The organism is Streptomyces sp. NPDC001594, assembly GCF_042893675.1.
GTDB lineage: Bacteria > Actinomycetota > Actinomycetes > Streptomycetales > Streptomycetaceae > Streptomyces.
The window spans coordinates 113,998-170,450 of record NZ_JBIAVB010000011.1; the positions used below are offsets into that span (position 1 = coordinate 113,998).

The window sequence follows — 56,453 nt, forward strand, 5'->3', positions numbered from 1 at the left end:
CCGGGGCTGAGCCGCAGCTCGGGCTCGTCCGTGCGCACCTCGACGGTGACCTCACCCTTGATCCCGTGGGCGCGGCCGATCCGCGCGACTACGAGCTCCACTCTGTGCCTCTCCTGTTCAGACGACGACGGGCCGGGGCGGGCACGTATGCCCTCCCCGGCCCGTGCCGGTGATTCAACTGCTCAGCGGACCTGGTCCACGTCGACGAGGTCGACGCGGATCCCCCGCCCGCCGATGGCGCCCACGACGGTACGCAGTGCACGCGCGGTGCGGCCGTTGCGGCCGATCACCTTCCCGAGGTCTTCGGGGTGCACCCGGACCTCGAGCACCTGCCCGCGCCGCAGGTTGCGCGAGGCGACCTGCACGTCGTCGGGGTTCTCCACAATGCCCTTTACGAGGTGCTCAAGAGCCTCCTCGAGCATGCTCAGGCCTCGGTCGACTCGGCGGCGGCCTCAGCCTCGTCCGCCTTCTTGTCGGCCTTCTTCTTCTGCGTGATGGCCTCGCCCTTGGCCTCGCCGATGCCCTCGAGGGCCTTGGCGAACTCGTCGAAGGAACGACGCTTGTCTTCCTTCGTCGCCGGCTGCAGCAGCGGCGCGGGGGCCGGGAGGCCCTTGTGCGCCTGCCAGTCACCGGTGAGCTTCAGGATGGCGAGAACGGCGTCGGTGGGCTGGGCGCCCACGGAGAGCCAGTACTGCGCGCGCTCGGCGTTGACCTCGATGCGCGAGGGGTTGTACGTCGGCTGGTAGATGCCGATCTCCTCGATCGCGCGGCCGTCCCGGCGGGTGCGGGCGTCGGCGACGACGATGCGGTAGTGAGGGGAGCGGATCTTACCGAGGCGCTTGAGCTTGATCTTGACTGCCACTGGAGTGGTGTCTCCTGAACTTGACGTGGTTGGGCACTTGAGATGCCACGTGGGGTTGCGGTACTCGGGTGCCCGATGGACGCGTCAGCCGGAGGAGAGAGGGGTCCTATGCGACTGTCGAGTACAGCTGCCCATTGTGCCACATGCCTGCGGCGCCTCCGAGCGGAGAGGACCACCACCACCGCCCGCCGGGGGCGCCGCGTCAGGAGGCCGCCGCGGTGGCGACCTCGGGGATGCGGAACGGCTTCATGCATCCGCCGCACACGATCGGCGCCTGGGCCAGGACGGAGGGCACGACCCGGACGTTGCGCCCGCAGTCGCAGACCGCCTTGACGCGTACGCCGCCGCCGGAGGAGCCGTGCCGTGCGGCCGGACCCCGGAAGCTGCGCTTGGTGTCGGCGGCCGTGGCGACCGTGTGCGCCTTGAGGGCGCGCTGGAGCCGCTCGATCGTGGGCCGGTAGCGCTTCTTGGCCTCGGGATTGAGGAAGACCAGGGAGAACCCGCTGCTGGCGTGCGGCTCCTCGGAGTGGTCCAGCCCCATCTCCTCGGCGATCGCGAGGAATCTGCGGTTGTGGTAGCGGCCGGCTCGCGAGGTGTCACGCACTCCGCGGGCGGCCGCGATGCCGTGGACTGCCTCGTGCAGCAGTCGCTCGAAGGAGAGCTCGGCGCCACAGGCGGACGAGGACTCTCCGATCAGGGACTCGGGCGCGGCAAGGTCCGGCAGCTCGGGGTGGTACCGCTGAATGTCGGCCCACGCCTGCGCCAGCTCTGCGGCGAGAACAGGTGGTGTCGTGCTCACGTCGTGACAACGAGCCGGGGTGCCCCGGTGTTCCGATTCCGGGCCATTCCAAATTTTTTGCACGTACCAGTCAGTTCACTCTCATGCGTCCTGACGAGGACGGGTGCGCCGATCCCAGGAGGAGTCGGTACGTAACGCCGGCCAAAAGAACCAGCCCCACGGCGCGCGGGCGGAGCCGCGCGCCGGGGGCGTGGAACTGGAACTCAGTAGGAGCGCGCGACGATCGCGAGGGTACCGGGCGCGTCGTCGGCCTCCGGAACCGACCCGTCCTCGGCCACCAGGCAGCGGACGGTCACGGCCTGCTCGCCGAGCTTTGCCTCGCCGTCCGGGCCCAGGACGCTCCACGGGATCCGCGCCCAGCCGCCGGCGAGGGCGGCCTCGGCGGCCTCCTCGATGGTGGCCACGTCGCTCGTCCGGGAGATCCGGCGCTCGCGGGACTCGCGCAGCAGCTGGGCCTGGTCCTCGTCGAGCACCTTGGGCAGCAGGTCGGCCAGCGCGTCGATCTGCACCGGCTCCTTCCCGCCGGGGATCCGGCGGGCCAGCATGGCCGTGCCGTTCTCCAGGTCGCGGGGGCCGATCTCGATGCGGACCGGTACGCCCTTGAGCTCCCAGTCCACGGCGCGGCGGCCGAAGGGGGTGTCGACGCGGTCGTCCACGTGGACGCGCAGGCCGGCGGCCTTCAGCTGCGCGCCGAGCTCGCGGACCTTGGCCACGGCCTCGTCGCCCTTGATCGCCATGACGACGACCTGGACGTGCGCCAGGCGCGGCGGGACGCGCAGGCCGTTGTCGTCGCCGTGGGACATGATCAGGCCGCCGACCATGCGGGTGGAGACGCCCCACGAGGTCTGCCAGACCAGCTCCTGCTGCCCCTCCTTGGAGAGGTAGGAGGTGTTGAAGGCCTTGGCGAAGTTGGTGCCGAGCTCGTGGCTCGTGCCCATCTGCAGGGCCTTGCCGTCGCCCATCATGCCCTCGAGGGTGAGGGTGTTGATGGCGCCGGCGAAGCGCTCCTTGGGGGTCTTGCGGCCGAGCACGACGTCGATGCCGAGCACGTTGGTCATGAAGTCGCCGTACACGTTCCGGTGGATGTGCGCGGCGTAGTCGCGGGCGTCCTCGTACGTGGCGTGGGCGGTGTGGCCCTCCTGCCAGAGGAACTCGCTCGTACGGAGGAACACGCGCGGGCGCATCTCCCAGCGGACGACGTTGGCCCACTGGTTGATCAGCAGCGGCAGGTCGCGGTAGCTCTGGACCCACTTGGAGAAGTAGTCGTTGATGATCGTCTCGGAGGTGGGCCGGACGACGACCGGCTCTTCCAGCTCCTTGCCGCCGCCGTGGGTGACGACCGCGAGCTCGGGGGCGAAGCCCTCGACGTGCTCGGCCTCCCGCGTCAGGTACGACTGCGGGATGAACAGCGGGAAGTAGGCGTTCTGGGCACCGGCGTCCTTGATCCGGGCGTCCATCTCCTGCTGCATCCGCTCCCACAGGCCGTAGCCGTACGGGCGGATGACCATGGTGCCGCGGACCGGACCGTTGTCGGCCAACTCGGCCTTGTTGATCAGATCCTGGTACCAGCGGGGGAAATCCTCCGCCTGCGGGGTGAGAACGGGTGCCTTTGCCATGGCGCGAATGGTACGGCGCCGGGCCCCGGATGCGTGAATCGGGTGGCGCACTCCTCTGGACGCGGGGGCCGATGGGGAGTTCTCTGGCAACGGGGGCAAGGGGGCGAGACGGAATCAGGAGCGCTCTTTCGATGACACCGACGCCGACCGCGACGCTCGTCGCCCGGGACTGGGCGGAGATCCAGGAACGGATGCTGGTACCGCTGTACGAGGCGGTCTACGACCGGCTGGAGGTCGGGCCGGGCACCCGGCTGCTGGGCCTGGGCTGCGGGGCCGGGCTGGCCCTGCTGCTGGCCTCCGGACGGGGCGCCGCCGCCACGGGCGTGGAGGCGGACCCGGCCCTGCGGGCGCTGGCCCGGGAGCGGCTGCTGGAGGTGGTGGCCGCTCCCCCGGTGCCCGCCGCGCGCCCCTACGACGTGCTGCTGGCCTTCGAGCCCGGCCCGGGCGCGCTGGCGGCGGCCCTGCCGTCGGTGCGGCGGGGCGGGGCGGTGGTGCTGGCCGGCTGGGGGCCGGCCGAGCGGTGCACGGTGCCGGCGGTGCTGGGCGGCGGGCCGGTGGCCCGGGACCTGGACGCGGTGGCGGAGCGGGCCGGGCTGGTGCCGGACGGGTCGGGGCGGGTGTTCTGCCCGTTCGGGTACGCCGACGCGGACAGCGCCGTGCGCGGGCTGCTGTCGACCGGGCTGTACCCCGTCGCGGGGACCGGGGCCGGGACCCGCGCGGCGGCGGACCCGGCGCTGGCGGAGAAGGAGCTGGCGGAGGCGCTTCACCCGTACGAGCGGTCCGACGGCGCCGTGTGGCTGCCGAACATCCTGCGGTACGTCATCGCCCGGGTGGCCTGACGTTCAGTGCGTGCCGCCGTGGTTCTTGGCGAGGCGGGGGATGCCGGCCGCCTCGTAGGCCGCGTGCTCGTCGAGGGTCTCGGCGGCCAGCAGGGCTTCCGCCAGGGCGTCGAGCTTCGGGCGGTGCTCGGTGAGCAGGCGGCAGGCCTCCTGGTAGCACTCGTCGACGATCCGCCGCATCTCGTGGTCCACGGCGTCGAGGGTGGCGGGGGCGGCGGTCAGGCCGTACGGGCCCTGGCCGTCGGACGGGATCGCGGTGAGGCGGCCGACGCGCGCGCTCATGCCCCAGCGGCCGACCATGCCGCGGGCGATGTTGGTGACCTGTTCGAGGTCGCTCTCGGCGCCCGTGGTGATCACGTCGTAGACCACGTGCTCGGCCGCCATGCCGCCGAGCGCGCCGATGATGCGGCCCCGCAGGTAGGGCTCGGTGTACGCGTAGCGGTCGGCGTCGGGGGTGGAGAGGGTGACGCCCAGCGCGCGGCCGCGCGGCACGATGGTGATCTTGCGGACGGGGTCGGCACCCGGCTGGAGCATGCCCAGCAGGGCGTGGCCGCTCTCGTGGTAGGCGGTGCGGCGGCGTTCCTCCTGGGGCATCACCAGCGGGCGCTCGGCGCCCAGCTGGACCTTCTCCAGGGCGTCGGAGAGGTCGGCCTGGGTGACCGCGTCCTGGCGGCGCTTGACGGCCAGCAGGGCGGCCTCGTTGGCGAGGTTGGCGAGCTCGGCGCCGGTCATCCCGGGGGTGGTGCGGGCCACCTGGGCCAGGTCGACGCCGGGCGCGAGGGGGATGTCGCGGGTGTGGATGCGCAGGATCGCCTCGCGGCCCGCCTTGTCGGGCGGTGAGACGACGACCGTGCGGTCGAAGCGGCCGGGGCGGGTCAGGGCGGGGTCGAGGACGTCGGCGCGGTTGGTGGCGGCGATGACGACGACGCCCTCGGAGCCGGAGAAGCCGTCCATCTCGGTGAGGATCTGGTTGAGGGTCTGTTCGCGCTCGTCGTGGCCGCCCATGGCGGCGGAGCCGCCGCGGGCCCGCCCGATGGTGTCGATCTCGTCGATGAAGATGATCGCCGGGGCCACCTTGCGGGCCTCGGTGAACAGCTCGCGCACCCGGGAGGCGCCGACGCCGACGATCATCTCGATGAACTCGGAGGCGGAGGCCGAGAAGAACGGCACCCCGGCCTCGCCCGCGACGGCGCGGGCGAGGAGGGTCTTGCCGGTTCCCGGCGGCCCGGCGAGCAGCACGCCGCCGGGCATGCGGGCGCCCAGCCGGCGGTACTGCTCGGGGTTCTTGAGGAAGTCCACGACCTCGCTGAGCTCGCCCTCGACCTCGTCGATGCCGGCCACGTCGTCGAAGGTGGTGCGTGTGGCGCCCTCCAGCTCGACGGGTTTGGGCGGGGCCTTTCGGCCGAATCCGCCGGCTCCGCCCAGGGCGGAGCCCATCCGGCGGGCGATGAGCAGCCACAGGGCCACGATCAGCAGCATCGGGGCGAGGGAGATCAGCAGGTTGGCCAGGAAACTGCGCTGTTCGACGACCGGGGAGGCGGTGACGGTGACGCCCTTGGAGGTCAGTCCGGTCCACAGCTGGTCGTCGGCGAAGGCGGGGCGCTGGGTGACGAACTTGCGGTAGTCGCCGTGGCCGCCGGGGACGGGCTGCTTGTTCTTGAGCTCGCCCTGGATGGCGTCGCCCTTGGAGTAGATCTTCTCGACGTTGCCGTCGGCGACCTGCCTGCTGAACTCGGTGTACGAGACGGTCGGCCCGTCGCCCTCGTTGAAGAAGGACAGCACGACGTTGGTGATCAGGTAGACGATCAGGGCGGCGAGGATCAGGCCGCGCCAGCCGCCGGGCGGCTTCCTGCGGGGCGGCGGGCTGGGCGGGGCGCCCTCGGAGCGCCAGGGGGTGTCGGCCCGGTCGCGCGGCGGTACGGGGGTGGGGCTGGGCACGGGTGCGCCTCCTTATGCCGTCCTCCCGGCCGACCATAAGGGACAAACAGCCCCCTTGCCCGCGCAGCGGAAGGCCCCGCCGTGCCTGCACGACGGGGCCTTCACACGGCGACCGCTACTTCATGAACTTCTTGAACTCGTCCGGCAGGTCGAAGTCCTCGCCGGGCCGGCCGCCGCCCGCCGGGAGGCCGAACGGGTTGCCGCCGGCGGCGGGGAGGGCGGGCTGGCCGCCCTGCTCGCGCCGGGCCGCGGCCTCGGCCTCCTCCTGCTTGCGCTTCATCGGGTTGCCGCTCTTGCGCTTGCCCTTGGCCTGCTTGACCTGCTTCTTCTGCCGGCCGGGGCCGCCGCCCATCCCGGGGATGCCGGGCATGCCCGGCATGCCGCCGCCCTGGGCCATGCGGGACATCATCTTGCGGGCGTCGAAGAAGCGCTCGACGAGGTTCTTGACGGCGCTGACCTCGACGCCGGAGCCCTTGGCGATACGGGCGCGGCGCGAGCCGTTGATGATCGTCGGGTCCTGGCGCTCGGCCGGGGTCATCGACTTGATGATCGCGGCGGTGCGGTCCACGTCGCGCTCGTCGATGTTGTTGATCTGGTCCTTGATCTGGCCCATGCCCGGCAGCATGCCGAGGAGCTTGGAGATGGAGCCCATCTTGCGGACCTGCTCCATCTGGGCCAGGAAGTCGTCGAGCGTGAACTCCTTGGGGCCCTTGGCGAGCTTGGCCGCCATCTTCTCGGCCTCGGCCTGCGAGAAGGTCTTCTCGGCCTGCTCGATGAGGGTGAGCATGTCACCCATGTCGAGGATCCGGCCCGCCATGCGGTCCGGGTGGAAGGCGTCGAAGTCGTCGAGCTTCTCGCCGTTCGAGGCGAACATGATCTGCTTGCCGGTGACGTGCGCGATGGAGAGCGCGGCACCGCCGCGGGCGTCGCCGTCGAGCTTGGAGAGCACCACGCCGTCGAAGCCGACGCCGTCGCGGAAGGCCTCGGCGGTGTTGACCGCGTCCTGGCCGATCATGGCGTCGACGACGAAGAGGATCTCGTCGGGGCTGACGGCGTCGCGGATGTCCGCGGCCTGCTGCATCAGTTCCTGGTCGATGCCGAGGCGGCCGGCGGTGTCGACGATGACGATGTCGTACTGCTTGGTGCGGGCGTACTCGATCGAGTCCTTGGCCACCTGGACCGGGTCGCCGACGCCGTTGCCCGGGGCGGGCGCGTAGACGGCCACACCGGCGCGCTCGGCGACGACGCTGAGCTGGTTGACGGCGTTGGGGCGCTGGAGGTCGCACGCGACGAGGAGCGGCGAGTGGCCCTGCCCCTTGAGCCAGAGGCCGAGCTTGCCCGCGAGGGTGGTCTTACCGGCACCCTGGAGACCGGCCAGCATGATCACGGTCGGCGCGGTCTTGGCGAAGCGCAGGCGGCGGGTCTCGCCGCCGAGGATGGAGACCAGCTCGTCGTTGACGATCTTGAGGACCTGCTGGCCGGGGTTCAGCGCCTTGCTGACCTCCTCGCCGCGGGCCCTTTCCTTGACGTTCGCGATGAAGGAGCGGACGACCGGGAGCGCGACGTCGGCCTCGAGGAGGGCGATACGGATTTCCCGCGCCGCAGCGTCGATGTCCTGCTCGGAGAGGCGGCCTTTGCCCCGGAGGGACTTGAAGGTCGCGCTGAGGCGGTCGGAAAGCGTATCGAACACGGTGGTCGCGATTCCTCGGGTCGGGGGCGTGATGGTCGCCCCCAGGGTATCCGGCCCTTCCCCCTCCCGGGGGCGGGGTGGCGGTCCCGCCCCGCGCAGCGGCTACTCCAGGGCCGACTGGATCCGGGTGGCGACGGCGGCGGCCGCCGCCGGCGGGAGGGGTTTGCCGTCCGGGTCGGAGACGTAGACCGTGTCCACGGCGTTGGCGCCCAGGGTGGAGACATGGGCGCTGCGGACCCGGACCCCCGCCGACTCCAGGGCCCGCCCGATCCGGTGCAGGAGGCCCACCGCGTCGGGGGCGCGGACCTCCAGGACCGTGGCCAGGGGGGAGACGTCGGGGACCACCGTGACACGGGGCGGCGGGGGGACGACCCCGCGCCGGCGCGGATAGGCCGCCTCGCGGGCGGCCAGCTTCGCCGGGACGTCCAGGGAGCCGTCCAGCGCCCGCACCAGGTCCGTCCGCAGCCGTGCCGCCTGCGGCAGCGCCCCGTACTCCGCGGCCACCCGCCACCGCAGCACCAGCACCTCCCCGAGGTGGTCCGGCAGTTCCAGGAACCGCAGGTCCGCCGCCCGCACCGTCAGCCGGTGCAGCGCCAGCACCCCGGACACCGCCGGGAGCACTCCCGGCCGGTCCGGTACGGCCACGACCAGCTCGACCCCGACGGCGTCCTCCTCCTCCTGCCGGGCGTGCAGGGTGAGCACGGGCTCCCCTGTGCGCAGGGCCTCCAGCGCGAGGCGCTCCTGCTCGGCGGTGGGCAGGTCCGGCTCGGGGTCGGGGGGCGGGGCCCCGCTCAGCACGGCGGCCACCCGCCGCACCAGGTCGGCCACCAGGGAGCCCCGCCAGGTGCTCCAGGCCGCGGGCCCGGTCGCGAGGGCGTCGGCCTCGGTCAGGGCGTGGAGGATCTCCAGGGTGCCGGTGGAGCCGACGGCCCGGGCCACCGCGGTGACGGTCGCCGGGTCGTCGAGGTCGCGCCGGGTCGCGGTGTCCACGAGCAGCAGGTGGTGGCGTACGAGGGTGCCCAGCACGGCGGTGTCCTCGGCGTCGAAGCCCACCCGGGCGGCCATGTCGCGGGCGATGGTCTCGCCGACGACGGAGTGGTCCCCGGGCCAGCCCTTGCCGATGTCGTGCAGCAGGGCCGCCATCAGCAGCAGGTCGGGCCGGCCGACCCGGCGGGTCAGCGCGGAGGCCCGTACGGCGGTCTCGATCAGGTGCCGGTCCACGGTCCAGGTGTGCACGGGGTTGTGCTGGGGCCGGCAGCGCACCCGCTCCCAGTCGGGCAGCAGCCTGCTGATCAGCCCCTCGGCCTCCAGCGCCTCCCACACCGCCACCATCGGCTCCCCCGCGCCCAGCAGGGTCAGCAGCTGCTCCCGCGCCTCGGCCGGCCAGGGCACGGGCAGCGGCCGGGCCTGCGCCGCGAGCCGGCGCACGGCGTGCAGCGAGACGGGCAGCCCGGCCTGCGCGGCGGCCGCGCCCAGCCGCAGGGGCAGCACGGGGTCCCGTTCGGGGCGGGCGGCCAGCGCCAGCACGGCCTCCCCCTCGGCCTCCACGACCCCCTCGGCCAGCGGCGCCCGTTCGGCGGCGGCCGCCGCGCCCCGGGTGCCCAGCAGCCCCCGCAGCCTCGGCCGGGCGGACCGGGCCCGCAGCACCCGTCCGACCTCCCGCCAGGTGACGTCGGCCGCGTAGGCGACCACCCGGGCGGCCTCGTACACCTCGCGCAGCAGCGCGTCCGCGTCGAGCAGCCCCAGCCGGGCGGCGACCTGGGGCTGTTCCTGGAGGGAGAGCCGGTCGGTGGCCCGGCCGGTGACCAGGTGCAGGGCGTCGCGCGCGTCCAGCAGCCGGCGCCGGGCGCCGTCGAGCCCCTCGCGCGGGGCGTCGGCCAGCCAGGACGCGGCGACGGCCCGCAGGGCGGTGGCGTCGCGGATGCCGCCGCGCGCCTCCTTGAGGTCGGGCTCCAGCAGGAAGCGCAGCTCCCCGGCCCGTTCGGCCCGCTCGCGGCACAGGGCGTGCAGCTGCGGCAGCCGTTTGGGGGCCTGGTTGCGCCAGTCGGCGAGGACGGAGGTGCGCAGTCCGGCGAGGAGTCCGGCGTCTCCCGCGACGAGCCGGGCGTCGAGGAGGCCGAGGTGGGCCTTGAGGTCCTCGGCCGCGACCTTGCGGGCCTCGCCGGGGGTGCGGACGGAGTGGTCGAGGGCGACCCCGGTGTCCCAGACGGGGTACCAGAGCCGGTCGGCGAGGGCGCCCAGTGCCTGGGGGCGGGCCTTGCCGTCGTGGAGCAGCAGCAGGTCGAGGTCGCTGCGCGGGGAGAGTTCGCCGCGGCCGTAGCCGCCGACGGCGACGAGGGCCGCGCCGCGCACCCCGGCCTCCTGCGCGGCGGTCGCGAACAGCTCGTTCAGCCACCGGTCGGTCAGGGCGGACAGGCCGGAACGCCGGGACGGCCCGGACCGCGCCTCCTCCTGGAGGAGGCGCAGCCGGGCCGCGGCGTATCCGCCGGGTTCCGGGCCGGTGGGGTCCTGCGTGGTCTCTTCGACGCTCGTCACCCGGGAGCTCCCGTCGCCTAGAGGGCGTCCGCGCCGCGCTCGCCGGTGCGGACCCGGACGACCGAGTCCACGGGGACGCTCCACACCTTGCCGTCGCCGATCTTCTCGGTGCGGGCGGCGGCGACGATGACGTTGATCAGCTCCTCCGCCTCGTCGTCGTCGGCGAGGACCTCGACGCGGACCTTGGGTACGAGGTCCACGGTGTACTCGGCGCCGCGGTAGACCTCGGTGTGGCCGCGCTGGCGGCCGTATCCGCTGGCCTCGGAGACGGTCAGGCCCTGGACCCCGAAGGCCTGGAGGGCTTCCTTGATGTCGTCGAGCTTGTAGGGCTTGACGATCGCGGTGATCAGCTTCATGCGTCGACCTTCTTGTTGGCGGCGGCCACGGGGGCGTGGGAGGCGGCCGGGCGGGCGGAGATGCCGCCGCCGGCGCCGCTGAAGTCGTAGGCGGTCTCGGCGTGCTCGGCCTGGTCGATGCCGGAGACCTCGACGTCCTCGGCGACCCGCATCCCCATGGTCCTGTCGATGAGGAAGGCCATGATCGCCGATACGACGAGGGAGTAGGCGAGGACGGAGAAGACTCCGACGGCCTGCTTGCCCAGCTGGTCGAAGCCGCCGCCGTAGAAGAGGCCCTTGGCGTCGGACTGGACGCCGCCGGTGGCGAAGAGGCCGACGAGGAGGGAGCCCGCGACGCCGCCGACGAGGTGGACGCCGACCACGTCGAGGGAGTCGTCGTAGCCGAACCGGTACTTGAGGCCGACGGCCATGGCGCACAGCACACCGGCGATGGCGCCGACGGCGATCGCGCCGAGCGGGCTGACGGAGCCGCCGGCGGGGGTGATGGCGACGAGGCCCGCGACGGCGCCGGAGGCGGCGCCGAGGGTGGTGAAGGAGCCGTGGCGCAGCTTCTCGTAGCCGAGCCAGGCGAGCATGGCGGCGGCGGTGGCGACCTGGGTGTTGACGAACATGACGGCGCCGACGCCGTCGTCGTTGCCGAGCCAGGATCCGGCGTTGAAGCCGAACCAGCCGAACCACAACAGGCCGGCGCCGAGCATCACGAGGGGGAGGCTGTGGGGGCGCATCGGGTCCTTCTTGAAGCCGACGCGCTTGCCGATGACGAGGATGACGCCGAGGGCGGCGGCGCCGGCGTTGATGTGGACGGCGGTGCCGCCGGCGAAGTCGATGACGCCGAGCTTGAACAGCCAGCCGCCGGCGCCCCAGACCCAGTGGGCGACGGGGAAGTAGACGACGGTGACCCACAGGGCGGTGAAGAGGACCCAGGCGCTGAACTTGACGCGGTCGGCGAGGGCGCCGCTGATCAGGGCGGGGGTGATGACCGCGAACATCAGCTGGAAGACGGCGAAGACGTAGACGGGGATGGTGTAGCCGTCCCACAGCTCGGTGAGGCCGATGCCGCTGAGGCCGACGTAGTCGGAGTTCCAGCCGATGACGGAGCCGGAGTCGGTGCCGAAGGCGAGGCTGAAGCCGTAGAGCACCCACAGGATCGTGACGATCCCCAGGCTGACGAAGCTCATCATCAGCATGTTGAGGCTGCTCTTGACGCGGACCATGCCTCCGTAGAAGAAGGCGAGTCCCGGGGTCATCAGCATGACCAGGGCGGAGCAGATGAGCATGAACCCGGTGTTCGCGGCAGACAGGGTCGGGGTGTCTGCAGCGAGGGTCGTGATGGCTGATGCCATCGGCGTCTCCTCGTCGTCGGTACGGTCGCGTGCGGGCGATCGTGGGGTACCTGAGCGGCGGCGTAAGGTCTGGCCGGTTATTGGCCCTGAGGTTCGCGCAGGCCGGTTTCCGGCGGCGCCGCTCGGTGTTTCGCTCCGATGACGAAGAGGTCGTGCGTGTTACGCCTGAATGAACCGGTGTGGTCCGCGTCCGGTCCGTGTCATGTAAGGGTCAGGCGGGTCTCCGGTGCCCGTCAGGCGGGGCGCCCGGGCCGGAGGGCGGCTCAGACGGCCTCGGCGGCCTCGGGGAGGCGGGAGGCGAGGAGGTCGGTGAGCCGGACCACCTCGGCGACGTCGCCGTATTCACGGGCGGCGGTGTCGACGGTCTTGCGGAGCCGGGTGTTCACCCGTTCGGAGCGTACTTTTCGCGCCACATCGAGGGCCTGGTCGACGAGGACGGCCGCCTGCTCGGGCTCGCGCTGGAGCAGGTGGACGGTGGCCATGCCGATGAGGTTGAGGGCGTAGGAGCGCTGGTGCTCGCCGTCCTTGGCGAAGAGTTCGACGGCCCGTTCCATGACGGGTTCGGCGAGGGAGGCGTACGTGGGGCTGCGTCCGGCGACGTAGGCCAGGTCCCGGTAGGAGTGGGAGTTCTCGCCGTTGAGTTCGGCCTCGGAGAAGAAGCGGATCCAGTCGGGTTCCGGTTCGCCGCCGAAGCCGACGTCGCCGAAGGTGTCCTCGGCCATGCGCACGGCCCGCTTGCAGCGGCTGGGCTGGCCCATGTTGGCGTAGGCGCGGGCCTCCATGGCGTAGAGCATGGCCTGGGTGCGGGGTCCGGCGCAGTCGCGGCTGCCGTACTGGGCGAGGTGGACGAGTTCCAGGGCGTCCTCGGGGCGGCCGAGGTGGATCATCTGGCGGCTCATGCCGGAGAGGATGTACGAGCCCAGCGGCTTGTCCCCGGCCTCCTTCGCGGCGTGCAGCGCGAGGACGAAGTACTTCTGGGCGGTGGGGTGCAGGCCGACGTCGTAGCTCATCCAGCCGGCGAGTTCGGCGAGTTCGGCGGCCACCTTGAAGAGGCGCTTCATCACGGGGGCCGGGTGGTTCTCCTGGAGCAGGTCGGTGACCTCGTGAAGCTGTCCGACGACGGCCTTGCGGCGCAGCCCGCCGCCGCACTGGGCGTCCCACTGGCGGAACATCACGGTGGTGGCTTCGAGGAGGTCGAGTTCCGGTTCGGAGAGCCGGGGCGGCCGGTAGCCGGCGGGGGCCGGCTCGCGCGGGCCGGGGTCGGCGGCCGGGGCCGGGACGAGCCAGCGCTGCATGGGCTCGATGAGGGCGGGGCCGGCGGAGAGCGCGAGGGAGGTGCCGAGGAAGCCGCGGCGGGCCAGCATGAGGTCGCTGCGGGAGAACTCGCTGAGCAGTTCCACGGTCTGCGGGCCCGCCCAGGGCAGGTCGACGCCGGAGACGGAGGGGGTCTGGTGGGCGCTGCGCAGGCCGAGCTGTTCGATGGCGACGACGGCGCCGAAGCGTTCGGAGAAGAGCTCCGAGAGGATGCGCGGCACGGGTTCGCGGGGCTGTTCGCCGTCGAGCCAGCGGCGGACGCGGGAGGTGTCGGTGCTGATGTGGTGGGCGCCCATCTGGCGGGCGCGGCGGTTGACCTGGCGGGCGAGTTCGCCCTTGGACCAGCCGCTGCGGACGAACCACGAGGTCAGCTGTTCGTTGCGGTCGGCTGATTCCCCGCCCGTTCCGCTTGCGCCGCTGCCGCTCACTGGAACGCCCCCATCCGCATCGCCTCCACACACGGAACCCTGGCCGGGGCGACCGCCGCCGCCTGGGACCTTCACAGGTCCTCCACACATTGCCTCCGGCATACCCACGGATGGGCTCGCCTCCGGGGTCCGTGCACCGAAAGTAATCCTACGATCACCCCGTCGGCGAGGTCGATCCCGGAAACGCCACCATTCGCCACCCCTTCGAATGAACTCGCTATCGGCCAGGCGCGATTCACTTGACAGGAAGGCGAAACGGAACGGTTGGACGGGAGCGCGCTCGGGGCGCGCGCGGCGAGGAGTGCGCCGGGCGGCCCGGGTGGAAGGCGTGCTTCACCCGACTCCCGAGAGGTCTCGCCGACGTCGTAACCACCGGCGCGTCCGACCCGTTGGAGGGGGCATGGGCATGGGCTTCACGATCGGCGGCAGCCGCGGCACCAAGGAATTCCGTTCCGGCGTCCGGCGCCGCGGCCGCACCTCGGAGTGCACGACGGTGGCGGAGTACACCGGCCTCTGGGGCTGGGACGCGGTCCCCGGCGCCCGCGCCGCGGCTCCGGCCCGCGACTGCTCCTGCGGTCATACGAACTGCCCCACGCCGGGGGCGCATCCGCTGGACTTCGCTCCCACCGTCCCCGGCGGCGCCACCCTGGACGAGGTCACCGAGATCTGGGGCGAGTATCCGGGCGCGGCGATCCTGCTCCCGGTCGGCCGCTCCTTCGACGTCATCGAGGTCTCCGCCGAGGCCGGACGGCGCGCCCTGGTCCGCATGGAGCGGATGGGCCTGCCGCTCGGCCCGGTGACCGCGACCCCGGACGGCCGGGCCCAGTTCTTCGTGGCCCCCGGCGCCGCCGCCGAACTGCCCGAGCTGCTGTACCGGATGGGCTGGGACGACGCGGACCTGGACCTGCGCGCCCTGGGCCACGGCTCCTTCCTGACCGCCCCGCCCTGCGACCACGCGGGCCTGGGCCCGGCCGGCTGGCTGCGCCGGCCCGCCCTGGACTGTGCGGGCGGGCCCCCGCAGGCCCGGCTCCTGCTGGGCACCCTGGCCTACACCTGTCACCGCTTCCGGCGCTGACCGCCTCCCCCGGCATACGGCAGTGCCCCCGCGTACCGGGGTTCCGGACGCGGGGGCACTCGTCTGCGGGGCGGGTGCGTCCGCTCAGTCGCCGATCAGGGCGTCCACGAACGCCTCCGGCTCGAAGGGGGCCAGGTCGTCGGCGCCCTCGCCGAGGCCGATCAGCTTGACGGGGACGCCCAGCTCGCGCTGGACGGCGACCACGATGCCGCCCTTGGCGGTGCCGTCGAGCTTGGTGAGCACGATGCCGGTGATGTCCACGACCTCGGCGAACACGCGCGCCTGGGTCAGGCCGTTCTGGCCGGTGGTGGCGTCGAGGACCAGCAGGACCTCGTCCAGCGGGCCGTGCTTCTCCACGACGCGCTTGACCTTGCCGAGCTCGTCCATGAGGCCGGTCTTGGTGTGCAGGCGGCCGGCGGTGTCGATGAGCACGACGTCGGCGCCCTCGGCGATGCCCTCCTTGACCGCGTCGTAGGCGATCGAGGCGGGGTCGCCGCCCTCGGGACCGCGCACGGTACGGGCGCCGACGCGTTCGCCCCAGGTCTGGAGCTGGTCGGCGGCGGCGGCGCGGAAGGTGTCGGCGGCGCCCAGGACGACGCTGCGGCCGTCGGCGACGAGCACGCGGGCGAGCTTGCCGGTGGTGGTGGTCTTGCCGGTGCCGTTGACGCCGACGACCATCACCACGGCCGGGGTGTCGGCGGTGCTCTCGGTCTTCACGGCGCGGTCGAAGTCGGTGCCGACGAGGGCGACCAGCTCCTCCTTCAGCAGGCCGCGCAGTTCGTCGGGGGTACGGGTGCCGAGCACCTTGACCCGCTCGCGCAGCCGCTCCACCAGCTCCTGGGTGGGCGTGACGCCGACGTCGGCGATGAGGAGGGTCTCCTCGATCTCCTCCCAGGTGTCCTCGTCGAGGTGCTCGCGCGAGAGCAGCGTGAGCAGGCCCTTGCCGAGGGAGTTCTGCGAACGGGCGAGCCGCGCGCGCAGCCGGACCAGGCGGCCGGCCGTGGGCTCGGGCACCTCGATCTCGGGGGCGGCCGGGGCCTCGGGCTCCGCCGCCGGCGCCTCCACCGGAGCAGCCTCGGCCTCCGCCTCCGGGAGCCCGACCTCCTCGATGGTGCGGCGCGGTTCTTCCGCCGTCTCTACGGCGTCCTCCCCCACCTGCGGTTCGGCAGGCGGGGCAGTGATGGTCGGCGTGCTCGGCGGCGCCGTGGGGGGCAGCTGCTTCTTCTTGCGGCTGCTGACCACGAGCCCGCTGATCGCGCCGACCGCGACCAGGGCGATGACTACAGCAAGGATCAGGATTTCCATAACCACCCCAGTATCGGCCACGGGCCGCCCCCACCCCCGGACCTTGGACGTTCCCACCAGGCACTGGTCCGCCATTTGTGGTCTTAACGCCACTTCTACGATGATGGGCGGATTGTTCTCACCCGCTTGCCCATCCGCTTCCTCGGAGTACCCATGCCTGCTGAAGAGAAGGCCGCCCACGGCGCAGTCGAGAGCCGGGGCCTGGAGCCCGTTCCGGACGGTGAGCGCGGCGGGCGGGTCCGCGAGCTCATACCCACCTGGGTGGCCGCGAACATCAGCGTGCTGTTGCTGACCATGGGCGCGGGGCTGGTGATCTTCAACAAGCTCAACATCTGGCAGGTGCTGGTCGTCGCGGTGGCCGCGCCGGTGGTCTCGTACGGACTGGTCGGGCTGGTCTCGCTCGCCGGCAAGCGCGGCGGCTCCCCCGGCATGGCGCTCTCGCGGGCCGTCTTCGGCCAGCGCGGGAACCTCTTCCCCGGGGCGCTGATCTGGGTGGCCCGCTGGGGCTGGGAGACGATCAACGCGGTCAGCGGCGCCTACGCCGTCCTGACCGTGCTCGACCTGCTCTTCGGCATCAAGAGCAACACCGCCCTGATCGTGGTCACCCTGCTGTTCTTCGTGGGCTGCACCTTCGTGGTGTCGGGGCTCGGGATCAAGGCGCTGCGCGTCTGCTCGACCTGGTCCACGTACCTCTTCGGCGCGTTCAGCGTGCTGGTCCTCGGCTACCTGCTCGTCACCACCGACTGGTCCGCCGTCCTCGGCAAGCCGGCCGGCTCCACTGCGATGATGATCGCGGGCATCGGCACCATCGCGGCCGGCGGCATCAGCTGGGTGCCCTCCGGCCCGGACTTCACCCGCTACCTGCCCCGCACCGCCTCCGCCAAGGGCGTGGTCGGCGCGACGATCGGCGGCGCGGGCGTGGTCGTGCTGCCGATGGTGCTGATGGGCGCGGTGATGGCCGTCGGAACGCCGGACCTGGCCGCCGCCCAGGACCCGGTCTCCTTCATCGGCGAGCTGCTGCCGACCTGGATCGCGGTCCCGTACCTGCTGATCGCGCTCCTCGGCATGCTGCTGATCAACTCGATGTCGATGTATTCGGCCGGCTTCACCGCGCAGACCCTCGGCATCAAGGTGCCGCGCGCCTGGGCGGTCAGCGTGAACGCCGTCATCAGCCTGGTCTTCGGCTTCCTACTGATGGTGGTGGCGACCAGCTTCTTCGGCTCGTTCATCTCCTTCCTGACCCTGCTGGCCGTGGCCTTCTCCGCCTGGATCGGGGTCTTCGGCGTGGACATGCTGCGCCGTCCCTCCTACGACGGGGCCGCTCTGCTGGACACCACGCGCACCAGCGCCTACTGGTACCGGGGCGGGTTCGCCTGGCAGGCGATGACGGCCTGGGGCGCGGCCCTGGTGGTGGGCACGCTGTTCACCAAGGTGGACTGGTTCACCGGGCCGCTCGCGACGACCTGGATCGGCGAGAACGGCCTGGGCTGGGTGGCCGGCATCCTCACCTCCGGCGCCCTGTACGCCGTGCTGCCCCGCACGGCCTCCCCCGCCCCGGCGGCGCGGAAGACGGCCGCGGAGCCGGAGCACGAGCCCGCCGGGGCCCTGTCCAACTGACGCTCCGTCAGCTAGCCTCCCCCTTCGCCCGACCGACCGCATCCGGCGAAGGGGAACCCCGCCATGCCCATCACCGTGGCCCGCTTCAACCTCGTCGACCCGAACGGCACCCCGGCGAGCCTCGCCGCCCGCTACCAGGCGGCGGTGGAGATGGCCCGCTACGCCGACGAGCACGGGATCGACACGATCCAGACGGAGGAGCACCACGGCACGGACAACCACTGGCTGCCCTCCCCCTTCGCGTTCGCGGGCGCGGTGCTCGGCGCGACGCGCCGGATCGCGGTCACCGTCTCGGCGATCATCGGCCCGCTGCACGACCCGCTGAAGGTGGCCGAGGACATCGCCGTGCTGGACCTGATCGGCGGCGGCCGGCTGGTGACGGTGGCGGGGATCGGCTACCGGCCCGAGGAGTACGAGCAGCACGGGGTGGAGTGGGGGCGGCGCGGCCGGCTCCAGGACGAGCTCCTGGAGACCCTGCTCAAGGCGTGGACCGGCGAGCCCTTCGAGTTCCGCGGCCGCACGGTGAAGGTGACCCCGGTGCCCTTCACGCAGCCGCACCCGATGCTGCTGGTGGGCGGGAGCTCGAAGGCGGCGGCGCGGCGGGCGGCCCGGCTGGGGCTGCCGTTCTTCCCCAGCGCCCACCTGCCGGAGCTGGAGGCGTACTACCGGGAGCGGCTCGCCGAGTACGGCACCGAGGGCTTCTGCATGATGCCGGCGGAGCGGACGCCGCTGCTGCACGTCGCGGAGGACCCGGACCGGGCCTGGGCGCAGTACGGGGAGCACTTCCTGCACGAGGCGGGCATGTACGCCTCCTGGCAGTCCAAGGACATCCGCTCGGCGGTCCGCTCCGGCGCCCGCACGGTGGCGGAGCTGCGGGCGGAGGGGGTCTACCGGATCCTCTCCCCGGAGGAGGCCGTCGCCTTCGGCCGGGAGACGGGCGAGGCGGGGAACCTGGTGCTGCACCCGCTGTGCGGCGGGATGCCCCTGGAGGAGGGGTGGCGCAGCCTGCGGCTGCTGTGCGAACGGGTGCTGCCCCGGCTCAGGGACTGAGCCGGGGCAGCACCGCGGAGGGGAGGGGGTGGTGGCGGGGGTTGGTTACCCCATCTCCTCCAACGCCTTGCCCTTGGTCTCCGGCACCCACTTGAGGATGAAGGGGATCGAGAGCACGGCGAAGACCGTGTAGATGACGTAGGCGCCCGACAGGTTCCAGTCCGAGAGGGACGGGAACGTGACGGTGATGACCCAGTTGGCGACCCACTGGGCGGCCGCGGCCACACCGAGCGCGGCGGCCCGGATGCGGTTGGGGAACATCTCGCCGAGCAGCACCCAGACCACCACGCCCCAGGACAGGGCGAAGAAGAGCACGAAGGCGTGCGCGGCGACCAGGGCGACGGTGCCCTGGGCCGAGGGCATGGAGATCTCGCCGGCGACGGTGGTCTTGTACGAGAACGCCCAGGCGCACAGGCCGAGCGAGAGCGCCATGCCGGCCGAGCCGATCAGCGCGAGGGGCCTGCGGCCGATGCGGTCGACGAAGATCATCGCGATCACCGTGCCGATGATGTTGATGATCGACGTGGTGAAGGAGTACAGGAACGAGCTGGTCGGGTCGATGCCGACGGACTGCCACAGCGAGGAGCTGTAGTAGAAGATCACGTTGATGCCGACGAGCTGCTGGAAGACCGAGAGGCCGATGCCGATCCAGACGATGGGCAGCAGGCCGAAGCGGCCGCCGAGCAGGTCCTTGAAGGTGGACTTGTGCTCGGAGCGCATGGCCGTCTCGATCTCGGCGACGCGCGCGTCGAGGTCGGTGTGGGAGCCTTCGACCTCGGCCAGCACCTTGCGGGCCTCTGCGTTGCGGCCGACGGAGACCAGGAAGCGCGGGGACTCCGGGATCACGAAGGACATGAGCCCGTAGAGCACGGCGGGGACGACCATCACCCCGAGCATCCACTGCCAGGCCTCGAGCCCGCCGATCACGCCGCGCTGGTCGCCGTCGGCGAGGTTGAGGATGCCCCAGTTGACCAGCTGCGAGACGGCGATGCCGATGACGATGGCGGCCTGCTGGAAGGAGGCGAGCCGGCCGCGGTAGGCGGCCGGGGAGACCTCCGCGATGTAGGCGGGGCCGATGACGGAGGCCATGCCGATGCCGAAACCGCCGATCACGCGCCAGACGGCGAGGTCCCAGAGGGCGAAGGGCAGGGCCGAGCCGATGGCGCTCGCGGTGAAGAGGACGGCGGCGATCTGCATGCAGCGGATGCGGCCGAGGCGGTCGGCGAGCCGGCCCGCGGTGGCTGCGCCGATGGCGCAGCCGATCAGTGCGGCGGCGATCACCTGCGCGAGCACGGCCGGGCCGACGTCGAAGCGTTCGCGGATGGCGACGACGGCACCGTTGATCACGGAGCTGTCGTATCCGAAGAGGAAGCCGCCCATCGCGGCTGCCGCGGCGATGAAGATGACGTGGCCGAGGTGGTCGGGGTGGGACGCGTTTCCGCCGCCGCCCGACGCCGCTGACTGCGCTGTGCTGCTGGTCAAGGTGTGCTCCGTGGGGGGTTCTGTCCGTTCTCCTAGTGGCGCACAGGTAAAGATCGGGCACCACCCGGAGCCGGGAGACAGCCCAGAGCCTATGTGTTCAGTTCCTGAAGTCAATAGCCCGCGTGAAGGTCACATGATGGTCAGGCCCTCGGGCCTTGACTTCACTTCTTGAAGAATCAGCCTTCACCGGAGGCGCTGGCTGATCACCTTCGACACCCCGTCGCCCTGCATCGAGACGCCGTAGAGGGCGTCGGCGACCTCCATGGTCCGCTTCTGGTGGGTGATGACGATCAGCTGGGAGCTCTCCTGGAGCTCCTCCATGATCCGGATCAGCCGCTGCAGGTTGGTGTCGTCCAGCGCCGCCTCGACCTCGTCCATCACGTAGAACGGACTGGGCCGCGCCTTGAAGATGGAGACCAGCAGCGCCACGGCCGTCAGGGAGCGCTCGCCGCCGGACAGCAGGGACAGCCGCTTGACCTTCTTGCCGGGCGGACGGGCCTCGACGTCCACGCCGGTGGCCAGCATGTTCTCCGGGTCGGTGAGCACGAGACGGCCCTCGCCGCCGGGGAACAGCCGCGAGAACACCCCCTCGAACTCACGGGCGGTGTCCCGGTAGGCCTCGGTGAAGACCTGCTCGACCCGCTGGTCCACCTCCTTCACCACTTGAAGGAGGTCGGCGCGCGTCTTCCTCAGGTCCTCCAGTTGCTCGCTGAGGAACCGGTGGCGCTCCTCCAGCGCCGCGAACTCCTCCAGCGCGAGCGGGTTGACCTTGCCGAGCTGCTGGTAGGCGCGCTCGGCCGCCTTGAGCCGCTTCTCCTGCCGGGCCCGGTCGAAGGGGCCGGGGCGGTTGCGGGGGTGGTCGGGGTCCTCCGGGAGCACCTCGCCCTCGGCCGGCGGGGACGGGGGGACGGGCTGGTCGGGGCCGTACTCCGCCACCAGCGCGGCCGGCTCCACGCCCAGCTCCTCCAGGGCGCGGGTCTCCAGCTGCTCGATGCGCAGCCGCTTCTCGGCGCCGAGCACCTCGCCCCGGTGCACGGAGTCGGTCAGCTTGTCGAGTTCACCCTTGAGGTCACGGCCCAGGCCGCGGGCCTCGCCGAGCTCCCGCTCGCGGACCGCCTTGGCCTCCTCGGCCGCCGTACGCTCCCGCTCCGCCCGGCCGACGGACACCTCCAGGTGCGCCAGCAGCTGCCGGGCCCCGTCGGCGACGGCCCGGGCGACCGAGGCCTCGTGCCGCATCCGCTGCCGGCGCCGCTCGGCGCGCGCCCGCGCCTCCCGTTCGGCCCTGGCCCCCCGGTCGAGGGCGTCCGCCCGGCCCGCGAGGCCCTTGACCCGCTCCTCGTGGGTACGCAGCTGGAGCCGGGCCTCCATCTCGGTCTGCCGGGCGTTGGCCCCGTCGGCGGCGAGCCGGTCCCGGGCGGAGGTGTCGGGATCCTCGGCGACCGGCGCCTCCTCCACGGCGGCGAGCCGCTCCGCGCACTCCTCGACGTCGACCCGCGCGCGCTCCAGGGCCTCCTCGGCGGTGGCCACGGCCAGCGCGCCGCGCTCCGCCTCGCCGAGAGCCGCCTTCGCCTGCCCGGCGAGCCGCCCGAGCTGCTGGGCCGCCCCGGCCCGGGCCTGCTCCCCGGCCCGGCGCAGCTCGGCCAGCTCCTCGACCCGGGCGACGGCGCCGGCCCGCAGCACCCGGGCGGCCTCCTCCGCCGCGGCCGCGTCCCGGCACTCCGGCTCCAGCCGCTCCAGCTCGGCGTCGGCCTCGTCCACGGCGGCCTGGACCTCGATGAGACTGGGCGCCCCGGCGGAGCCGCCGTGCGCGAGGTGGGCCCCGAGCACGTCCCCGTCCACGGTCACGGCGACCAGCTCGGGCCGCCCGGCGACGACCTCCTCGGCCTCCTCCAGGCTCCCGACGACCACGTACCCCCGCAACACCCACGCGACGGCCCGCACCACTGCGGCATCCCCCCGCACCAGCCCGGCGGCCTCCCGGCACCCGGCCGCGACACGGACGGGCGCCCCGGCAGGGGCGGAACCCGACGCGGCCTCCGCCGCGGCCGCGGACCCGCGTTCCGGGCCGAAGCCCGGCACATCCGGCGGCCCCGCCTGCCCGGGCAGCTCGGCGCCGCCCGGGACCGCACCCCCGGGGCCCGGGGCCTGCCCCGGAACCACACCCAGGGCCGGGGCGGAGCCCGGGGTCGGGGTCGGGGTCGGGGCGATCAGGAACGTGGCCCGGCCCGCGTCGGAGTCCCGCAGGTGCCGGATGGCCCCGGCCGCCGCTCCCGCCGAGGCCACGGCCACCGCGTCCGCGGCGGAGCCCAGGGCCGCGGCCACCGCGACCTCGTACCCCGCCTCGACCGACACCCGCTCCGCCGCCGGCCCCAGCACCCCCGCCAGCCGCTCCCGCACCGCGAGCAGCGCCCCGGTGCCGTCCTTGCGCCGCAGCCCCAGCGCGAGCGCGTCCCGCCGCGCCGAGACCGCCGCGCGGGACCGTTCCGCCGAGGTCCGGGCCTCCCGGGCCGCCGCCAGCGCGGCCTCCGCCTCCTCCAGCGCGGCCCGCGCGGCCTCGTACTCCCCCTCCTCGGCGGAGGGGGCCTCCGGCCCGCCGACCTCCGCGGCCAGTGCCTCGTACTCCTCCCGCGCCTCCTCGGCCCGGGTCCGCGCCCCGTCGAGGGCCGCCACCAGCCGGTCGATCTCCGACTGGGCCGCCCCCGCCCGGGACCGGGCCGCGCCCAGCCGGCCGGTCAGCCGGGCCAGCTCCTCACGCCGGTCGGCGACGGCCCGCGCCGCGTCGCGGAGCCGCCGCTCCTCCTCGGCGAGGGCCCGCTCCAGCTCGGCCCGGTGCGCGGCGGTGTCCTCCAGCGCCCGTTCGGAGGCTTCGAGCGCCGCGGTCAGCTCCGCCTCCTGCTCCCGGATCCGCGCGGCCTCCCGCTCCATGTCCTCCGGGTCACGGCCGCGCCGCTCCTCCTCCACCGGCGCCGACGCGCTCTTGACCCGTGCCTGGGCCAGGGACTCGGTGCCGCGCACCCGTTCGGCGAGCTGCGCGAGCTCGTGCCAGGTCTGCTGGGCCCGCTGGAGCCGGGGCGCGAGCCGCCGTACCGATTCCTCCAGCCCGGCCTCGCGGCGCAGCGCCCCCGCGAGGGCCCGTTCGGCCGATTCCTTGCGCTCCTTCAGGGCCGCCTCGTCGGCGACCTCCGCGTCCAGCGCGGACCGCAGCTCCACCAGGTCGTCGGCGAGCAGCCGCAGCCTGGCGTCGCGCAGGTCCGCCTGGATGACGGCCGCCCGCCGGGCCACCGCCGCCTGCCGCCCCAGGGGCTTGAGCTGCCGGCGCAGCTCGTCGGCGAGGTCCTGCACCCGGGCGAGGTTGGCCTGCATCGCGTCGAGCTTGCGCAGCGCCTTCTCCTTGCGCTTGCGGTGCTTCAGTACGCCGGCGGCCTCCTCGATGAAGGCCCGGCGGCCCATCGGGTCGGCGTGCAGAACGGAGTCGAGCTGGCCCTGGCCGACGATGACGTGCATCTCACGGCCGATGCCGGAGTCGGAGAGGAGTTCCTGGATGTCGAGGAGCCGGCAGGTGTCCCCGTTGATCTGGTACTCGCTGCTGCCGCCGCGGAACATGATCCGCGTGAGGGTGACCTCGGCGTACTCGATGGGCAGGGCGCCGTCGGAGTTGTCGATGGTGAGGGAGACCTCGGCACGGCCGAGGGGCGGGCGGCCCGTCGTCCCGGCGAAGATGACGTCTTCCATCTTGCCGCCGCGCAGGGTCTTGGCCCCCTGCTCCCCCATGACCCAGGACAGGGCGTCCACCACGTTGGACTTGCCGGAGCCGTTGGGGCCCACGACACAGGTGATGCCCGGCTCGAAGCGGAGGGTGGTGGCGGAGGCGAAGGATTTGAAGCCGCGCAGGGTCAGGGACTTGAGGTGCACGCCGCCGGACTCTACCTTCCACGTCCGGTTTCACCCATGAAGGTGCAGGGCAGATCAGACGGCACAGGAATCAGCCCCCCACCTGGCCCAATGCGCCTCTGGCGCACCGGGCCGGTGGTCGGACCGCCGTTGGGGGCGGTCCGTCGCAGGAGCCGCGAGGAGGAGCCGCAAGAAAGAAGGGACGCCGGAGCGTCCCTTGCAGATCGTGCGGTGCCCTATGCAGATCGTGCCGGGCTGGAGTCGAACGACGGGGTGAGTCGCGGATCAGGTGAGCGCAGGCTCCGCCTGGGATACGTCGAGGTCCATGCTGCCGAGCAGCGAGTCCCCGTGCTGAGCGGCGGCCGCGGTCAGAGCGTCGTTCTCGGACTGGATCCGTCCGAGCTCGGACTCGAGGTCCTGGACGCGCTGCTGAAGCCGTCGCATCTCGGCGAGGAGTCGCGGGTCGGAGCCGCCGACGTAACCGAGAAGCGCCTTTGCCATGATGGATGGTCCTCCACACTGAGTGACCGACCGAAGCGGTGTGGGTCGTGAGGGAATCGCACCCGCGGATGTCCGGCAACGACTGTCAGTCACTGCACTCACTAACGCTGCCTACTGCCAGCACTGCCAAACAGCTCAGGTGCGCGGGGCTTCCAGCGTCTCACCAAAAAGTTTGACGGTCAACACGATCACGCCCCGTATCGGCGGGCATCCCGGCCCCGGCAGGGGGCGTGGAGATCGTCCTTGTCTCCGAGCCTTCCACGGTTCGCCGCCGACGGCAACGGGTCGACGGCGAATGCGCAGTTCCGACCGGGTGCGGACCGACCGGGGATCTGATCAGTTCATGATCAGTCGATAGATCACCGGATCTCGAAGCCGTCGTATCCGCCGCGCGGTGTGCCCCATATCTCCGTCACGCCGTCCACCCGGCCGGGCGTGTCGCCGTCGCGGAGCCAGTCGAGCAGCCGGTGGCAATTCTCACGTTGACCCTCGGCCACCACCTGCACCCGGCCGTCGTCGAGGTTGAGCGCGAAGCCGGCCAGCCCGCCGATCTCCAGGGCATTGGCCCTGGTGAACCAGCGGAAGCCCACTCCCTGTACACGGCCGCGCACCCAGGCGGTCATGCGGACATCTTCGTTCATGCAAGAACGCTAACCGGGCGAAGGCCTCTTGATCCCCTCGCCCCCCTTGCGGCATGGGCTACAGTCCCCCACCAATGACTCACCCGTTCGGGTGAGCAAACGTTGATCCTGCAAAGAGGGGCCGCGACCGATGGGACGCCACCGACTCCACGCCGCGCCGCGCCGCGGTGTCCGGCGCACCGCCGTGCGCAACGGCCTGCTCGGCGTCTCCGTGGCCGTGGCCCTCGGCACGGCGGCCGTCACGACCGGTTTCGTACCCGTCGGCGGCTCCTTCCCGTTCGTCGGCACGGGCTCCGCCGACCGGACCGAGGCCCGGGCCGAGCCCACCCCGAGCCCGGAGCGCGGAATGCAGCAGGGCGGCCTCGCGAACCTGTCCGGCCGCGCCTCCGACGGCCCCGGCGCGGGCACCCCGTCGGCGTCCGCCCCCGCCTCCCCGAGCCCTTCGGCCCCGCCGTCCCCCTCGGCCTCACCGAGCCCTACACCCACCCCTTCGGCCTCCGCCAAGCAGCCGGAGAAGACCGCCCCCGCCCAGCCCCCGAAGGCGGCCGCCCCCAAGCCCGCGGCACCCAAGCCCCCGGCCGCCGGGGTCGCGAACCCGTCCGCGGAGGCGGAGGTCCTCGCCCTGGTCAACCAGGAGCGCGCGCAGGCGGGCTGCGTCCCGGTCCGGGCGAACCCGCCGCTGGCCGCGCTGGCCGCCGCCTTCAGCAAGGACATGGCCGTACGGGGCTTCTTCGACCACACGGACCCGGACGGCAACACCCCCTGGCAGCGGGCGCAGAACGCCGGGATCACCGGCATGGGCGGCGAGAACATCGCGCGCGGCCAGGGCGACGCCAAGACCGTGATGGAGTCCTGGATGAACAGCCCGGGTCACCGGGCGAACATCCTCAACTGCGAATTCCGCACCCTCGGCGTGGGCGTCTACTTCGGCGCCGGCGGCCCCTGGTGGACCCAGGACTTCGGCTTCTAGAACCGGCCGCCGGCCCCGGAGCGGGGTCAGGCCGAGGCCGCGGCCAGCGCCGCCCGGCCCGCGATGACCACGCGGGTGTGCTCGGCGACCCGGCGGCCGAGGTGCTCGGCGGTGGCGATGTCGGCCTTGTGCACGGCCTCCGGGCCCTCGTCGGCGTTGCTCTGGGCGGCGGCGCCGGAGGAGAAGCCGAGGCGGTTGAGGTCGTACTCGCTGCCGGTGGAGGAGTTCCAGCCCGGCTTCAGGCCGAGGTTCACCCAGCTCATGCCGTGCTGCGAGGCCAGCATCTGGAAGTACTGCAGGGTGTTGAGCTTGTCTCCGGACTTGGAGGCGGAGTTGGTGAAGCCCGCCGCGACCTTGTCCTGCCAGGCGTCGCCGAACCAGCGCTTCGAGGTGGCCTCGGCGAAGACGTGGAAGGCGCCGGAGGCGGTGCCCATGTAGGTCGGGGAGCCGAAGACGATCGCGTCGGAGGCGTCGAGGAGTTCCCACTCGGCGTCGGTGATCTCGTCGACCTTGACGACGTGCACGGTCGCCCCGGCCGCGGCGGCGCCGGCCCGCACGGCCTCGGCGACGACGGCGGTGTGGCCGTAGCCCGAGTGGTAGGCGATCGAGACGACGGGGGCGGGGATGGTGGCAGACATGGCTGTGCTCCTAGAGGGCTGTTCCGGTGCGCCGCGGTACGCCGCGGTGCGACACGAACAGAGAAGCACTAACTTTTGGAAAGCGCAAGCAGACAGTTAGCGCTACCCGGAGGTACGCTTGAGGTATGGAGACCCCTGCCTGTACCGACGTCTGCGCCGAGGGCGTCGCGGCCGACCTGCCGTTCGACGTCTTCGCGCGCGCCTGCCCCTCCCGCGAGACCCTGGAGCACGTCACCGGCCGCTGGGGCAGCCTCACCGTGGGCGCCCTGCGCGACGGCCCCCGCCGCTTCAACGAGCTGCGCCGCCGGGTGGACGGGGTGAGCGAGAAGATGCTCTCCCAGACCCTGCACGCGCTGGAGCGCGACGGCATCGTCACGCGCGAGGCCCAGCCGACCAACCCGCCCCGGGTGGACTACGAGCTCACCCCGCTCGGCCGGGAGGTCGCCGACCGGCTGCTCGCCCTGATCCACTTCCTGGAGGGGAACATGGACCAGGTCCTCGGCTCGCGGCAGGCCTACGACACCGCGCGCGGCGGCCTCTGACAGCGCGGGCAGAAGTAGCTGGACCGGTTCATCCAGGCCCTGCGCCGCATCGGCGTACCGCAGCGGCGGCAGGGCTCGCCCTCGCGCCCGTAGGCGTCCAGGGACCGGTCGAAGTAGCCCGACTCGCCGTTCACGTTGACGTACAGGCTGTCGAAGCTGGTGCCGCCCACGGCGAGCGCGGCGTCCATGACCTCCCGCACATGGGTGAGGAGTTCCGTGCTCCGGGGGCGGGTGAGGGTGGCGGTGGGGCGCTCGTAGTGCAGCCTGGCGCGCCACAGGGCCTCGTCGGCGTAGATGTTGCCCACCCCGCTGATCAGCGACTGGTCCAGCAGGGCCCGCTTGAGGGTGGTCCGCTTGGCGCGCAGCGCCAGGTGGTAGGCGCCCTCGTCGAACAGGGGGTCCAGGGGGTCGCGGGCGATGTGCGCGATGACGTCCGGAAGCCCCTCCTCGCTGCCGGGGGCGACCTCGTGCAGGGAGAGCCCGCCGAAGGTGCGCTGGTCGACGAAGCGCAGTTCGGTCCCGGCGTCGTCGGCGAAGCGGATCCGGATGCGCAGGTGCTTCTCGTCCGGGGCGCCGGCCGGCTGGACCAGCAGCTGCCCGCTCATCCCGAGGTGACCGAGGACGGACAGGTCCCGGCCCTCCAGCGGGAGCCACAGGTACTTCCCGCGCCGGCGCGGGACCCCGATGGTCGCGCCCGCCAGGCGCGCGGCGAAATCGGCCCCGCCCGCGAGGTGGCGGCGCACGGCCCTGGGGTGGAGCACCTCCACGGCGGAGACGGTCCGCCCGGCCACCCAGCGTTCCAGGCCGCGCCGCACCACTTCGACTTCGGGCAGCTCGGGCACGGTGTTCCTCCGGGAGGGAAAGCGGGTTCCGCGGGACGGCGCCGCCGCACGGGGGGCGCGGGCGTCCGGCTCTGCCGCGAGCCTACCCGGCGGCCCGGCACGGCAGGGGCCCGCCCGGGAACGGGGCCGCCCGCCCCTGCCGGTGGCAGGAGCGGGCGGGAGGTACCCGAAGGAAGTTCCGGTCAGGCCTTGGCCGCCGGGTCGGCGGGGGCCTGCGCCCCCTCGGCGGCGGCCGCCGCTTCGGCGGCCTTCCGCTCGTCCGCGGCGGCACGGATCCCGCGCCACGCGGACTCGGCCGCCTGCTGTTCCGCTTCCTTCTTGCTGCGGCCGGTGCCGGTGCCGTACGAGACACCACCGACGCGGGCGGCAGCGGTGAAGGTCTTCTCGTGGTCCGGCCCGGTCTCGGTGACCAGGTACTCGGGCACCCCGAGGCCTTCGGCGGCCGTGAGCTCCTGGAGGCTGGTCTTCCAGTCCAGGCCGGCGCCGAGGTTCGAGGACTTCTCGATGAGCGGGTCGAAGAGCCGGTGGACCAGCTCCGAGGCCGCGTCGAGGCCCTTGTCGAGATAGACCGCGCCGATCACCGCTTCAAGGGTGTCGGCGAGGATGGAGGCCTTGTCCCGGCCGCCCGTGCCCTCTTCACCCCGGCCGAGCCGGATGAAGGAACCCAGGTCGAGGCCGCGGCCGACCTCCGCCAGCGCACGCGAGTTGACCACCGCGGCCCGCAGTTTGGCCAGCTGGCCTTCCGGCAGGTCGGGGTGGGTGGTGTACAGCGTGTCGGTGACCACCAGGCCCAGGACGGAGTCCCCGAGGAACTCCAGCCTTTCGTTGGTGGGCAGACCGCCGTTCTCGTACGCGTACGAGCGGTGGGTCAGCGCACGCACCAGAAGGGCGGACTCGAGTTGGTACCCGAGCCGCCCTTCCAGAAGCGTGTGGGACGAGGCCGCGTTGTTACTGTCTGCCTGCTTCTCAGCGTTGGACAGCTCAGACATTGCGCCTCTCACCAGCCGCTCAGACCTCGAGGACCTGGCGCTTGTTGTAGGTGCCGCAGCTCGGGCACGCGATGTGCTGGAGCTTCGGCTCCTGGCAACGCTCGCACGAAACCAGGGTGGGGACCGCAGCCTTCCACTGCGACCGGCGGTGGCGCGTGTTGCTGCGCGACATCTTCCGCTTCGGAACAGCCACGGCTACTTCTCCTGCTTCTCGGCGGCGCCCTGAACTCCGTCAGAGGCAGTGCCGCTCATGTTGTCCTTCTCGTCGTCCTGATCGGTCACGACGAGTCCTTGCAATGCCGCCCAACGGATGTCGACGGCGTCGTGGTGGTGGTCCGGGTCGTCGTTCAGGCTGAGCCCGCAATCGGGGCACAGTCCGAGGCAGTCCTCCCGGCACACCGGCTGCATGGGCAGTGCGAGTACCACCGCGTCCCGCAGCACGGGTTCGAGGTCGAACAAGCCGTCCTCGAGGAAGAGCATGTCCTCGTCGTCCTCGGCGTCGTCGGCCGGCTCCGCCTTGCTGCGGCCCCGGTCGTCGGCGTCAGGGTACGAGAACATCTCCTGGAAGTCCGTCTTGAGCTCGCGCTCGACGGTCTCCAGACACCTTACGCACTCCCCCACGGCCTTTGCACGGACGGTGCCTGTGACAAGCACCCCTTCCATGACCGACTCCAGGCGGAGGTCGATCTTCAGCGGGGCGCCTTCCGGCACTCCGATGACGTCGACGAGACCGAAGTCCGCCGGCGCCGCGATCTCACGGGACAGCCGCTGCATGGCACCAGGACGCCGACCCAGCTCGTGCGTGTCGAACACGAGGGGGTTGCGGTGGTCGAGGCGGGTGTTCAGAGCCGTTCCTGCTTTCACAGATCGCTGAAGATCGAAATTTTCGCCGCTCTAGGGCAGCATGGATCGCGGCGCATAGGCGCGACCGAACAGCCAGGATACCCGGCGCTTCGCTCTGAGCCCAATCCGGTCTAACGACCCTGTTCGTACCGGCGCAGCTGCTCCAGATCGATCATGCTCGTGTCGAAGAAGCTGGTCTCGTCGAGCGCGGGCTGCTGCGGGTGGTGGGGCTGCTGGGGCTGCTGGTAGGCGGCATAGGGGTCGGGCTGCTGGGCGTAGCCGCCGCCGTACGGGTCCTGCTGCTGGTAGCCCGCGTACGGGTCCTGGTACGCATACGCGTCCTGCTGTTGCGGCTGCTGCTGCGCGGCGTAGGGAACGGCGTACGCCGCCGCGGTGTAGTCCTCGTAGACCGGCGCCGCCTGGGCGGGGACCGCCGGCGGCTCGGGCTCGGCCAGCCCGGCCAGGAAATCCGCGTCGCTGGACGGGCGCACCCGCTGGTCCCCGGCCGCGTCCTGGGCGGCCATGTGCGCGCCGAGGTCGTCGGTGGGCACCCGGCCCAGCAGCTTCTGGCGGCCCCGGCCGACGGCCTCCAGGGTCTTGGCGAGCACCGCCTCGACGGTGGCCAGCTTGGTGTCCACGTACGCGTCCGCCTGCTCGCGCCGGGCCTGCGGGTCGGGGCTGGGTTCGGGGGCGCCGCTGTCGTCGAAGCCCTGTTCGTCCAGGCCCGGACCGCGGCCCAGCAGCTTCTCGCGGCCGCGGTCCACGGCGCCGATGGTCTTGCTGAGGACGACCTCGAAGTTGGCGAGCTTGCCGTCCACGTAGTCGTCGGCCTCGGCCCGGATCTCGGCGGCTTCGCGGCGGGCGTCGGCGAGGATCCGGTCCGCCTCCTCCTGCGAGCGGCGCGCGATCTCGGTGTCGGAGACGAGGGAGCCGCGCTGGGCGTGCGCGGAGGCGATGATCCGGTCGGCCTCCCGGCGGGCCTCCTCGACCATCTGGTCCCGGCCGCCGATGAGTTCCCGGGCCTGCGCCAGCGAGCCGGGCAGGGCCTGGCGTACCTCTTCGAGCTGGGCGAGCAGCTCCGCGCGGTTGACCACGCAGGAGGCCGACATGGGCATCGACCGGGCGCCGCCCACGGCCGCGACGATCTCGTCCAGCTTCTTCTGTACGTCCATGGGTGGCTCGCGCTCTCTTCGCCTCGGACTGACGGGACGACTGTAGGGCCACCGGGGGGACGTGCGGGACGGGCCGGGGAACTCAGCCCGTCCGCCGTCGGCTCACTTGGCGCGCAGCCGTTCGATCAGCGCCGCGTGGACGTGCTCGGGGAGCAGGTGGGCGACGTCGCCGCCCCAGGTCGCGACCTCCTTGACCAGCGAGGAGGACAGGAAGCTGTAGGTCGGGATGGTCGGGACGAACAGCGTCTCGACGCCCGACAGCCCCATGTTCATCTGGGCCATCTGGAGCTCGTAGTCGAAGTCGCTGACCGCGCGCAGGCCCTTGACGATGGCGGGGATGTCCCGCTGCTTGCAGAAGTCGACGAGGAGGCCGTGGAAGGACTCGACCTGAACGTTTCCGTAGCCGGCGGTGGCCTCGCGGATCATCTCGATCCGCTCCTCGACGGTGAACAGGCCCTTCTTCGCCGGGTTGATCATCACGGCGACGTGCACCACGTCGTAGAGCCTGGAGGCGCGTCCGATGACGTCGAGATGCCCGTTGTGGATGGGGTCGAAGGATCCCGGACAGACCGCGCGGCGCAACTGAACTCCCTCGTTCATGAGTCTTCGCTGGTGGAGGCTGCGCGACCGTACCAAAGGGTGCCTTCGCCGTACTTGCGCGAGCGCAGCGGCTCGAACCCCTCGGGCCACGGGAACGGTCCGCTCCTGGTGCTCCGCTCCACGGTGACGAGGGCGTCGTCGGTGAGCCAGCCATTGGCGCGGAGTGTGAGGAGGATCTCCCCGAGCTCGCCGTGCCCGACAGCGTACGGGGGGTCCAGGAAGACGATGTCGTACGGCTCCCCGGAGGCGGCGCCCGCGACGATCTGCTCGGCCTTGCCGGCCCGGAACTCGGCGCCGGGCAGGCCCAGCGTCCTGATGTTGTCCCGGATGGCCTTGGCGGCCTTGGCGTCGGCCTCGACCAGGAGGGTGTGGGCGGCGCCCCGGGAGAGGGCCTCCAGGCCCACGGCGCCGGAGCCTCCGTAGAGGTCGAGGACCCGGGAGTCCTCGACGCCGTGCAGTGACTCCCAGGTGGAGAAGAGCCCTTCGCGCATCCGGTCGGAGGTCGGGCGGGTGCCGGTGCCGGGCGGCACGGACAGCCGCCGCCCGCCGGCGGTGCCGGCGATCACGCGGGTCATCTGGGGTCCTTCTCTGCGGCGGTCGGGGGAGGCCGGGGCCTCCGTTCTGGCCTCCCACGATAGGTCGTGCCGCTCAGCCCTTCTCCAGGTACTGCTCGCGCTCGGTGTCCAGGAGGGCGTCGAGGGCGGTGCGCAGTCCCGGCAGGTGCTCCAGTTCGGGGTCGGCGGCGACCACGCGGGCGGCCTCCTCGCGGGCCTCGGCGATGACTTCCTCGTCCTCGATGACGGCGAGCATCCGCAGCGAGGAGCGGACGCCGGACTGGGCCCGGCCGAGGACGTCGCCCTCGCGGCGCTGTTCCAGGTCGATCCGGGAGAGTTCGAAGCCGTCGAGGGTGGCGGCGACGGCTGCGAGCCGGGCCCGGGCGGGGCTGGCCTCGTGCATCTCGCTGACCAGCAGGCACAGTCCGGGTGCGGAGCCGCGGCCGACGCGGCCGCGGAGCTGGTGGAGCTGGGAGACGCCGAAGCGGTCGGCGTCCATGATGACCATGACGGTGGAGTTGGGGACGTTCACCCCGACCTCGATGACGGTGGTGGCGACGAGCACCTTGACCTCGCCGGCGGCGAAGCGGCGCATCACGTCGTCCTTGTCGGCGGGGTCCATCCGCCCGTGCAGCACCTCGACGGAGAGCCCGGCGAGGGGGCCGCGCGCGAGCTGCTCGGCGATCTCCAGGACGGCCAGCGGGGGGCGCTTCTCGGCCTCGTCCTCGGCGGAGGCCTTCTTCTTGCCCTTCGGGTCGTCGTCACCGTCACCGATGCGCGGGCAGACCACGTACGCCTGGTGGCCGTTCTCCACCTCCTCGCGAACCCGCTCCCAGGCCCGGGTGAGGAAGTGCGGCTTGTCCTTGGCGGGCACCACGTGGGTGGCGATCGGGGAACGGCCGGCGGGCAGCTGGTCGAGGACGGAGGTCTCCAGGTCGCCGAAGACGGTCATGGCCACGGTGCGCGGGATGGGGGTGGCGGTCATGACCAGCAGGTGCGGCGGCTGCTTGCCCTTCGAGCGCAGGGCGTCGCGCTGTTCGACGCCGAAGCGGTGCTGTTCGTCGACGACGACCAGGCCGAGGTCGTGGAACTGGACCTTGTCCTCGATCAGGGCGTGCGTGCCGATGACGATCCCGGCCTCGCCGGTGACCAGGTCGAGCAGGGCCTGGCGGCGGGCGGCCGTCCCCATGGAGCCGGTGAGCAGGACCACCTTGGTGCCCAGGTCGGAGCCGCCGAGCATGCCGCCCTCCGCGAGCTCGCCCATCATCTCGGTGACGGAGCGGTGGTGCTGCTGGGCGAGGACCTCGGTGGGCGCGAGCATCGCGGCCTGCCCCCCGGAGTCCACCACGGCGAGCATGGCGCGCAGCGCGACCATGGTCTTGCCGCTTCCGACCTCGCCCTGGAGGAGGCGGTGCATGGGGTGGCTGGTGGCCAGGTCGTCGAAGATCTCCTTCGAGACGTTCTGCTGGCCTTCGGTGAGGGTGAACGGGAGCTTCGCGTCGAAGGCGTCGAGGAGTCCGCCGGGAGACGGGCGGCGGGCGACGGCGGGGAGCTGGGAGTCGGCGTGCCGGCGGCGGGCGAGGGCGACCTGGAGGACGAAGGCCTCGTCCCACTTCAGGCGGCGGCGGGCGTCCTCGACGTCGGCCTTGGTCGCCGGGCGGTGGACCTTGAGGAGGGCCTCGGTGAGCGGGACCAGTCCGCGGCCGTCGCGCAGGGCGGGCGGGAGCGGGTCCAGGGCCTCCTGTGCCCGGGGCAGGACGGCGTCCACGCACTTGGCGATCTTCCAGGACTCCAGTTTGGCGCAGGCCGGGTAGATCGGGATCAGCTGGTTGGCGAAGGCCGTGGCGGCGTCCCGGTCGGAGGCGTCGGCGCCGAGGGGTTCGTACGCGGGGTGCGCGAGCTGGAGCTTGTGGTTGAACCGGGAGACCTTGCCCGCGAACATCGCGCGGCTGCCGGGCAGCAGTTCCTTGTGCGGCTTGTGGACGCCCGCGCCGAAGAAGACCAGCTGGAGGCGGCCGCTGCCGTCGGTGATGGTGACCTCCAGCCGCTTGCCGCGGCCCCCGTTGAAGGTCAGGATCCGGGCGTCGGCGACCTGGGCGACGACCGTGACGTGTTCGTCGAGCTGGTCGGCGAGGTCGGCAAGCGAGGTCAGCTCGCCGCGCTCGGCGTAGCGCCGGGGGTAGTGGTGGAGCAGGTCCAGGGCCGTGTGCAGGCCGAGCTGCTCGGCGAGCACCTTGGCGGTGGCGGGGCCGAGGGTCTTCTTGAGGTCTTCGTCGAGCGCGGGCACGTGTTCCATTGCACACCATGCCGGTGACAGGGCCGCTATTCGACTCCGATGAGCAGGGGCGCCGAGTGCCTGCCGCCGCTGTAGGTGACGGTGTCCACGGCGAGGTGGCGCTGCTGGACGTAGGCCTCCAGGCGCACGGCGAGGGTGTCGGGGGCCTCGGGGCCCAGGACGAGGGTGACCAGTTCGCCGCCGGAGCCGAGCATCCGCTCCAGGACCGCCTCGGCCGTCTCGGACAGGCCCGCCCCGATGACGGCGACGTCGCCGTCGATGAGCCCGAGGACGTCCCCGGCCTGGCAGATGCCGGCGGAGGTGAAGGACTGCCGCTCGGCGACGGCGAGTTCCCCGTACCGCGTGGCGCCGGCGGCGGCGGTCATGGCGACGACGTCCTCGTCGAAGCCGGCCTCCGGGTCGTGCACGGCGAGGGCGGCCAGGCCCTGGACGGCGGACCGGGTCGGGATCACCGCGACGCGCACGCCGTCGGCGCGGGCCTGCTCGGCGGCGGCGCCGGCGACCGCGCGGAGTTCGGCGCCGCCGGGCAGCAGGACCACCTCGCGCGCGTGGGCCCGGCGGATCGCGTCGAGCAGGTCGGCGACGGCGGGGGGCTCGCCCGCCCGGGCCGGGACGGTGGTCGCGCCGGCCTCCCCGCACAGTTCGGCCAGCCCCTCGCCGTGGACCACGGCCACGACGGCCCGCTGGGCGCGCGGGGCGCTGGCGCGGCGGCGTTCGTCACCGAAGTGGGTGATGCGGATCCGGTAGGGCCGGCCGGCTTCCACTCCGGCCTCGACGGCCGCACCGGGGTCGTCGACGTGCACGTGGACGTTCCACAGCCCGTCGCCGCCGACCACCACGAGGGAGTCGCCGAGCCCGTCGAGGGCGGTGCGCAGCCGGTCGACGGCCTCCTCGGCGGCCTCCAGCAGGTAGACCACCTCGTACGCGGGTCCGCCCTCCTCCTGGGCGCAGGGTTCCGGGACGCGCTCGACGGGCACGGCCGGCCCCTGGACCGGCTCGGGCTCGGGCTCCTGGCCGGACAGCGCCTGCCACAGCGCCCCGAGTACGGCGACCAGCCCGCAGCCCCCCGCGTCGACCACGCCGGCCTTGCCGAGGGCGGCGAGCTGGCCGGGGGTCTCGGCGAGGGCCGCGCGGGCTCCGTCGTAGGCGGCGCGGGCCACGTCGGCGGCGGTCCCCGGGGCGGCCTGCGCGGCGCGGGCGGCGGCTCCGGCCACGGTGAGCATCGTCCCCTCGACGGGGTGGGCGACGGCCTGGTAGGCCTCCTCGGCGGCCCGGGTGAGGGCCTGGGCCAGGAGGGGGCCGGGGGCGGGGCCGGCGGGGCCGGCGCCGAGGACGTCGGCGATGCCGCGCAGGAGCTGGGCGAGGATCGTCCCGGAGTTGCCGCGGGCGCCTATGAGGGCGCCGTGGGCGTAGGCCCGTACGGCCTCCGGGAGGGAGGTCGCGGCGGTGTCCGGGGCTGTGCCGTCGGTCACGCCGGGGGCGGTGCGGGCGAAGGCCCCGGTCAGGGCGCGGTCGGCGGATTCGGCGGTCAGGTAGAGGTTGGTGCCGGTGTCGGCGTCGGCGACGGGGTAGACGTTGATGGCGTCGATGTCGGTGCGGGACCGGCCCAGTGCGGCCAGGGCCAGGGAGCTCCAGGTGCGCACCGCAGCGGCGTCGAGCTCCTCGGCGGGCTGCTGCTCGGGATCGTGCGCCACCGGGCGTTCCTCCTTGTGCGGGCCAGGGTTCACCGCAGGGTAACGAAGGACGGCCGCCCGCCCGGGACCCCGGGGCGGAGCCCGGCCCCGTCATGGTAGTTTTCTCGGACCCAAGCAGTCGTTGTATGCTGCTCAGGTTGCCCGTCGAGAGTCGGGTCATTCGTCCGGCAAGCCACTTCAGATCTCTGATTCCGGTGCGCCGGATTCCACCGTAATTGCATCTGAAGTCTTGGAGTGACCTGTGGCTGCCAACTGCGACGTTTGCGCCAAGGGGCCGAGCTTCGGCAACAACATCTCCCACTCGCACCGCCGCACCTCGCGTCGCTGGAACCCGAACATCCAGCGCGTCCGTGCCGTGGTCAATGGGACGCCGAAGCGCCTCAACGCCTGCACCTCGTGCATCAAGGCCGGCAAGGTCTCGCGCTGACGCCTCCCGTCGTCGTAGCGCAGCCCTTTCCGGTTGCCAAGAAGGCCGGTTCACCTCTGGTGAACCGGCCTTTTGCCTTGTCCTGACGGTTTCAGCGCCACTGCCAGGCGTGGTCCACCGGGCCGATGCCGCCGCCGAGGGCGAAGCCGGCGGCGATGGCGCCGGTGACGTACTCCTTGGCGGCCGTGACGGCCTCCGGGACCGGCAGCCCCCTGGCCAGGCCCGCCGCCACGGCGCTGGCGAGGGTGCAGCCGGTGCCGTGGGTGTGCCGGTTGTCGTGGCGGGGCGCCCGCAGCCACAGCTCCTCGGAGCCGTCGGTCAGCAGGTCCACCGCCTCCCCGCCGTGGGCGGCGAGGTGGCCGCCCTTGATCAGCGCCCAGCGGGGCCCGAAGCCGAGGACCGCGTCGGCGGCCCGCCGCATGCCGTCCTCGTCCTCGACGGCCAGCCCGGTCAGCTGCGCCACCTCGTCGAGGTTGGGCGTCGCCACCGTGGCCCGGGGCAGCAGCGCCCCGCGTACGGCGTCCAGCGCGGAGGCCGCGAGCAGCGGGTCCCCGTGCTTGGAGACGCCCACCGGGTCCACGACCACCGGGGCGTCGGTGCCGGCCAGCAGTTCCGCGACGGTCTCCACCAGGACGGCGGAGGAGAGCATCCCGGTCTTCACGGCCTGGACCCCGATGTCGTCCACCACGGCCCGGTACTGGGCCGTGACGGCCTCGGCGGGCAGCTCCCAGGCCCCCTTGACCCCGAGGGAGTTCTGCGCGGTCACGGCGGTGACCACGCTCATGCCGTGCACCCCGAGCGCCAGCATCGTCTTGAGGTCGGCCTGGATGCCCGCACCGCCGCCGGAGTCGGATCCGGCGACGGTCAGGCAGAGCGGGGGGTGCCCGTTCACGGGGTCTCGCCCTCGACCGGGTCGGACCCGAAGTGGTCCCAGCCGCCGGTGCTGGTCCAGGGGGCGCCGTCCACGGTGACCTGCGGCAGGGCGGAGCGGTGCTGGACCTCCCCGATGACCTTCCAGCGGGCCGGGAGCTTCACGTCGGGCGGGAAGGTCGCCACGATGGCGTGGTCCTCTCCCCCGGTGAGCACCCACTGGAGCGGGTCGACGCCGACGGCCTGGCCGATGTCGTGCATCTGGGTCGGGATGTCCACGGCCCCCGAGCGCAGGTCGATCCGTACGTGGCTGGCCTCGGCGATGTGCCCGAGGTCGGCGATCAGGCCGTCGCTGACGTCGGTCATGGCGGTGGCGCCGAGTCCGGCGGCCGCCGGGCCGGCGTGGTACGGCGGCTCGGGGCGCCGGTGCGCCTCGACGAAGGCCCGCGGGGAGCGGAAGCCGCGCGAGAGCACCGCGTAGCCGGCCGCGGACCAGCCGAGCCAGCCGGTGACGGCCACCACGTCGCCGGGCTGGGCGCCGGAGCGCAGCACGGGCTCGTGGTTGCGCAGGTCGCCGAGGGCGGTGATGGCCACGGTGATGGTCTCCCCGCGGACGACGTCGCCGCCGACCACGGCCGCGCCGGCGACCTGGCACTCGTCGCGGATGCCGTCCATCAGCTCGGTGGGCCAGGTGACCGGCAGCTCGGCCGGGACCACCAGGCCGAGCAGGAGGGCGGTCGGGACCGCGCCCATGGCGGCGATGTCGGCCAGGTTCTGCGCGGCGGCCTTGCGGCCGACGTCGTAGGCGGTGGACCAGTCGCGCCGGAAGTGCCTGCCCTCCAGCAGGATGTCCGTGCTGGCCACGACCCGCCGGTCGGGGGCCGACACGACCGCGGCGTCGTCGCCCGGCCCGAGCCGGACCGCCGGGGTGGTGGTGAGCCGTGAGGTGAGCTCCCTGATGAGCCCGAATTCCCCCAGCTCGCCCACAGTGCCCTTCATCGCTGTGCCCCTTCTTGGCAAGTCCGCTTGCGGTCGCGAGCCGTCACAGCTCTGGGTACCGTCAACAGATACGTCAACTTCTGGTCTGCGTACGCCCCGCTGTGCGTGGCGCCTGGTCTGCGGGTCTCCCCGTGGCACCCGGCGACGCGGTACCGTGGCGTCCCTTCTTCCCCCGGCCCTTCCGATTCTGTCGGGCCCACCCGAAGGTTAGGGGAAATGATCCTCGTGGCCGCCCTGGAGGTTCCGTGGTACAGGCGTACATCCTCATCCAGACCGAGGTGGGCAAGGCGTCGGTCGTCGCCGAGTCCATCGGGAACATCGCGGGGGTGATCCAGGCCGAGGACGTGACGGGGCCGTACGACGTCATCGTGCGCGCCCAGGCCGACACCGTCGACGATCTCGGCCGCATGGTGGTCGCCAAGGTGCAGCAGGTGGAGGGGATCACCCGCACCCTGACCTGCCCCGTGGTCCATCTGTAGCCCCCGTCTACTCTTGGCCGGTGATGTCTTCGCACCGCCGGCCCCTGCGTCTACTGGCCCTGCCCGTCCTGTCGGCGGGCCTGGCCCTGGCGGGCTGTGCCCCCGGGTCCTCCGAGGCCCGGGTGACTCCGCCGCCCGCGCCGCCCGCCGACGTCGCGGGGCTCTGTGCCGCGCTGCACAAGGAGCTCCCGGAGTCGGTGTCCGGGCTGGACCGGAGCGTCACCGCACCGGAGTCGGACCTGACCGCCGCCTGGGGCGGCTCGGCGATCGTACTGCGGTGCGGCATCCCCAAGCCCGCGAAGATGGCCGATCCGAAGGCGGACGGAGTGGAGGTGAACGGCGTCGGCTGGCTGGTGGAACGGCCGGCCGACGGCGGTCTGAAGTTCACCACCGGGTCGCGCCTCGCCTACACGGAGGTCTGGGTCGACAAGGAGCATGCCACGGACGCGGGCATGCTCGTGGGTCTGTCCGCCGCGGTGGCCAGGGCCGTGCCCGTCGGCATCTCCTCGTACTGACCCGCCCCCGCCCGCGCACACCGCCGCCCGCCAGGGTTCCTCCTGGCGGGCGGTCGGCTGTACGGGGGCCTGGAGCTGCTAGCGCAGGCCGGTGGAGCGGCGCAGGGCGGCCTGGATCAGGCGGTCCACCAGCTCCGGGTACTCGATGCCCGACTCCTGCCACATGCGCGGGTACATCGAGATCGGCGTGAACCCGGGCAGGGTGTTGATCTCGTTGATGACGAAGGTGCCGTCCTCGGTGAGGAAGAAGTCGGCGCGGACCAGGCCCTCGCAGGACGCGGCCTCGAAGGCCTCGACGGCGAGCCGCTGCACCTCTGCGGTCTGCTCCGGGGTGAGCGGGGCGGGCACGAGACCGGCGGCGGAGTCGATGTACTTCGCCTCGAAGTCGTAGAAGTCGTGGCTGGAGACCGGCGGGATCTCCGCGGGCACGCTGGCGCGCGGCCCGTCCTCGAACTCCAGGACCCCGCACTCGATCTCACGGCCGCGCAGCAGGGCCTCCACGATGACCTTGGGGTCGTGGTGGCGGGCCTCGCGGATCGCGGCGTCGAGCCCGGAGGCGTCGTCGACCTTGGTGATGCCGATGGAGGAGCCGGCGCGGGCGGGCTTCACGAACAGCGGCCAGCCGTGCTCGGCGGCGAAGTCCAGGACCTTGGCCTTGGCGGCCTCCTGGTCGGCCTCCCACTCGCGGGGGCGGATGGTCACGTACGGGCCCACGTTCAGCCCGTAGGAGGCGAACACCCGCTTCATGTAGTCCTTGTCCTGGCCGACGGCCGAGGAGAGGACGCCGCAGCCGACGTACGGGATCCCGGAGAGCTCCAGGAGGCCCTGGAGGGTGCCGTCCTCGCCGTAGGGGCCGTGCAGCACGGGGAAGACGACGTCGACCTCGCCCAGTGCCTTGGGAACGGATCCCGGCTCGGTGTAGACGACCTCGCGGTTGGCGGGGTCCACGGGCAGCACGACGGTGCCTTCCGGGGACTCCGCCAGCGACTCGACGTCGGGGAGCCGGCGGTCGGCGATGGCCATGCGCTCGGGTGCGTCGGCGGTCAGGGCCCACCGGCCGTCCGTGGTGATGCCGATGGGCAGCACCTCGTACTTGGAGCGGTCGATGGAGCGCAGCACGGCGCCGGCGGTGACGACCGAGATGGCGTGTTCCGAGCTGCGGCCGCCGAAGACGACGGCCACGCGGGGCTTGCGGCCCTGCTGCTCAGGGGTCTGGGGGAGGTTCTCGCTGCTCATATCGCCACGAGGGTACCCGCTCAAGCGTCCGGAAAGGTGTCAGTGTCGTTCCGGTTTGGCGCTGCGGCCCATGAGTTCCTTCAGCGCGACCAGCGTGGGCTTGCCGTGGTGGACGATGTCGACGACCGTCTCGGTGATCGGCATGTCGACTCCGTGGCGGCGGGCCAGATCCGCCACGGACTGGCAGGACTTGACCCCCTCGGCGGTCTGCTTGGTGACCGCGATGGTCTCCTCCAGGGTCATCCCGCGGCCCAGGTTCGTGCCGAAGGTGTGGTTCCGGGAGAGCGGCGAGGAGCAGGTCGCGACGAGGTCGCCGAGGCCGGCGAGTCCGGAGAAGGTCAGCGGGTCGGCGCCCATCGCCACGCCCAGGCGGGTGGCTTCGGCCAGGCCGCGGGTGATGAGCGAGCCCTTGGTGTTGTCGCCCAGGCCCATGCCGTCGGCGATGCCGACGGCGAGGCCGATGACGTTCTTGACGGCGCCGCCGAGCTCGCAGCCGATGACGTCGGTGCTGGTGTACGGGCGGAAGTACGGGGTGTGGCAGGCGGCCTGGAGCCGCTGGGCCACGGCCTCGTCCCCGCAGGCGACGACGGAGGCGGCGGGCTGGCGGGCGACGATCTCGCGGGCCAGGTTGGGGCCGGTGACCACGGCGACGCGCTCGGCGGGGACCTTGGCCACCTCCTCGATGACCTCGCTCATCCGCTTGGCGGTGCCGAGTTCGATGCCCTTCATCAGGGAGACGAGGACGGTGTCGGGCTCCAGCAGCGGGGTCCAGGCGGCGAGGTTGCCGCGCAGGGTCTGGGAGGGCACGGACAGCACCGTGAAGTCGGCGCCGCGGGCGGCTTCGGCCGGATCGGTGGTCGCGCGCAGGTTCGCGGGGAGTTCCACGCCGGGGAAGTAGTCCGGGTTGGTCCGGCCGGTGTTGATGGCGTCGGCGACCTCCGGGCGGCGGGCCCACAGGGTCACCTCGCAGCCGGCGTCGGCGAGCACCATGCCGAAGGCGGTGCCCCAGGAGCCCGCGGAGAAAACGGCTGCCTTGACGGGACGCGTCACTTGGAACCCTCCCCCGCGGCCTTGCGCCGCTGCTGGGCGCGGGCCTTGCGGTGGTCGTACGGCTGGTCGGGGGCCTTCTCGCCGCGCAGCTCCTCCAGGAGCTTCGTGATGTCGGCCATGATCGCCTCGGTGGCCCCCTTGAGGACCTCCGGCGTGGGGTCCTTGCCGTAGAAGGCCGAGAGGTCCACGGGCGGGCCCGCAAGGACCTGGAGGGTCTTGCGGGGGAACAGGCGGACCTTGTTCTCCTTGGCGTACGGCGGCATCACGAGGTTGGCGCCCCACTGGGCCACCGGGATGACGGGGGCCCGGGTGACCAGCGCCACGCGGGCGACACCGGTCTTGCCCGCCATGGGCCACATCTCGGGGTCACGGGTGAGGGTGCCCTCGGGGTAGAACGCCACGCATTCGCCGCGCTCGACGGCGGCCACGGCGGCCCGGAACGCGTCCAGGGCGTTGGTGGTCTCGCGGTAGACGGGGATCTGTCCCGAGCCGCGGAGGATCGCGCCGACGAAGGGGACCTTGAAGAGACCGGCCTTGGCGAGCAGGCGGGGCACCCGGCCGGTGTTGTACTGGAAGTGCGCGTAGGACAGCGGGTCCAGGTACGAGTTGTGGTTGACGGCGGTGATGAATCCGCCGTCGGCCGGAATGTGCTCCGATCCCCGCCAGTCCCGCTTGAAGAGCACTACCAGCGGCGGTTTTGCGATGACCGCCGCCAGGCGGTACCAGAAGCCGATTCTGCGGCGGGACACTCGGAGCACCTTCCTCTAGGACCGGGGCGTGGGGCACCTCCCAGCGGTGGCTGGGGGAGCTGGGCACCTCGTGGGCCGGACAAGTGTCGCCCCGGGTCCGGTCTCTGTCGAGAACACCGTACGCCCCGCCCGGACCGGCGGGCCCCCCTGCGGCCGGTCGGAGGCGACAATGGGCCGACTGATGACCGGGCCGTGACCCGTCCTTGGCCGGGACGGGTGCGCGGCCGCGCACCGGAGCGAAGGAGTCCGCCACGAACGCCGTCTGGAGCCTGGTGGTCCCGCTGAAGCCGCTGGTGCTGGCCAAGAGCCGGCTGGCGGCCGCCGTCGGGGCTTCCCGCCCGGGACTGGCCCTGGCCTTCGCGCAGGACACGGTGGCGGGGGCGCTGGCCTGCGCCGCGGTCGCGGATGTGGTGGTCGTCACGGACGACGCGGCGGCCGGGGCGGAACTGGCCCGGCTCGGGGCGCGGATCCTGCCGGACGCCCCGGGTGCGGGGCTCAACGCCGCGCTGGACCACGGCGCGCGGGCCGTGCGCGCGGGGCGGCCGGGGGCGCGGCTGGCCGCGATGAACGCGGACCTGCCCGCTCTGCGCCCGCCGGAATTGCTACGTGTGCTCGATATCGCCTCCGCATTTCCCCGGGCATTTCTGGCCGATGCGGCGGGAATCGGGACCACGCTCCTTTCCGCCGGCCCGGACGTGGAATTGGCACCCGCGTTCGGCGGCCCGTCCCGGGCCCGGCATTCCGCTTCGGGGGCGGTGGAAATAGCCCTGGCCGACGTCGAGAGCGTGCGCAGGGACGTGGACACGGGGCCGGATCTGCGCAGGGCCCTCGCCCTCGGCGTGGGCCGGCACACGGCCAGATACAGTGCGCTCATGCAGGCGACCGCGTACACGTACGACTCCCAGACCCGCAGCGGCAGCGTGCTGCTGGACGACGGCACCCCGGTGCCCTTCGGCGCCGAGGCCTTCGACGCGGGGGGCCTGCTGATGCTGCGGCCCGGGCAGCGGGTGCGCATCGAGACGGCCGGCGAGGGCGAGGCCCTGCGGATCACCCTGGTCACCCTGCAGACGTTCTAGCCCCGGTCGGCCCGCGGCGGCGTCCGCGGCACCCCTACCCCGGTGGCCTGCGGAGGAACGCACCGCGGGCCGGCTTCCCCCGTGGGGAAGCCGGCCCGGCGTGTGTGACTCGTGCCCCTACTTCTTGCGGGCGGTGGTCTTCTTCGCGGTGGCCTTGCGCGTCGCCGTCTTCTTGGCGGGCGCCTTCGTCGCGGTGGCCTTCTTGGCCGCCGGGGCGGTCTTCTTGGCGGTGGCGGTGGTCTTCTTCGCCGCCGTCGTGGCCTTCTTCGCCGGGGCCGCCTTCTTCGCGGCGGCCGTGGTCTTCTTCGCGACCGTGGTCTTCGCGGCCGTCTTCTTGACGGTCGCGGTGGCCTTCTTCGCCGTGGTCTTCTTCGCGACGGCCTTGGTGGCCGTGGTCTTGGCGGCGGCCTTCTTGGCCGTGGTGGCCTTCTTCGCGGCGGCCTTCTTGACCGTGGCCGAGGCACCGCCGGTCAGGCTGCCCTTCGGGGCCTTCTTCACGGCCACCTCGTCGCCCTTGGGGAGCTTCTTGGTGCCGCTGACCAGGTCCTTGAAGCCCTGACCCGCGCGGAAGCGGGGAACGGAGGTCTTCTTGACCCGGACGCGCTCACCCGTCTGCGGGTTGCGGGCGTAGCGGGCCGGCCGGTCGACCTTCTCGAACGAGCCGAAGCCCGTGACCGAGACCCGGTCGCCCGCGACGACCGCGCGGACCATCGCGTCCAGTACCGCGTCGACCGCGTCGGCGGCCTGCTGGCGGCCGCCGAGCTTGTCGGCAATCGCTTCTACGAGCTGCGCCTTGTTCACGTCTTCCCCTTCGGAGACCTCGCCAGAACGAATGTGTTCAAGCTTATTTCGCACGTTAGGCGGATATATACCGCAAATCAAACACGAAACGGGCTAATCACCCTAGTGCCGCAACGATGAGAGCCGTTACGGAGTTCCTTCGCATCAGTCGCCTTCAGGGAATCGACCCTCGTCGAGGTCCTTCATCAACCTGTCCAGGCGCCTTGCCGCGTCGGCGAGATCGTGCTTCGCCGCGGCAGTGACGACCAACAGCTTCCGGGACAGCGCCATCCTTACGCCCTCCGGGACTTGCAGTGCGCGCACCCTTGCGTGTGCTTCTTTCAACCGGTCCGCGACGAGTTCGTAGAGCTCGAGTTGACTGTCGCGTTCCATGCACAGATTGTGCCATCTGGGGCGAGTTGTCGCCTCACGGGGCCTCAACATACGGCTGTGCCCCCCGCCGTGAGGCGGGGGGCACAGTGTTGCCGATGTGATCACCCGAGGGTGAATAAGCGCTGATCAGGCAGGAATCAGACGCGAATCGTGCGCGGCTTGAAGGCGGGGCGGGTGCTTTCGTACGCGTCGATGTCGGCTTCGTTCTGAAGGGTGAGCGAGATGTCGTCCAGTCCTTCCAGCAGACGCCAGCGCGCGTTGTCGTCGAGTTCGAACTCCGCCTCGACGCCCTCGGCTCGGACCTTGCGGTCGACCAGGTCGACGGTGATCTCGGCGGTCGGGTCGGCCTCGGTGAGCTCCCACAGCCGGTCGACGGTCTCCTGCGGCAGGACGACGGTCAGCAGACCGTTCTTCAGCGAGTTGCCGCGGAAGATGTCGGCGAAGCGGGAGGAGATCACCGTCTTGAACCCGAAGTTCTGCAGGGCCCAGACGGCGTGCTCGCGCGAGGAGCCGGTGCCGAAGTCGGGGCCGGCGACCAGCACGGTCGCACCGGCGCGCTCGGGGCGGTTGGTGACGAACTCCGGGTCCTTGCGCCAGGCCTCGAAGAGCCCGTCCTCGAACCCGTCACGGGTGATCTTCTTCAGCCAGTGGGCGGGGATGATCTGGTCGGTGTCGACGTTGCTGCGGCGCAGCGGGACGGCACGGCCGGTGTGGGTGGTGAAGGCTTCCATGGCTCAGACTCCGGCGGTGGCGTTGGCGGGGAACAGGTCGGCGGGCGAGGCCAGATGGCCCAGCACCGCGGTGGCGGCGGCCACCTGCGGGGAGACCAGGTGGGTGCGTCCGCCCTTGCCCTGCCGGCCCTCGAAGTTGCGGTTGGAGGTGGACGCGGAACGCTCGCCCGGGGCCAGTTGGTCGGGGTTCATGCCCAGGCACATGGAGCAGCCCGCGTGCCGCCATTCGGCTCCGGCGTCCTTGAAGACCTTGTCCAGGCCCTCCTCGACGGCCTGGAGCGCGACCCGGACGGAGCCGGGGACGACCAGCATCCGTACGCCGTCGGCGACTTTGCGGCCCCCGATGATGTCGGCGACGGCGCGCAGGTCCTCGATGCGGCCGTTGGTGCAGGAACCTACGAAGACGGTGTCGACCTTGATGTCGCGCAGCGGCTGGCCCGCGGTCAACCCCATGTACTCCAGGGCCTTTTCGGCGGCCAGGCGCTCCGAAGCGTCCTCGTACGAAGCCGGGTCGGGGACGTTCGCGGACAGCGGCGCGCCCTGGCCCGGGTTGGTGCCCCAGGTGACGAACGGGGAGAGCGCGGAGCCGTCGATGACGACCTCGGCGTCGAAGACGGCGTCCTCGTCGGTGCGCAGGGTCTTCCAGTACGCGACCGCCGCGTCCCAGTCCTCGCCCTTCGGGGCGTGGTCGCGGCCCTCCAGGTAGTCGAAGGTGGTCTGGTCGGGGGCGATCATGCCCGCGCGGGCGCCGGCCTCGATCGACATGTTGCAGATGGTCATGCGGGCTTCCATCGAGAGCTTCTCGACGGCCTCGCCGCGGTACTCCAGGATGTAGCCCTGGCCGCCGCCGGTACCGATCTTGGCGATGATCGCCAGGATCAGGTCCTTGGCGGTGACGCCCTCGGCCAGCTCGCCGGTGACCGTGATGGCCATCGTCTTCGGGCGGGCCAGCGGCAGCGTCTGGGTGGCCAGCACGTGCTCGACCTGGCTGGTGCCGATGCCGAAGGCCAGCGCGCCGAAGGCGCCGTGCGTCGAGGTGTGGGAGTCACCGCAGACCACGGTGGTGCCCGGCTGCGTCAGACCCAGCTGCGGGCCGACGACGTGCACGACACCCTGCTCCACGTCACCCAGCGAGTGCAGGCGGACACCGAACTCGGCGCAGTTCTTGCGCAGCGTCTCCAGCTGGGCCCGGGAGACCGGGTCCGCGATCGGCTTGTCGATGTCGAGGGTGGGGGTGTTGTGGTCCTCGGTCGCGATGGTGAGGTCCAGGCGCCGGACCTTGCGGCCGGCCTGGCGCAGCCCTTCGAAGGCCTGCGGGCTGGTCACCTCGTGCAGCAGGTGGAGATCAATGAAGAGGAGATCGGGCTCGCCCTCGGCGCGCCGGACGACATGGTCGTCCCAGACCTTCTCCGCGAGTGTCCTACCCATCGCTCATTCCCTCCGGCTCACCGTCCCGGATCCAGTGGTTCGTGGACCCGTACATACAGACTCGCTGGTTCTTGGAAAATTTGAACTTGCGTTTCACAGTGTGAGACGTGAATATCGTTTCATGGACAACTCTAGCGGCGTCGGCGTTCTCGACAAGGCAGCTCTGGTATTGAGCGCACTGGAGTCCGGTCCGGCCACCCTCGCCGGGCTGGTCGCGGCGACAGGGCTCGCACGACCCACGGCACATCGCCTTGCCGTGGCACTGGAACACCACCGGATGGTGGCGAGGGACATGCAGGGCCGGTTCATCCTCGGCCCGCGGCTGGCAGAGCTTGCCGCCGCGGCCGGCGAGGACCGCCTGCTGGCCACGGCCGGACCGGTGCTCACGCACCTCCGCGACGTGACGGGCGAGAGCGCGCAGCTCTACCGGCGTCAGGGCGACATGCGCATCTGCGTGGCGGCCGCCGAGCGGCTGTCGGGCCTGCGGGACACCGTCCCGGTGGGCTCCACGCTCCCGATGAAGGCGGGCTCGGCGGCACAGATCCTGATGGCCTGGGAGGAGCCCGAGCGGCTCCACCGCGGCCTGCAGGGGGCGCGCTTCACGGCGACGGCCCTGTCCGGGGTACGGCGCCGCGGCTGGGCGCAGTCGATCGGCGAGCGGGAGCCCGGCGTGGCCTCCGTCTCGGCGCCGGTGCGCGGCCCCTCGAACCGCGTGGTGGCCTCCGTGTCGGTCTCCGGGCCGATCGAGCGCCTGACCCGGCACCCGGGACGCATGCACGCCCAGGCCGTCATCGACGCGGCCGCCCGCCTGACGGAGGCCCTGCGCCGCTCCGGCTGACCCTGCCCCGCTCCACCCACTCCCCCGGGCCCGGGGGCGCGTACGACGCCGCACACGTCCGAACTCGCGCCTCCGGGCCCCCACTTGCGCCCCGGGCGGCGGACGTCCGGAAACGGCGAAGAGGCCCTCCGCGATGATCGCGGAGGGCCTCTCCTGATGTACCCCCGACCGGATTCGAACCGGCGCTACCGCCTTGAGAGGGCGGCGTGCTAGGCCGCTACACAACGGGGGCTAGCTTTACTGCGGTACTGCGCTGGGCTACCAGGACTCGAACCTAGAATAAGGGAACCAGAAACCCTCGTGTTGCCAATTACACTATAGCCCAATGGTCTAGACCAGCCAGACCTTGGTACCCCCGACCGGATTCGAACCGGCGCTACCGCCTTGAGAGGGCGGCGTGCTAGGCCGCTACACAACGGGGGCCCTAGCGATCCTGCATCAAAACCTCCGGGAGCGACCCTGGAGATCCTGCGGGAAGGATCTGTACCCCCGACCGGATTCGAACCGGCGCTACCGCCTTGAGAGGGCGGCGTGCTAGGCCGCTACACAACGGGGGCAAAGCACTGCGTTACTACTGCACTGCGCTGGGCTACCAGGACTCGAACCTAGAATAAGGGAACCAGAAACCCTCGTGTTGCCAATTACACTATAGCCCACCGAACTTCAAGACCCTGGGGGCCTTTCGTTTGGTTAGCGCCTCCGGTTCCCGGCCTCTCGGCCCGTCTCCCCGGCGCAGAAAGAACATTACCGGATGCCTGACCGTGCTCCAAAACGGGTATCAGCGGCCAGCAGCCCGGGGAGCCGTTCGAGCCCCTCGATCCGGTGTACGCCCCCGGGCCCGGGGCCCCGCCCCCCGTTCCGGTCGAGCCAGAAGGCGGTCAGTCCCGCGTCGCGCGCGCCCCGCGCGTCGATCTCCGGCTGGTCCCCCACGTACGCCACCTCGGCCGGGGCCAGCCCGAGGGCGTCGCAGGCGGCGAGGAAGGCGGCGGCGTCGGGCTTGCTGACCCCCAGCTCGGCGGCGCACACCAGCACCTCGAAGCGGTCGCGCAGACCGAGGTGGCGCAGCTTGGGGTCCTGGTTGGCCTCGGAGGAGTTGGAGAGCACCCCGTGGCGGTAGCGGCCGGCCAGGGCGTCCAGGGCGGGCAGGACGTCCGGGAAGAGGACCCAGGCGGCCTTGTAGTGGTCCACGTAGCGCTCGAACCAGGCGTCGGCCTCGTCGGCGGTCAGGGCGGGCTCCCCGAGGAAGTCCCGCACCCGGTCCTGGCGCTGGCCGCGGAAGGTGACCTCGCCGGCGGCGAAGCGCGCCCAGTGCACTTCGGTGGCCTTCCGCCACAGGGCCAGGGCCTCGGCGGGCGTCCCGTAGCGGTCGCCGAGCCCCTCGTCCCCCAGGTGCCGCGCGAGACCGGCCGCGTCGGCCCCCGTGTAGTCGAAGAGGGTGTCGTCGATGTCCCACAGCACGGCGCGGATCGGCATGCCGGCGAGCCTACGCCGGGGCGGGCGCGCGCGGGGGCGGTACGCGGAACCCGGGAACGCCGGAGGGGCGGCAGCCGGGTCGGCTGCCGCCCCTCCGGGAGGGCGCGGGTCAGGCGGCGAGCTTCGCCAGGGCCGCGTCGATGCGCGCGATCGAGCGCTCCTTGCCCAGGATCTCCAGGGACTCGAAGAGCGGCAGGCCGACGGTGCGGCCGGTGACCGCCACGCGGACCGGGGCCTGGGCCTTGCCGAGCTTGAGGCCGTGGGCCTCGCCGGCGGTCAGGACGGCGTTCTTGAGGGACTCCGGGTCCGACCAGTCGGCGGCGAGGAGGTTCGCCCGGGCCGTGGTCAGCAGGGCCGCGGGCTCGCCCTTCATGGCCTTGTCCCAGGACGCCTGGTCCTCGACGGGCTCCTTGAGGAAGAGGAAGTCCACGTTCGCGGTGATGTCCGAGAGGACCGTCACACGGGTCTGGGCGTACGGGGCGATCCGGTCCCAGGCCTCGGCGTCGAAGTCCTCGGGCGCCCAGTTGGCGTGCGGGGCCCGCAGCCACGGGGCGCAGGCGTCCGCGAAGGCCTTCGGGTCCAGCCGGCGGATGTGGTCGGCGTTGATCGCCTCGGCCTTCTTGAGGTCGAAGCGGGCCGGGTTGGCGTTGACGCCGTCGATGTCGAACTTCGCCACCATCTCCTCGATCGAGAAGATGTCCTGGTCCTTCGAGAAGGACCAGCCGAGGAGCGAGAGGTAGTTCAGCAGGCCCTCGGGGAGGAAGCCGCGCTCGCGGTAGAGGTTGAGCGAGGACTCGGGGTCGCGCTTGGAGAGCTTCTTGTTGCCCTCGCCCATCACGTACGGCAGGTGGCCGAACTGCGGGGTGCCCTTGGCGACGCCCAGCTCGATCAGCGCCTTGTAGAGGGCGATCTGGCGGGGGGTGGAGGAGAGCAGGTCCTCGCCGCGCAGGACGTGCGTGATCTCCATCAGCGCGTCGTCGACCGGGTTGACCAGCGTGTACAGCGGGGCGCCGTTCGCGCGGACGATGCCGAAGTCCGGCACGTTCTCCGGGGTGAAGGAGAGCTCGCCGCGGACCAGGTCCGTGAAGGTGATGGTCTCGTCGGGCATCCGGAAGCGGACGATCGAGGTGCGGCCCTCGGCCTCGTACGCGGCGACCTGCTCGGCGGTCAGCTCGCGGCAGTGGCCGTCGTAGCCGGAGGGCTTGCCGGCGGCGCGGGCGGCGTCGCGGCGGGTGTCGAGCTCCTCGGTGGTGCAGTAGCAGGAGTAGGCGTAGCCGCCGTCCTGGAGCTTCCGCGCCACGTCCTTGTAGATGTCCATGCGCTCGGACTGCCGGTACGGGGCGTGCGGGCCGCCGACCTCGGGGCCCTCGTCCCAGGTGAAGCCGAGCCAGCGCAGGCTGTCGAGCAGCTGGACGTACGACTCCTCGGAGTCGCGCGCCGCGTCGGTGTCCTCGATGCGGAAGACGAACGTACCGCCGTGGTGCCGGGCGAACGCCCAGTTGAACAGGGCGGTCCGGACCAGGCCCACGTGGGGGTTGCCGGTCGGGGAGGGACAGAAACGGACGCGGTAGTTCGCGTTAGCCACGCTTGATCACCTTGTTGGTGAGAGTGCCGATGCCTTCGATGGTGACGGCGACCTCGTCGCCGACGTTGAGGGGGCCGACTCCGGCCGGGGTCCCCGTGAGGATGACGTCGCCCGGGAGCAGGGTCATGGCCTCGCTGATGTGCACGACCAGGTCCTCGACGGAGCGGACCATGTCGGAGGTGCGGCCGAGCTGGCGCTGCTCGCCGTTGACGGTGCACTGGATCGCCAGGTCGGCCGGGTCGAGGTCGGTCTCGATCCAGGGGCCGAGGGGGCAGGCGCTGTCGAAGCCCTTGGCCCGGGCCCACTGCTTCTCGCGCTGCTGGACGTCGCGGGCGGTGACGTCGTTGGCGCAGGTGTAGCCGAGGATCACGTCCTTGACGCGCTCCTTCGGGACCTCGCGGCACATGCGTCCGATCACCACGGCGAGCTCCGCCTCGTGGTGGACGTCCTGGGAGAAGGAGGGGTAGACGATCGGGTCGCCGGAGCCGACCACCGAGGTGGAGGGCTTGAAGAAGGTGATCGGCGCTTCGGGGAGCTCGTTGCCGAGCTCCGCCGCGTGCTCCGCGTAGTTGCGGCCGACGGCCACGACCTTGTTCGGGAGCACGGGCGGCAGCAGCCGGACCTTGCTCAGCGGGACCTTCGTGCCGGAGAGCTCGAAGTCCGCGAACGGGATGCCCTTGATGATGTCGAGGACGAGTTCGCCTTCGGCGCCGGGGGCAGTGCTGCCCTCGACCGCGCCGAACGCGACGTTGCCGTCGATCGAGAACCTGGCGATGCGCACCTGCTGCGTCTGCCCCTCTTGTGTTTCCGCTGGCTGGAGTCTGCGGACTCCAGGCTAACGCGGTGGGGGCGGGCGCTTCGCGCTCCTTTTACTGCGCGGCGGCGACCGGGGCGTCCACGAGGGTGGTGCGGCGCGGGTTCGCGGTCTGGGTGGGCAGCTCGACGCGGTGCTCCGGGGTGGCCGGGGCCGCCTGCAGGTCCTCGGCGTCCCTGAGGTGCGCGAGGGTGGTGCGGCGGGGGTTGGCTATGTTGCGGATCATCGACGTCGTCTTCATCGGAGTTTCGGGCCCTCGGCTCGCTGGTTGGGGTGTGGGTCGACTGCTGCGCCGGATGGGGCGCCAAGCCTTTAACAGGCAAGGCTAAACATCCGAATCCCCGAGTGAACCGGTTGGTAATAGCCATAGCCGTGTGAGTTTGCTCACCAGTCAGCGTGCAATACGGACATAACTGACAGTCAATTGCCGTCCACGAAACGGACATTGCGCCACTGAATGCGCCATTCCGCTCCTGATCATCTCGACTGGGACACCTTGCCGGACGCGAGCTTTGATTGGCGTAAGTCCGATTCATCCGCATTGGACTTCCACGTCGCGTAGCCCGCCTGTCACAAGCCGTGACCGGCTCGCCGGGGCGACACGCGCACCTTGTTGGAGATCCCCCACTGTGCTGGAATTCGCGAGACCGCCGCGGGTATCAGCCGGCGCGCAGGTGGCGCAAGAGAGCGCCGAGCGCGGTGGCATCGACAGGGAGACGCGCCGGTCACCGACGACCACCATGGGGCCGTCAGTGCCCCACGACTCGACACCGTTCCGCCGCTCATCCGGCGGGGCGCCTGGTCCAGAGGTTGCGACGCTAGTGCAGGGACGATTCAAGAGGGATGGCAAGGGGTCTCCCCAGGCCCTTCAGGGCCGAGGGGAAGCTGCGGCGGAGCAGGAGCCGCTCGGCGGGACCGACCGTGGCGCCTCGCCCCAGCACGCCCCGGGCCGCGGCCCGGCCTTCGAAGGGGCGGGGCTCGAAACCGCCCCCTCGGGCAAGGCCAAGGGCCGCGGGAAGTCCGGCAAGGCCCCCAAGGCCCCGAAGGCGAGCCGCTCCAAGGGCAAGGCCAAGGCCGAGACCGTGGAGCAGGACGAGGCGATACCCAAGGCACCCAGTTCGGGCTCGCGCCTCGCGATGCAGAACTGGCGCATCAGCACGCGACTGGTGTCGCTGCTGACCCTGCCCGTCGTCGCGGCCACCACCCTCGGTGGCTTCCGCATCAACGACTCGCTCAACGACATCGCCCAGCTGGAGCACATGCAGCTGCTGACGACGATGACCCGGCAGGCCACCAACCTGGCCGCCATGCTCCAGGAGGAGCGGGACAAGTCGGCCGGTCCGATGTCGATCACCAAGGACGGCAAGGCCAACAGCCTCGTCCAGGGTGTGCGCGACCAGACCGACGCCGCCGCCAAGGCCTTCGCCTCCGCGACCGACAAGGTCGACAGCGCGGAGGACAAGGACGAGACCCTCAAGTCGATCCGCAACAACATCCTGCAGATCGGCCGCCAGCTCACGGGCATCGAGGACATCCGCAAAAAGGCGTACATGAACGGCGCCCAGCAGACGGTCACCGAGTACAACGCCCTGATCGTCTCGCTGCTCTCGCTGTCGCAGGACATGGCCCAGGCCACCTCCAACCCGGAGATGATCAAGCGCACCCGCGCCCTGGCCGCCTTCTCCTCCGCCAAGGAGTACGCCTCCATCCAGCGCGCCATCATCGCCGCCTCGCTCCTGGAGAGCTCCGACAAGCCGGGCAAGCTGGAAGAGAACGACCGCCTCTACGGCCTCTCCGCGCTCCGCGGCGAGAGCCAGTCGAAGAAGACCTTCGAACTCGTCTACCAGGGCAAGCCCGAGGAACTCCTCGCGGCGCTCGGCGACGGCAACACCGAGATCGGCAGCGCCGACCACTACGCCCGCCGCGTGCTGAGCACCCAGGGACAGTTCGCCAAGGAGAAGAACCGGTCCTGGATGGACTGGTACGACGCCGACGACACCAAGCTCCAGGCGATGAAGGTCATCGAGCTGACCCTGCTCGAGGACATGGAGCAGAAGGCCCGCGAGCTCAAGAACGAGTCGCAGCAGGACGCCATCATCAACGGTGCCCTGATCCTCCTCGTCCTCGGTGTCTCCCTCGTCGGCGCCTTCGTCATGGCCCGGTCCATGATCCGCTCGCTGCGCCGTCTGCAGGACACCGCGACGCGCGTCGCCCAGGACCGTCTGCCCGAGCTCGTCAAGCAGCTGTCGGAGTCGGACCCGCAGGACGTCGACACCTCCGTGGAGTCCGTCGGCCTGCACACCCGCGACGAGATCGGCCAGGTGGCCGCGGCCTTCGACGACGTGCACCGCGAGGCCGTCCGCCTCGCCGCCGAGCAGGCCCTCCTCCGGGGCAACGTCAACGCGATGTTCACCAACCTCTCGCGCCGCTCCCAGGGCCTCATCCAGCGTCAGCTGTCGCTCATCTCCGAACTGGAGTCGCGCGAGGCCGACCCGGACCAGCTCTCCTCGCTCTTCAAGCTCGACCACCTCGCCACCCGAATGCGGCGTAACGGTGAGAACCTCCTCGTCCTCGCGGGCGAGGAGCCGGGCCGCCGGTGGACCCGCCCCGTCCCGCTCGTCGACGTGCTCCGCGCCGCCGCGTCCGAGGTGGAGCAGTACGAGCGCATCGAACTGGCGGCGGTGCCCGGCACCGACGTCGCCGGCCGCGTCGTCAACGACCTCGTGCACCTGCTCGCCGAGCTGCTGGAGAACGCCACCTCGTTCTCCTCCCCGCAGACCAAGGTCAAGGTCACCGGTCACGCGCTGCCCGACGGCCGCGTGCTGGTCGAGATCCACGACACCGGTATCGGCCTGTCCCCCGAGGACCTGGCCGCGATCAACGAGCGGCTCGCGTCGCCGCCGACCGTGGACGTCTCCGTCTCCCGCCGCATGGGCCTGTTCGTGGTCGGCCGCCTGTCCCTGCGACACGGCATCCGCATCCAACTGCGCCCCTCCGACTCGGGCGGTACGACCGCGCTCGTCATGCTCCCGGTGGACGTCGCCCAGGGCGGCAAGAAGCCGGGTCCGGCGGCGGGCCAGGGCGGCCAGGCGGGCGGCCCGGGTGCCCCCGGCGCCCAGGGTCAGGTCCCCGGCGCCGGCGCGCGTCCCCCCGTGGGCGCGGGCCAGCAGCGCGGCCAGGTCGGCGGCGGGCAGCGGCCCGCCCTGCCCGGCCAGGGCGGCCCGGCCGGCGGTCCGCAGCAGCGGCCGCAGGGCCAGGGTCCCCGTCCGCAGGGCGGTCCCGCCGCCCCGACGGGCCAGGCGCAGGGCCAGGGCGGCTTCGGCGGCGGTGCCCCGATGCCCGGGCGTGGCCAGGGCGGCCCCGCCGGTGCTCCGGCCGGCCAGGACAACAACCTCTTCAGCGGCCCGCAGGCCCGCCCCGCGGGCGTGCCGCAGACCTCCGGCCCCGGTGTCTTCCCGGCCCAGGGCAACGGCTTCGAGCGCCCGCAGCCGCCCCAGGGCGGTCCGGGCCCGGTCCAGCAGCCGGGCCAGGCCCCGCAGCAGCAGGGCGGACCCGGGGCCCCGGTCAAGCGCCGGCGTCCGCAGCTCCCGCCGCAGGGCGGCGCCGCCGGGCGTCCGGAGCTCCCGGCTCCGGGCGGTCCGGCCGCCGGGATGCCGCAGGCGACCAGCTGGGGCGCCGGGCAGGCCGGGCAGGAGGCCCCGCGCGGCCACGACGAGCTGTCGGGCCCCGGCTCGACGGCGGAGTTCGCCCGCCCCGCCCTGGACCAGATGTTGGGCAACGCCCCCTACCCTCCGGCCGGCAACTCCACGACCGGGCAGTTCGAGCGCCCCGACGTACGCGGTCCCCAGGACCCGTCCGCCACCGGCCAGTTCGAGCGTCCGCAGCCCGCCGGCCACCTCGACCCCTCCGCCACCGGCCAGTTCGCGACGGGCCAGTTCGCCCGCCCCGGCGGCCCCGGTGTCGGCGGGTACGCGGACCAGCAGGGTCAGGGCCAGGGCCAGGGCCGGCAGCCCGGCGGCTACGCCCCCGCGCCGGCGCCGCGTGCCGAGGCCCCGCAGCTCCCGCAGGCGTACCAGCCGGGGGCGCTGCCCCCGGCCCAGGCCCAGCCCGGTGGTGAACAGCGCAGCCCGATCTTCGATACGCTGGAATCGAACTGGTCCGGCCAGCACGGCGGCCCGTCCGCCGGACAGGCGCCGGCCGTTCCGCAGCAGCCCCAGCAGCAGCTGCCGCAGCGGGGACAGGAGCTCGCGGCCGAGCCCGCCACCGCGGTCACCGGGAGCACGCCGACCGTCAGCTGGCGGCCCTCCCCCAACGACGAGCTGATGCGGCAGGCCGAGCGCGTGCGCCAGCCCGCGGCCGGCGGGATCACCACCTCGGGGCTCCCCCGGCGGGTGCCGAAGGCGAACCTCGTCGCCGGTACCGCCGCCCAGCAGCAGGCCGAGGCCCCGGCCGGGCCGCAGGTCTCGCGCGCCCCGGACGACGTGCGCGGCCGTCTCACCAACCTCCGACGCGGTATCCAGCAGGGACGGCAGGCCGGCGGTTCCGGCCCGGCGACCGGCAGTTACCAGATCGACCCCACTTACCAGCA

The 56,453-nt window shown here is 72.2% G+C and carries 50 protein-coding genes, 5 tRNA genes and 1 pseudogene (2 of these 56 only partly in view); 12 read left to right on the forward strand and 44 right to left on the reverse strand.

From position 1 onward, the window contains the following. The 5 genes from rimM to proS all read right to left on the reverse strand — a co-directional run. Positions 1 to 101: the 5' portion of a ribosome maturation factor RimM gene (gene rimM / locus ACFY0O_RS22425; protein ID WP_388949105.1), read on the reverse strand. Its footprint begins 502 nt before the window's first position; only the first 101 of its 603 coding nucleotides appear in the window; the start codon lies at positions 99 to 101; the stop codon falls past the left edge of the window. A gap of 81 nt (positions 102 to 182) precedes the next feature. Beyond that, a complete protein-coding gene (locus tag ACFY0O_RS22430) occupies positions 183 to 422 on the reverse strand; it encodes an RNA-binding protein (RefSeq protein WP_358892703.1) in 240 nt (79 codons plus the stop codon). Between the two features lie 2 nt (positions 423 to 424). After that, on the reverse strand, positions 425 to 862 hold the full coding sequence (gene rpsP, locus ACFY0O_RS22435; protein WP_365155469.1) for a 30S ribosomal protein S16: 438 nt from the start codon (positions 860 to 862) through the stop codon (positions 425 to 427). Positions 863 to 1,064: 202 nt separating this feature from the next. Further along, on the reverse strand, positions 1,065 to 1,661 hold the full coding sequence (locus tag ACFY0O_RS22440; protein ID WP_344170497.1) for a hypothetical protein: 597 nt from the start codon (positions 1,659 to 1,661) through the stop codon (positions 1,065 to 1,067). Between the two features lie 203 nt (positions 1,662 to 1,864). After that, positions 1,865 to 3,277: a proline--tRNA ligase gene (gene proS / locus ACFY0O_RS22445; RefSeq protein WP_388949107.1), complete on the reverse strand. Its 1,413-nt coding sequence runs from the start codon at positions 3,275 to 3,277 to the stop codon at positions 1,865 to 1,867. Positions 3,278 to 3,408: 131 nt separating this feature from the next. Between proS and ACFY0O_RS22450 the strand changes: the two genes are divergently transcribed. Continuing rightward, complete coding sequence (locus tag ACFY0O_RS22450; protein WP_388949110.1) at positions 3,409 to 4,116, forward strand: methyltransferase type 11; 708 nt, start codon at positions 3,409 to 3,411, stop codon at positions 4,114 to 4,116. A 3-nt stretch (positions 4,117 to 4,119) separates the two neighbouring features. On the opposite strand, the gene ftsH is transcribed toward ACFY0O_RS22450, so the two are convergent. The 6 genes from ftsH to ACFY0O_RS22480 all read right to left on the reverse strand — a co-directional run bounded on the left by ftsH (position 4,120) and on the right by ACFY0O_RS22480 (position 13,720). Then, the gene (gene ftsH / locus ACFY0O_RS22455; protein WP_388949113.1) at positions 4,120 to 6,054 is read right to left on the reverse strand and encodes an ATP-dependent zinc metalloprotease FtsH; all 1,935 of its coding nucleotides are present in this window, start codon (positions 6,052 to 6,054) and stop codon (positions 4,120 to 4,122) included. Positions 6,055 to 6,169: 115 nt separating this feature from the next. After that, complete coding sequence (gene ffh / locus ACFY0O_RS22460; RefSeq protein ID WP_388949116.1) at positions 6,170 to 7,744, reverse strand: signal recognition particle protein; 1,575 nt, start codon at positions 7,742 to 7,744, stop codon at positions 6,170 to 6,172. Between the two features lie 102 nt (positions 7,745 to 7,846). Beyond that, positions 7,847 to 10,279, reverse strand: a complete 2,433-nt coding sequence (locus ACFY0O_RS22465) for a [protein-PII] uridylyltransferase (RefSeq protein WP_388949119.1) — start codon at positions 10,277 to 10,279, stop codon at positions 7,847 to 7,849. 17 nt (positions 10,280 to 10,296) lie between these two features. Next, positions 10,297 to 10,635, reverse strand: a complete 339-nt coding sequence (locus ACFY0O_RS22470) for a P-II family nitrogen regulator (RefSeq protein ID WP_388949122.1) — start codon at positions 10,633 to 10,635, stop codon at positions 10,297 to 10,299. Further along, entirely contained in the window at positions 10,632 to 11,978 is a 1,347-nt protein-coding gene (locus ACFY0O_RS22475) for an ammonium transporter (protein WP_388949124.1), read from the reverse strand. Before ACFY0O_RS22475 ends, ACFY0O_RS22470 begins: the two co-directional genes overlap by 4 nt. A gap of 263 nt (positions 11,979 to 12,241) precedes the next feature. Further along, positions 12,242 to 13,720: a hypothetical protein gene (locus ACFY0O_RS22480; protein WP_388949126.1), complete on the reverse strand. Its 1,479-nt coding sequence runs from the start codon at positions 13,718 to 13,720 to the stop codon at positions 12,242 to 12,244. 406 nt (positions 13,721 to 14,126) lie between these two features. Between ACFY0O_RS22480 and ACFY0O_RS22485 the strand changes: the two genes are divergently transcribed. Continuing rightward, positions 14,127 to 14,795 (forward strand): bifunctional DNA primase/polymerase, encoded by a 669-nt coding sequence (locus ACFY0O_RS22485; RefSeq protein WP_388949129.1) that lies wholly within the window; start codon positions 14,127 to 14,129, stop codon positions 14,793 to 14,795. An 84-nt stretch (positions 14,796 to 14,879) separates the two neighbouring features. Here the strand turns inward: ACFY0O_RS22485 and ftsY are convergent, their stop codons facing one another. Next, the gene (gene ftsY / locus ACFY0O_RS22490) at positions 14,880 to 16,100 is read right to left on the reverse strand and encodes a signal recognition particle-docking protein FtsY (protein ID WP_388949132.1); all 1,221 of its coding nucleotides are present in this window, start codon (positions 16,098 to 16,100) and stop codon (positions 14,880 to 14,882) included. Between the two features lie 153 nt (positions 16,101 to 16,253). Between ftsY and ACFY0O_RS22495 the strand changes: the two genes are divergently transcribed. Continuing rightward, entirely contained in the window at positions 16,254 to 17,717 is a 1,464-nt protein-coding gene (locus ACFY0O_RS22495) for a cytosine permease (protein ID WP_388949135.1), read from the forward strand. 63 nt (positions 17,718 to 17,780) lie between these two features. Continuing rightward, positions 17,781 to 18,767, forward strand: a complete 987-nt coding sequence (locus ACFY0O_RS22500; protein ID WP_388949137.1) for an LLM class flavin-dependent oxidoreductase — start codon at positions 17,781 to 17,783, stop codon at positions 18,765 to 18,767. A gap of 45 nt (positions 18,768 to 18,812) precedes the next feature. Here ACFY0O_RS22500 and ACFY0O_RS22505 read toward each other — a convergent pair whose 3' ends face one another. From ACFY0O_RS22505 to ACFY0O_RS22520, 4 genes are all read right to left on the reverse strand, one after another. Then, positions 18,813 to 20,249, reverse strand: coding sequence for a sugar porter family MFS transporter (locus ACFY0O_RS22505; protein WP_388949139.1), 1,437 nt, complete (start codon positions 20,247 to 20,249; stop codon positions 18,813 to 18,815). A gap of 183 nt (positions 20,250 to 20,432) precedes the next feature. After that, positions 20,433 to 24,161 (reverse strand): AAA family ATPase, encoded by a 3,729-nt coding sequence (locus ACFY0O_RS22510; protein ID WP_388949141.1) that lies wholly within the window; start codon positions 24,159 to 24,161, stop codon positions 20,433 to 20,435. A gap of 264 nt (positions 24,162 to 24,425) precedes the next feature. Further along, positions 24,426 to 24,641 carry a hypothetical protein gene (locus tag ACFY0O_RS22515; protein WP_042810367.1) on the reverse strand — a complete coding sequence of 72 codons (216 nt, stop codon included), beginning with the start codon at positions 24,639 to 24,641 and terminating at the stop codon, positions 24,426 to 24,428. A 359-nt stretch (positions 24,642 to 25,000) separates the two neighbouring features. Next, positions 25,001 to 25,282 (reverse strand): acylphosphatase, encoded by a 282-nt coding sequence (locus ACFY0O_RS22520; protein ID WP_358892717.1) that lies wholly within the window; start codon positions 25,280 to 25,282, stop codon positions 25,001 to 25,003. 130 nt (positions 25,283 to 25,412) lie between these two features. Between ACFY0O_RS22520 and ACFY0O_RS22525 the strand changes: the two genes are divergently transcribed. Further along, the gene (locus ACFY0O_RS22525; protein ID WP_388949144.1) at positions 25,413 to 26,252 is read left to right on the forward strand and encodes a CAP domain-containing protein; all 840 of its coding nucleotides are present in this window, start codon (positions 25,413 to 25,415) and stop codon (positions 26,250 to 26,252) included. 26 nt (positions 26,253 to 26,278) lie between these two features. Here the strand turns inward: ACFY0O_RS22525 and ACFY0O_RS22530 are convergent, their stop codons facing one another. Further along, positions 26,279 to 26,890, reverse strand: coding sequence for a flavodoxin family protein (locus ACFY0O_RS22530; RefSeq protein ID WP_388949147.1), 612 nt, complete (start codon positions 26,888 to 26,890; stop codon positions 26,279 to 26,281). Positions 26,891 to 27,015: 125 nt separating this feature from the next. Here ACFY0O_RS22530 and ACFY0O_RS22535 point away from each other — a divergent pair, with 125 nt between their 5' ends. After that, entirely contained in the window at positions 27,016 to 27,432 is a 417-nt protein-coding gene (locus ACFY0O_RS22535; protein WP_388949150.1) for a winged helix-turn-helix transcriptional regulator, read from the forward strand. Here the strand turns inward: ACFY0O_RS22535 and mutM are convergent. The 9 genes from mutM to ACFY0O_RS22580 form a co-directional block, all read right to left on the reverse strand. Then, a complete protein-coding gene (gene mutM, locus ACFY0O_RS22540; protein WP_388949153.1) occupies positions 27,405 to 28,274 on the reverse strand; it encodes a bifunctional DNA-formamidopyrimidine glycosylase/DNA-(apurinic or apyrimidinic site) lyase in 870 nt (289 codons plus the stop codon). The genes ACFY0O_RS22535 and mutM overlap by 28 nt on opposite strands. 182 nt (positions 28,275 to 28,456) lie before the next feature. Continuing rightward, on the reverse strand, positions 28,457 to 29,263 hold the full coding sequence (gene rnc, locus ACFY0O_RS22545; RefSeq protein ID WP_358892722.1) for a ribonuclease III: 807 nt from the start codon (positions 29,261 to 29,263) through the stop codon (positions 28,457 to 28,459). Between the two features lie 19 nt (positions 29,264 to 29,282). After that, the gene (gene rpmF / locus ACFY0O_RS22550) at positions 29,283 to 29,456 is read right to left on the reverse strand and encodes a 50S ribosomal protein L32 (protein ID WP_003965982.1); all 174 of its coding nucleotides are present in this window, start codon (positions 29,454 to 29,456) and stop codon (positions 29,283 to 29,285) included. Between the two features lie 2 nt (positions 29,457 to 29,458). Continuing rightward, positions 29,459 to 30,109: a YceD family protein gene (locus tag ACFY0O_RS22555; RefSeq protein WP_388949460.1), complete on the reverse strand. Its 651-nt coding sequence runs from the start codon at positions 30,107 to 30,109 to the stop codon at positions 29,459 to 29,461. Positions 30,110 to 30,237: 128 nt separating this feature from the next. Next, positions 30,238 to 31,278: a DivIVA domain-containing protein gene (locus tag ACFY0O_RS22560; protein WP_388949155.1), complete on the reverse strand. Its 1,041-nt coding sequence runs from the start codon at positions 31,276 to 31,278 to the stop codon at positions 30,238 to 30,240. A 102-nt stretch (positions 31,279 to 31,380) separates the two neighbouring features. Further along, positions 31,381 to 31,860, reverse strand: coding sequence for a pantetheine-phosphate adenylyltransferase (coaD, locus tag ACFY0O_RS22565; protein WP_358892760.1), 480 nt, complete (start codon positions 31,858 to 31,860; stop codon positions 31,381 to 31,383). 14 nt (positions 31,861 to 31,874) lie between these two features. After that, entirely contained in the window at positions 31,875 to 32,453 is a 579-nt protein-coding gene (gene rsmD, locus ACFY0O_RS22570) for a 16S rRNA (guanine(966)-N(2))-methyltransferase RsmD (RefSeq protein WP_388949158.1), read from the reverse strand. 73 nt (positions 32,454 to 32,526) lie between these two features. Next, a complete protein-coding gene (gene recG, locus ACFY0O_RS22575) occupies positions 32,527 to 34,728 on the reverse strand; it encodes an ATP-dependent DNA helicase RecG (RefSeq protein WP_388949161.1) in 2,202 nt (733 codons plus the stop codon). A gap of 26 nt (positions 34,729 to 34,754) precedes the next feature. Next, positions 34,755 to 36,422: a DAK2 domain-containing protein gene (locus tag ACFY0O_RS22580; protein WP_388949163.1), complete on the reverse strand. Its 1,668-nt coding sequence runs from the start codon at positions 36,420 to 36,422 to the stop codon at positions 34,755 to 34,757. Between the two features lie 241 nt (positions 36,423 to 36,663). On the opposite strand from ACFY0O_RS22580, the gene rpmB reads away from it, so the two are divergent. Further along, a complete protein-coding gene (gene rpmB / locus ACFY0O_RS22585) occupies positions 36,664 to 36,849 on the forward strand; it encodes a 50S ribosomal protein L28 (RefSeq protein ID WP_007266795.1) in 186 nt (61 codons plus the stop codon). Positions 36,850 to 36,940: 91 nt separating this feature from the next. Here the strand turns inward: rpmB and thiD are convergent, their stop codons facing one another. Continuing rightward, a complete protein-coding gene (thiD, locus tag ACFY0O_RS22590; RefSeq protein ID WP_388949166.1) occupies positions 36,941 to 37,741 on the reverse strand; it encodes a bifunctional hydroxymethylpyrimidine kinase/phosphomethylpyrimidine kinase in 801 nt (266 codons plus the stop codon). Continuing rightward, positions 37,738 to 38,718 carry a thiamine-phosphate kinase gene (locus tag ACFY0O_RS22595; protein ID WP_358892728.1) on the reverse strand — a complete coding sequence of 327 codons (981 nt, stop codon included), beginning with the start codon at positions 38,716 to 38,718 and terminating at the stop codon, positions 37,738 to 37,740. The genes thiD and ACFY0O_RS22595 overlap by 4 nt, the downstream gene beginning before the upstream one ends. Positions 38,719 to 38,963: 245 nt before the next feature. On the opposite strand from ACFY0O_RS22595, the gene ACFY0O_RS22600 reads away from it, so the two are divergent. Further along, positions 38,964 to 39,197 (forward strand): Lrp/AsnC ligand binding domain-containing protein, encoded by a 234-nt coding sequence (locus ACFY0O_RS22600; protein ID WP_042816780.1) that lies wholly within the window; start codon positions 38,964 to 38,966, stop codon positions 39,195 to 39,197. 23 nt (positions 39,198 to 39,220) lie between these two features. Beyond that, positions 39,221 to 39,712 (forward strand): DUF3515 domain-containing protein, encoded by a 492-nt coding sequence (locus ACFY0O_RS22605; protein ID WP_388949463.1) that lies wholly within the window; start codon positions 39,221 to 39,223, stop codon positions 39,710 to 39,712. A gap of 78 nt (positions 39,713 to 39,790) precedes the next feature. Here ACFY0O_RS22605 and ACFY0O_RS22610 read toward each other — a convergent pair whose 3' ends face one another. Genes ACFY0O_RS22610 through ACFY0O_RS22620 form a run of 3 tightly spaced genes read right to left on the reverse strand, consistent with a single transcriptional unit; the run spans position 39,791 to position 42,747 of the window. Beyond that, positions 39,791 to 40,948, reverse strand: a complete 1,158-nt coding sequence (locus ACFY0O_RS22610) for a D-alanine--D-alanine ligase family protein (protein WP_388949170.1) — start codon at positions 40,946 to 40,948, stop codon at positions 39,791 to 39,793. A 39-nt stretch (positions 40,949 to 40,987) separates the two neighbouring features. Further along, the gene (locus ACFY0O_RS22615; protein ID WP_388949173.1) at positions 40,988 to 41,998 is read right to left on the reverse strand and encodes an NAD(P)H-dependent glycerol-3-phosphate dehydrogenase; all 1,011 of its coding nucleotides are present in this window, start codon (positions 41,996 to 41,998) and stop codon (positions 40,988 to 40,990) included. Beyond that, entirely contained in the window at positions 41,995 to 42,747 is a 753-nt protein-coding gene (locus tag ACFY0O_RS22620) for a lysophospholipid acyltransferase family protein (RefSeq protein WP_388949175.1), read from the reverse strand. Before ACFY0O_RS22620 ends, ACFY0O_RS22615 begins: the two co-directional genes overlap by 4 nt. Positions 42,748 to 42,950: 203 nt before the next feature. Between ACFY0O_RS22620 and cofC the strand changes: the two are divergent. Then, positions 42,951 to 43,604: pseudogene (gene cofC / locus ACFY0O_RS22625) on the forward strand (2-phospho-L-lactate guanylyltransferase); the annotation flags it as partial. A gap of 336 nt (positions 43,605 to 43,940) precedes the next feature. On the opposite strand, the gene ACFY0O_RS22630 reads toward cofC, so the two are convergent. From ACFY0O_RS22630 to leuC, 4 genes are all read right to left on the reverse strand, one after another. Next, a complete protein-coding gene (locus tag ACFY0O_RS22630; protein WP_358892733.1) occupies positions 43,941 to 44,624 on the reverse strand; it encodes an HU family DNA-binding protein in 684 nt (227 codons plus the stop codon). A gap of 144 nt (positions 44,625 to 44,768) precedes the next feature. Next, entirely contained in the window at positions 44,769 to 44,996 is a 228-nt protein-coding gene (locus ACFY0O_RS22635; RefSeq protein WP_226729357.1) for a hypothetical protein, read from the reverse strand. Positions 44,997 to 45,133: 137 nt separating this feature from the next. Next, the gene (gene leuD, locus ACFY0O_RS22640; protein ID WP_344170395.1) at positions 45,134 to 45,727 is read right to left on the reverse strand and encodes a 3-isopropylmalate dehydratase small subunit; all 594 of its coding nucleotides are present in this window, start codon (positions 45,725 to 45,727) and stop codon (positions 45,134 to 45,136) included. A 3-nt stretch (positions 45,728 to 45,730) separates the two neighbouring features. After that, positions 45,731 to 47,155, reverse strand: coding sequence for a 3-isopropylmalate dehydratase large subunit (gene leuC, locus ACFY0O_RS22645; RefSeq protein ID WP_388949179.1), 1,425 nt, complete (start codon positions 47,153 to 47,155; stop codon positions 45,731 to 45,733). A gap of 121 nt (positions 47,156 to 47,276) precedes the next feature. Here leuC and ndgR point away from each other — a divergent pair, with 121 nt between their 5' ends. Continuing rightward, positions 47,277 to 47,993, forward strand: coding sequence for an IclR family transcriptional regulator NdgR (gene ndgR, locus ACFY0O_RS22650; protein WP_007266782.1), 717 nt, complete (start codon positions 47,277 to 47,279; stop codon positions 47,991 to 47,993). A 159-nt stretch (positions 47,994 to 48,152) separates the two neighbouring features. On the opposite strand, the gene ACFY0O_RS22655 is transcribed toward ndgR, so the two are convergent. The 9 genes from ACFY0O_RS22655 to ACFY0O_RS22695 form a co-directional block, all read right to left on the reverse strand. Beyond that, a tRNA-Glu gene (locus tag ACFY0O_RS22655) sits at positions 48,153 to 48,225 on the reverse strand. Positions 48,226 to 48,246: 21 nt separating this feature from the next. Then, a tRNA-Gln gene (locus ACFY0O_RS22660) sits at positions 48,247 to 48,318 on the reverse strand. A gap of 22 nt (positions 48,319 to 48,340) precedes the next feature. Continuing rightward, positions 48,341 to 48,416, reverse strand: a tRNA-Glu gene (locus tag ACFY0O_RS22665). A 61-nt stretch (positions 48,417 to 48,477) separates the two neighbouring features. Further along, a tRNA-Glu gene (locus ACFY0O_RS22670) sits at positions 48,478 to 48,550 on the reverse strand. A 27-nt stretch (positions 48,551 to 48,577) separates the two neighbouring features. Then, positions 48,578 to 48,649: transfer RNA gene (locus ACFY0O_RS22675), tRNA-Gln, on the reverse strand. 88 nt (positions 48,650 to 48,737) lie between these two features. Next, the gene (locus tag ACFY0O_RS22680) at positions 48,738 to 49,466 is read right to left on the reverse strand and encodes an HAD family hydrolase (protein WP_388949182.1); all 729 of its coding nucleotides are present in this window, start codon (positions 49,464 to 49,466) and stop codon (positions 48,738 to 48,740) included. A gap of 109 nt (positions 49,467 to 49,575) precedes the next feature. After that, positions 49,576 to 51,051: a glutamate--tRNA ligase gene (gene gltX / locus ACFY0O_RS22685; protein ID WP_388949185.1), complete on the reverse strand. Its 1,476-nt coding sequence runs from the start codon at positions 51,049 to 51,051 to the stop codon at positions 49,576 to 49,578. Further along, positions 51,044 to 51,832, reverse strand: a complete 789-nt coding sequence (locus ACFY0O_RS22690; protein WP_388949188.1) for a fumarylacetoacetate hydrolase family protein — start codon at positions 51,830 to 51,832, stop codon at positions 51,044 to 51,046. The genes gltX and ACFY0O_RS22690 overlap by 8 nt, the downstream gene beginning before the upstream one ends. A gap of 88 nt (positions 51,833 to 51,920) precedes the next feature. After that, positions 51,921 to 52,106: a hypothetical protein gene (locus tag ACFY0O_RS22695; protein WP_388949192.1), complete on the reverse strand. Its 186-nt coding sequence runs from the start codon at positions 52,104 to 52,106 to the stop codon at positions 51,921 to 51,923. Positions 52,107 to 52,686: 580 nt separating this feature from the next. Here ACFY0O_RS22695 and ACFY0O_RS22700 point away from each other — a divergent pair. After that, positions 52,687 to 56,453, forward strand: partial view of a nitrate- and nitrite sensing domain-containing protein gene (locus tag ACFY0O_RS22700; RefSeq protein WP_388949194.1) — the 5' portion only. 10 nt of this gene lie beyond the right edge of the window; only the first 3,767 of its 3,777 coding nucleotides appear in the window; the start codon lies at positions 52,687 to 52,689; the stop codon falls past the right edge of the window.

Bases quoted from the DNA above. Each gene is read 5' to 3' on its own strand.
- ACFY0O_RS22515 (WP_042810367.1), bottom strand. From the start codon at position 24,641: ATGGCAAAGGCGCTTCTCGGTTACGTCGGCGGCTCCGACCCGCGACTC.
- ACFY0O_RS22470 (WP_388949122.1), bottom strand. From the start codon at position 10,635: ATGAAGCTGATCACCGCGATCGTCAAGCCCTACAAGCTCGACGACATC.
- rnc (WP_358892722.1), bottom strand. From the start codon at position 29,263: ATGTCTGAGCTGTCCAACGCTGAGAAGCAGGCAGACAGTAACAACGCG.
- ACFY0O_RS22695 (WP_388949192.1), bottom strand. From the start codon at position 52,106: ATGAAGACGACGTCGATGATCCGCAACATAGCCAACCCCCGCCGCACC.
- ACFY0O_RS22610 (WP_388949170.1), bottom strand. From the start codon at position 40,948: ATGAGCAGCGAGAACCTCCCCCAGACCCCTGAGCAGCAGGGCCGCAAG.
- ftsY (WP_388949132.1), bottom strand. From the start codon at position 16,100: ATGGAAATCCTGATCCTTGCTGTAGTCATCGCCCTGGTCGCGGTCGGC.
- ndgR (WP_007266782.1), top strand. From the start codon at position 47,277: ATGGACAACTCTAGCGGCGTCGGCGTTCTCGACAAGGCAGCTCTGGTA.
- ACFY0O_RS22525 (WP_388949144.1), top strand. From the start codon at position 25,413: ATGGGACGCCACCGACTCCACGCCGCGCCGCGCCGCGGTGTCCGGCGC.
- ACFY0O_RS22530 (WP_388949147.1), bottom strand. From the start codon at position 26,890: ATGTCTGCCACCATCCCCGCCCCCGTCGTCTCGATCGCCTACCACTCG.
- ACFY0O_RS22535 (WP_388949150.1), top strand. From the start codon at position 27,016: ATGGAGACCCCTGCCTGTACCGACGTCTGCGCCGAGGGCGTCGCGGCC.
- ACFY0O_RS22500 (WP_388949137.1), top strand. From the start codon at position 17,781: ATGCCCATCACCGTGGCCCGCTTCAACCTCGTCGACCCGAACGGCACC.
- ACFY0O_RS22560 (WP_388949155.1), bottom strand. From the start codon at position 31,278: ATGGACGTACAGAAGAAGCTGGACGAGATCGTCGCGGCCGTGGGCGGC.
- ACFY0O_RS22595 (WP_358892728.1), bottom strand. From the start codon at position 38,718: ATGAAGGGCACTGTGGGCGAGCTGGGGGAATTCGGGCTCATCAGGGAG.
- ACFY0O_RS22475 (WP_388949124.1), bottom strand. From the start codon at position 11,978: ATGGCATCAGCCATCACGACCCTCGCTGCAGACACCCCGACCCTGTCT.
- leuD (WP_344170395.1), bottom strand. From the start codon at position 45,727: ATGGAAGCCTTCACCACCCACACCGGCCGTGCCGTCCCGCTGCGCCGC.
- ACFY0O_RS22520 (WP_358892717.1), bottom strand. From the start codon at position 25,282: ATGAACGAAGATGTCCGCATGACCGCCTGGGTGCGCGGCCGTGTACAG.
- ACFY0O_RS22430 (WP_358892703.1), bottom strand. From the start codon at position 422: ATGCTCGAGGAGGCTCTTGAGCACCTCGTAAAGGGCATTGTGGAGAAC.
- proS (WP_388949107.1), bottom strand. From the start codon at position 3,277: ATGGCAAAGGCACCCGTTCTCACCCCGCAGGCGGAGGATTTCCCCCGC.
- recG (WP_388949161.1), bottom strand. From the start codon at position 34,728: ATGGAACACGTGCCCGCGCTCGACGAAGACCTCAAGAAGACCCTCGGC.
- ACFY0O_RS22485 (WP_388949129.1), top strand. From the start codon at position 14,127: ATGGGCTTCACGATCGGCGGCAGCCGCGGCACCAAGGAATTCCGTTCC.
- ACFY0O_RS22605 (WP_388949463.1), top strand. From the start codon at position 39,221: ATGTCTTCGCACCGCCGGCCCCTGCGTCTACTGGCCCTGCCCGTCCTG.
- ACFY0O_RS22495 (WP_388949135.1), top strand. From the start codon at position 16,254: ATGCCTGCTGAAGAGAAGGCCGCCCACGGCGCAGTCGAGAGCCGGGGC.
- leuC (WP_388949179.1), bottom strand. From the start codon at position 47,155: ATGGGTAGGACACTCGCGGAGAAGGTCTGGGACGACCATGTCGTCCGG.
- ACFY0O_RS22680 (WP_388949182.1), bottom strand. From the start codon at position 49,466: ATGCCGATCCGCGCCGTGCTGTGGGACATCGACGACACCCTCTTCGAC.
- rsmD (WP_388949158.1), bottom strand. From the start codon at position 32,453: ATGACCCGCGTGATCGCCGGCACCGCCGGCGGGCGGCGGCTGTCCGTG.
- ACFY0O_RS22450 (WP_388949110.1), top strand. From the start codon at position 3,409: ATGACACCGACGCCGACCGCGACGCTCGTCGCCCGGGACTGGGCGGAG.
- ACFY0O_RS22635 (WP_226729357.1), bottom strand. From the start codon at position 44,996: ATGGAACGCGACAGTCAACTCGAGCTCTACGAACTCGTCGCGGACCGG.